Below are 54,742 nucleotides of genomic sequence, written 5' to 3'. Positions count from 1 at the left end.
CCGAAGGCGACCGCCTGCGACTCGGCGACACCAACCTGCTTGCGGAGATCGAAGACGACCACGGCACCTACGGCGACGAGGCCGTTTTCGGCGGCGGGAAGACGATGCGCGACGGCATGGGCATGCAGTCGGGCACGACGCAGGCCGAGGGCGCACTCGACTGGGTGTTCAGCAACGCTGTCGTCATCGACCCCGTGATGGGCGTCCAGAAAGGCGACATCGGCGTCCGCGACGGGAAGATTGCCGGGATCGGGAAAGCCGGCAACCCGGATACGATGGACGGCGTCGACGACGACCTCGTTATCGGGCCGAGTACGGACACCGCACCGGCCGACGGCCTCATCGCCACGCCGGGCGCGTTCGATATTCACGTCCATTTCAACAGCAAGGAACTGTTCGAACACGCCCTCGCCAGCGGCGTGACGACGATGATGGGCGGCGGCTACGGCGGCGGGGCGACCACCTGTACGACCGGCCCCGAAAACATCAAGCGGTTCCTCGAAGCCGCCGAGGAGTACCCGATGAACGTCGGCTTCTACGCGAAGGGCAACTCCAGCGGCCCCGACCCAATCGTCGAACAGATCGAGGCCGGTGCCTGCGGGCTGAAACTCCACGAGGACTGGGGGTCGACACCCGATGTCGTCGACACTGCCCTCACCGTCGCCGACGAGGAGGACGTGCAGGTCTGCATCCACACGGACACGCTGAACGAATCCGGATTCCTCGAAGATACCTACGACGCCATCGACGGCCGGACGATCCACACCTTCCACATCGAGGGTGCCGGCGGCGGCCACGCGCCGGATGTGCTCGAACTCATCGGCCACGACCACATGCTCCCGTCGTCGACGAACCCCTCGATGCCGTACACCACAAACACGTTCGACGAACACCTCGATATGGTGATGGTCTGTCACCATCTGAATCCCGACGTGCCGGAGGACGTTGCCTTCGCCGAGTCCAGAATCCGCTCGGAGACCATCGCCGCCGAGGACGTGCTCCACGACATGGGCGCGATCAGTATGATGACCTCCGATTCACAGGCGATGGGGCGGATGGCCGAGGTGATCTGCCGGACGTGGCAGACGGCCCACAAGATGAAGGCCCAGCGCGGGCCGCTGCCGGCCGACGAGGGAACGGGTGCGGACAACGCCCGGATCGAACGCTACGTCGCCAAATACACGCTCAACCCCGCGAAGGTCGCCGGCATCGACGACTACATCGGCTCGCTGGAGCCAGGCAAGATGGCCGATATCGTCCTCTGGGAGCCGGAGTTCTTCGGCATCAAGCCGAAATACGTCATCAAGGGCGGGTTCCCCGTCCACAGCGAGATGGGCGAGGCCAACGGCTCGCTGATGACCTGCGAGCCCGTCATGCAGCGCTCCCGGATGGGCGCGGTCGGCAAGGCAAAACACTCGCTGAGTACGACGTTCGTCAGCAAGGCCGCCTACGAGAACGACATCGGCGACGAACTCGGCCTCGAATCCCGTGTCCGCCCTGTCGAGGGAACCCGAGAGGTCGGCAAATCGGATATGCTGCACAACGATTACGCCCCCGAGGATATCGACATCGACCCCCAGACGTTCGAGGTCGAGGTCGACGGCGAACACGTCACCTGTGAACCGGCCGAGGAACTCCCACTTGCACAGAGGTACACGCTATGAAACTCTCACCCAAGGACAACGAACGACTCACGATCTTCATGGCTGCTGAGCTCGCCAGACGACGGAAAGAACGCGGCATCAAGCTCAACCACCCGGAGACGGTCGCCTACATCTCCGATTGGGTCTGTGAACGGGCCCGCGAGGGTGAAAACGTCGCCGAGATCCGGGAAGCGGCAACGAGCCTGCTGAGTCGGGAGGACGTGATGGATGGCGTCCCCGAGATGGTCGATATGGTGCAGGTCGAACCCACCTTCCCCGATGGCACCAAGCTCGTGACCGTCCATGAGCCGATCCGGGCCGACACCGAGGAGCAACTCGACTGATGGGATACCGAGACGTGGCGAAGGTCGGCCTCGGCGGCCCCGTCGGCTCGGGGAAGACTGCTCTCGTCCAACAGCTCGTCCCGCGGCTCGACGACGCCGGCTACAACGTCGGCGTCATCGCCAACGACATCATGACACAGGAGGACGCCGAGCGACTCCAGGCATCGTTCGCCGGCCGGATCGACGAGGATCTCGTCGCCGGCGTCGAAACCGGCGCGTGTCCACACACGGGGATCCGCGAAGACCCCTCGATGAACCTCGATAAGATCGACGAGTTCACCGAAGCCCACCCCGAGCTTGACGTGGTGCTCATCGAGTCCGGCGGCGACAACCTCGCGGCAACGTTCAACCCCGAACTCGCCGACTACTTCATGTTCGTCATCTCGGTCGCCGAAGGCGACGACATCCCCCGGAAGCGCGGGCCAGGTGTTACACAGGCCGACCTGCTCGTGATCAACAAGACTGACCTTGCCCCACACGTCGGTGTCGATCTCGACGTGCTTGAGGCGGACGCCGAAACCGTTCGCGGCGAGGAGCCGACGATCTTCACGAACTGCAAAGCCGAGGACGGGATCGACGCGGTCATCGACAACATCGAACGGAGCGTTCTGTTCGCGTGAGCACAGATAGCGACGGTACCGACGGCGAGGTCAACGCCCCCAACGAGACACCCGACAGCGACGCCGATGGTGATGCCAGGAGTGACGACCCTGCCATCCCGCCGGCGTTCCGCGAGTACGGGACGCAGCACCTACCGCAGTCGCCGGCGTTCGGTCATGGGAAGGAGGGCATCGCCGATCTCGTCGTCGCTCGCGAGGGTGACAATCCGACACGGCTGGTGTCGGATCTCGTGAAGGTGCCGTACCACCTGACCGGGACGCTCGATACCGATCCGGTCGATGGGTTGACGACGATCTGTCTGCAGGATCCGACGGGCGCGGTCACCCAAGGCGACCGCCAGACGCTCTCGGTTGAGGCCCGGCCCGGCTCGCGCGCACACGTCACGACACAGAGCGCGACGAAAATCCAGACGATGAAGGCGAGCTACGCCCATCTCGACGCAACACTTATCGCCGAGTCGGGGGCTCATCTCGAATACATTCCCGGGCCGACGATCCTCAACGAGGACGCCCGCTGTCTGCAGACGACGACCGTTGAGGTAGCTCCGGACGCAACCGCCATCGTCGGCGATGTCTTCGTTCCCGATGGGTTGACCGACCACGAGCCGTTCAGCTTCGACCACTTCCATAGTCGGCTGGAGGCCCGTGTCGACGACGCATTGGTCTGTGCCGACGCGGTCGATCTACAACCGGATGAGCGCGATCCACGCGATCCGGCGACCGTCGGCGAGTACGATGTCGTCGGCACGCTGTACGTTTTTACACCGGCTGCCGATGTCGACACACTCGCCGAGGGGCTCTACGACCGGTTGGCCGATCACGACGTTGCGGCCGGCACGTCAGTCCTCAAAGACGACGCCGGCATGACCGTCCGCGTCCTCGGCGACCGGAGCGCGGACGTGACCGCCGCCGTTGAGACTGCGTGGGACGAAGCCCGTAAAACACTGCTCGGAACCGGCGCGCCGCTGGAGGATCGCGGCCGATGAAACGCGTTGATGGCGTCGTCGGCAATGTCGACAGTGACCCCGAGCTTGCCGCCGAAATCGACGCCCACGAGCAGGCGGGCACACTGGAGACGGTCGTGCTCGACGATACCGAGCGCAAGCGATCTCGGCTCCGCGTGACGACGGATGCAGGCACCGACCTCGGCGTGCTCGTCGACCAGCTGGAGCTTGTCGCTGGTGACGTACTCCTGATCGATAACGACCGCGCCGTCGTCGTCGCGTTTGAGGAGCGAACGGCGTTCGTCATCGAGTTTCCGGCCGCCGAGGCGGCAGTCTCGACAGGGGTTGAACTCGGCCACAGAATCGGCAACCAACACTGGGATCTCGCTGTCGACGGCGCGACGATCTACATCCCGGTCGAAGCCGACCGCACGATCATCGAGGACGTGTTGGGCCCGTACATTCCAGCAGAGGCGACGACGCGCTACGAGACCGTTGACGCTGAACGGTTCATCGACGGCGGTGACGACGATGCCGCCGCAGGCGACCACGGCGTCGATCACGACTACCCACACGGTGATGATGCCCACGACCACGGTGAGGAGAGCCATGCTCATGGCGACGACGAGCATGGCCACTCTCATGATGATGCTCACGACCATGATCACGCCGGATCGACGACTGCGACAGGTGAGACGCAATGACCTCGTCTGAGGCGCTGTTGACGGCGTTGCGGCTGTCGGATTCGATGCTGCCGGTCGGCACCTACACCGCTTCCTACGGCGTCGAACAGTATCTCAACGAAGACGATATCGAGACGGCCGACGAGCTCGGCGAGCTCATCGAAGGCTATCTTCGAGGGGTTATCGGCCCCGCCGAGATCGTCGCCCTCGGTCATGCCCACCGGTCGGCAGCAGTCGGCGATCTCGATGGCGTGCTTGCGGCCGATGAACGCCTCGGGGCGGCGACGTTGCCGGCGGAGTTCCGTGATAGCTCGACGAAAGCCGGCGGGAAGCTGCTAGAACTGCTTGATGAAATCGACACCGGCCCCCTTGGGGCGACCGACACGACCGGATTCCTCGGCGAGTACACGGCCGCCTGTGAGGACGGTCGCACCGAGGGTCACTACCCAGTCGTTCTCGGCGTCGTCTGCCAGCAGGCCGGTCTCGGCTGTCGGGAGGCCGCCTTGGTGAGTGCCTACGGCTCGGTCACCGGACTGCTCGGTGCGGCCCAGCGACTCGGCCGGTTCGGCCACACCGCGATCCAAGCACAGCTATCGACGCTGTTCCCGGTGATCGAAGAGGTCTGTGATGGGTATTATGATGCCGACCTCACGGCGATGTGTTCGTTCGCGCCGCTGGCCGACGTGCGAGGGATGGCCCATGAACGCGCTGACCGTCGGCTCTTTATGAGTTAACGAGCAACAGCCACACGGCTGTTTTTTATCTCGTGTCGATCACAGAAGCGTGGGTTCTTACTGCCCCACAGCAAACCCCCGATGGTGGCGATGATGATAGTTACCCCCACCGAGCCCTGTGTGACGAGGGATTCTCCTGAGCCACCGTTACGACCTACTTGACGATCACATCGGCAACAATCACCGGTGTGCTACTATCGCTCTCTGTGGGTAGCCCCCATCTGATTGAGTTTCACATTTTGGGAATCACAGCACCGGTTTTATATGTGACACAGCTACGCGTGGATATGAGCGACCACCAGTCACAAACACCAAACAGTCGCACGGAGCTGCTGTTCAACGCCATCGGGATCGCGCTGGTTGGCCTTTCGGCGGTCGTCCTTGCGGCGATCCTCTACGTTTCCCTTGGCGGCCTGTCAGGGCTCAAAAGCATCAATCCAGCTATCTTCGGGACGATCCTCTTTTCGGGACTCGTCGGTGTCGCCGCGTGGCTCACCAAACTGGTCACCGATCGATCGACGGCGCGAACAGTCTGACCGGCCTACCGCTGGCAGGTGTTGATACCCAACAGCCGGTGTAGCAGGCAGAACTGCGTGACGCCGGTTCCGAAGACAACGAGCCCAACCGCAAGCAGTGCGGCCCCGACGGCGGTACCCACGGAAACGAGCTGTAGTAGCCCCAAGATCCCAACAAGCGCGACAATAGGGCCGCCAACGAGGCGGGCCGTCCGATCGACGCCACCGACATTTTGTTCCATATATGTGCTTCGTTCCCTGCTGGTAAAATGGTTGTGTGTTAGAGAGACAATAATACGGGCTGGCTTCTTCAACAACCGCGTCAACAGCGCAGATACACACCGCACAGTTTGTCACCCCCATTCGATGCTGTCTGCTGTGCCCACTGCTACAGTACCCTGTCTCAGTGGCTCGTCGTTGATGCCGCTGTGTGCCACTCGGCGTTTGAGCGGTGTTGAGCGGCGACAAGTTCGATCCCACGCTGATCCAACAGCCCATCCTCGGTGAGCACCCCCTCGATGAGATCACCGGGTGTGAGATCGAACTGTGGATTCGCCACCCGCAACTCAGCCTCCCCGTCGTAGACTTCGGTGGCTGGCCCCGCCTCTGGATGGAACGTGTCATCCTTCGAAACCTTATCGCGGGCGGTGACCACATACACCGGCACATCGGCCGCCTCGGCCGCAAGTGCCAACCCCCGGGTACCGGTCTTGTTGACGACGTCGCCGGTTGGGAGGATCGTGTCCGCTCCGACGAGAACGGCTCCGAACGCCTCGCGACTGAGCACCGACGCCAGCGCGGCATCGGTCGTGACTGTCACGTCGACACCATTGTCGGCGAGAGCCTCCGCGAGCTTGATCCCCTCGCGGTTCGGTCGCGCCTCGCCGACGGTGACCGGCGCGTCAAGCTCGAGTAATGCGTCTTTGACCGTTCCCGACCACGACAGCGTTGCGATCGGCCCGGAGAGCCGGTCGGCGGCGGTTGCGGCCGCGGCGGCGTCGGCGTCGAGGGCGGCGTTGATCTCCTCGATGGCGCGGTCGTGAACGGCCGCCGACGACTGCTCGGCACCGTTCATGACGCGGTTGACGCGGTTGGCAAGCACCGCCATGCTCGGCTGGGCGGCTTGCAGATCAGCGGCGACCTCGGCTAACGCGTCCCAGTCGTCGACGACAGCGGCGCGATCACGAAGCACCTCTAGGGCGCGGATCGACAGCGCGGCCGAGCCGTGGGCGGTGTCGGCAGCGATCGTTTCCGGTGAGGGGGCAACCTGCTGGTAGGCCTCCCAAAGCCCAGGGACGGTTTCCCGGTCAACGATGCCGGTTGGTGCCACCCACTCGGTGTCGGCAACGCCGGGGAGATCTGTAAGATCGCGTCCCGGGGCTTCGAAACAGAACGGGTGGTGAGTGCGCTCCTCGTCGTCGCGGCCGACGGTCACCGGTTCACCCGCGGACGCCAGCGGTACCTCGGGGTTGCCGGTCGCCTCGCGGACGAGGCTGCGGGCTTCCGTTGCGGCGGCCGCCGAGCCGCCTGCGGAGGGTGCTGATAACCCACCCCACCGGCCGGGATCAGTGTCGGCATCGGCTGCCCGTCGGGTCAACAGCACCGCACCACGATGTTTGAGGAAGGTGGTGACGACGTGTGTCATCAGCTATGCTTCGGGCCCCACCATACTATGCTTTCCATCTCTCGGAGTTTCGATAGGTCGACGCTGAAAACGTGGGTAGCCGCGGCTGTCGGCACCCCCACCCGACGCAACACCGGTTCGTTCGACCCCTATGGCCGGCCTTTTTAGCCCACATCCCCACCTAACTGTATGGAACTGTCTACCGTCGCCGATATCCCCGAGATCGAACCGGGCGACGATCTCGCGGCGATCATCTCAGAGCGAGCGGATCTCCACGCAGACGACGTGGTCTGTGTCGCCAGCACGGTCGTCTCGAAGGCCGAGGGTCGTATCGCCGATCTCGCTGATTTCCCGGCCGGCCCGCGAGCCAGCGAGATCGCCGATCGCCTCGCGGAGATCACCGGCGAGGAGAAGGATCCCCGATTTGCCCAAGCCGTTCTCGAAGAGAGCGTCGACCTCCTGATGGAAGCCCCGTTTCTGCTAACCGAAACCCGCTTCGGCCACATCGGCGTCAACGCCGGCATCGACCGCTCGAACGTCCCCGGCGGCGATCTGCTGTTGCTCCCTAAGCGACCCTCAGACAGCGCGGCTCGTATCGCTGACGGACTCCCGACCGACCGTGTCGTCGTCACCGACACCTGCGGGCGGCCGTTCCGCTACGGCCAACGCGGCGTCGCCATCGGCTGGGCCGGCCTGCCGGCAAGCCGTGACTGGCGCGGGCAACGTGACCGCGACGGCCGCGAGATGGGCGTGACCGTCCAGAACGTGATCGACGAGCTCGCCGCCGCGGCCAACCTCGTCGCCGGCGAGGGTGCGGGCGGCACACCGGTGGTCGTCGCCCGTGACTTTAAGTTCGGCGACCTCCCCGGCAGCGACAACCACTTTCGAGCAATCGAGGGCGACTACGTCCGACAGGCATTGCGCGGTTGGTCATACAAGACAGGAGGTGAGGCCTAATGTTCAGTATCGAGCTCACGCCCGAGCACCCGATCGACCGGATCACCGACCTTGGCGTGCAGGCCGAAGCCGCCGGCTACGATACGGTGTTTGTCTCCTCACACTACAACAACCGCGATCCCTTCGCCGCACTCCACCGCATCGGCGTCGAAACCGACACCGTGCAGCTGGGCCCGGGTGTCGCCAACCCCTTCGAGATCCATCCTGTCAGGCTGGCCTCGAAGGTCGCCACTGTCGATGAGGCCACCGGCGGCCGCGGCGTCTTCGGCCTCGGGCCTGGCGATCCCTCGACGGCCCGGAATCTCGGCTTCGACGACGACCGCGGGCTCCGCCCCGTGCTTGAGGCGTTCAAGACTGCCCAACAGCTGTGGGCCGGCGAGCGCGTCGACAACGACGGCACCTTTCAGGCGGACGACGCTGGGCTCAACTACGAGCCACCAAGCGGGAGCGACATTCCGGTTCATATCGGCGGCGAGGGGCCGCATATGTGTCGAATGGCTGCGAAACACGCCGATGGGCTGCTGTTTAATGGCTCCCATGAGGCTGATCTTGCGTGGGCGCGCGACCAGGTCGATAAAGGTGAAGCCGACCGCCCTGACCATCGTGGCGAGTTCGACCTTGCCGCCTACGCCTCCGTCAGCGTCGCCGCCGCCCGCGAGGCCGCCCGCGAGGCCGCCCGCCCACCGGTCGCCTACATCGCCGCGGGTGCGGCCCCACCCGTTCTCGACCGCCACGACATCGACGGCGAGCGAGCCGAGGAGATCGGCGAAAAGATCAGCGCGGGTGAGTTCTCGGCGGCCTTCGAGTTGGTGACGCCGGCGATGATCGACGCCTTCTGTATGGCCGGCACGGTTGACGACGTGGCCGCACAGATGGCCGCGGTCACCGACCATGCCGACAGTATCGTTGTTGGGTCGCCGCTCGGCCCCGACCTGGAGGACGCTGTCGACCTTGCAGCCGAGGCGTATGAGCAGGCGACGGACTGAGCGCTCGTCGTCGCGAACTTCTAAGTGGCCGCCAAGTAAGACACCGGCATGCACCGGCGACGACTGGGAGCCCTGCTTGCTGGAAGCCTGCCGCTGGCACTTGCTGGCTGTCAGACCGATCGCACCACCGACGAATCCGCCGCAAACGACACCAGCGGCATCCCCGAGTTCACCGCCGAGGAACAAGCCGCTGCTAACGCAGTTGACCCCACATGGCCGACCGGCCCGTATGCGAGCTACGAGACGACGCCGGTCGTCGTCCGCGGCGCGGACGGCGGCGTTCGTGGCGCGGTCGTAGCTGCTGTGGCCGATACGCGTGATAAGCGACGCCTCGGATTAAGCGCGGCTGCATCGCTGCCGACCGACGGCGGAATACTGTTTACCTACGAATCGGTCGGCGATCATACGTACGTTATGCGAGATATGAGCTTTGGCCTCGACATCATCTACGCCGACGGCAACGGCGAGATCACCGAGATCCACACCGCCCCCGAACCGGGGCCGGATGAAAACGGCGCGGCACAGACGTACCCGGGCCGCGGACAGTACGTCTTTGAGGTCAATCGCAACTGGACAGCCGACAACAACGTCACAGTCGGCGACCGACTTGTGTTCGACCGATAACGTTCTAATCAACCGACTCAGACGGCCCACGGCCGAGGTTCGGCAGCGGGATTCCCAGCGCGCCAGCAACGACATAGCCGAAGCCGCCGACCGCGCCAAGCACGAACAGACTGCCGAAGGCGATCAGGATCGCCGTGATCGGGTCGCCGTTGATCACTTCCTCGACAAAGACGACCGGCATCTCGATGAGGTTGCCCAACAGCCGTAGAACGAAACCGCCGAATGCGTTCATGGGTTTTCCTTTGTGATCCCAGTATATGTGTGTTCAGGTGTCGGCTGTGGTGGCAGCGGTTGTCCTCACCGCTAGCTATCATGGTGACCCGAACTGCCTTTCCGTACCGGTCTCCAATATCTGGTAATGAGTACGCTGTCGTGGGTTCTTGCTGGCGTCGTCATCTATACCGCGGTGGTGCTCGCAGCCGACCGGCGGGGACTGCTTCCCAACGCCATCTCGGTCAGCGGCCCACTGACGACGATTCATACCAAACGCGGCCGCCGGTTTCTGACCCGACTGGCGCGGCCGAAACGCATCTGGCGCGCGCTCGGCAATGTCGGTGTTGGTGCTGCCCTCGTTATCATGGTTGGCACGTTCGTGCTGTTGGTCTATCAGAGTGCTCAGATCATCGAGTCCCCGCCAACCCAAAGCACCCTCCAGAGCCCGCAAAATGTCCTTGTGATCCCCGGCGTCAACGATTTTCTGCCGCTGTCTGTCGCCCCGGAGATCGTCTTTGGGCTGTTGGTCGGGATGGTTGTCCACGAGGGCGGCCACGGCCTGCTCTGTCGGGTTGAGGATATCGACATCGACTCGATGGGGGTCGCACTGCTCGCCGTCCTCCCGGTCGGCGCGTTCGTTGAACCCGACGAGGACAGCGTTGACGCTGTCGGTCGTGGCCCTCGAACCCGGATGTACGCGGCGGGCATCCTCAACAACCTCATCATCACGGTTCTCGCCTTCGCGCTGCTGTTCGGCCCGGTTGTCGGCGCGATCGCCGTCGCTGACGGCGCGAGCGTCGGTGGCGTGTACCCGAACAGCGCGGCTGCCGACGCCGATATCGCTGCCGGCGACCAGATCGTGATGATCGATGATCAACCCGTTGACTCCAATGCCGCCCTCGACGACGCGCTGGCAGCTGCCGGGTCGCCCACCGTTTCAGCGACCCTTGCCGACGGCACCGAAACAACCGTCGAGCAACGGCCGCTTGTCACCCGGATGATCGCCGACTCGCCGTTTGCGACCGGTGAGAGCCCACAGCTCACCACCGACGATACGATCACCGCGGTCGCCGGGACAGCCGTCCAGACTAACGCCGAGATCCACGCGGCGGCCGCTGACGCCGACTCCGCAGTTGTCGAGATCGCTGCCGCGGATGGCGACACCGGCGAGACGAAACAGGTTACCGGCCCGATCGGCGTTTTCGGGAGTGTTGCCCCTGATGGGCCGCTGTCGACGACCGCCGCCGAGCCGGGTGATCGGCTCATCCTCACACACGTTGCCGGCGAGCGAACGGTCACCTTCGACGACCTAGAAGCCGCCCTCGATGACACGACGGCCGGCGAGACGATCGAGGTTGTCGCCTACGCCGACGGTGAGGCTACCACCGACACGATCGAGTTAGCCGACCACCCCGAGGAGCCGACAGGCACCTACATCGGTATCACCGATGCGACCGGGCTGAGCGGGATCGGTGCCGACAGCTTTGGCATCCAGCCGTATCCCGCCGGCACGTATCTCTCGATTCTCGGCGGTGAGATCGCTGATGGGATCGCTGTCGTTCTCCTATTCCTGTTGGTTCTGCCGTTTGCGGCGGTTGTCGATCCAACGCTGAACTACAACTTTGCCGGCTTTGTCGACGGCAACATGGCCTTCTACGAGGCTGTCGGCCCGCTGGCCGCCCTCGGTGACGGCGGCGTGTTCCTGCTGGCAAATCTGCTGTTTTGGACCGGCTGGATCAATATCAACCTCGCACTGTTCAACTGCATCCCGGCGTTTCCGCTTGATGGCGGCCACATCCTCCGCACCTCAACGGAGGCGATCGTCTCGCGGTTGCCGACGACGGCAAAGCCAGCGCTCACCCGGGCGGTAACGACCGGGGTCGGGTTGATGATGCTGATCAGCCTGGTGTTGATGGTGTTTGGCCCGCGGCTGTTGAACTGAGTCTGCTCGTATGTTTTCTCTCTTCACACCGTGAAAGCAAGCATCGATTCGGAACACAGTCACAGTGCTTATCATACTGGGTTTAGTCCGATTTGCTTATGCGAATTGACATCCTCCATCCGCCTGAAGGCGGAGGAATCCCACGGTACCGCACCGCTGGATTGGGATATTAGGGTTTGCAGTCTACCACTTGTTCCCTCGGTGAGAATCCGTGAGACAAGTCATGAAGATAGACTGCTGGCTGTGCCAACCAACCGGTACTCCTATCTCCACCCAAATCGGGTGCAGACTCGGAGTTACTTTGGTTCAGGTCGAGACGGATGTTTTCCGCCCCATTCACGTCTGCATTGAATGCGTCGTCACACTTCTCGCAGACGTACAAACCACGTTCAACACGTTGATCCTCGTCTATCCTACCGCAGACACAACACGTTTTGCTCGTGTCGCGCTCATCCACTTCCACGACTTCAATACCCTCGACCTTCGCCTTGTATGTGAGAATCTTGATGAAGCGGTTGAACGCCCACCCGTGCAAATCAAGATTACCGTGTTTCCCCCAGTTCTTCGACTTGCCGTTTTGATCCTCACGGACGCCTTCCAAGTCTCCGACGTTGATTTGGCCAACTCCCTTCTCAACACATCGCTTCACGATGTGTTTCGCAAGACTGTGGAGAAAGTGAGTGCGGCGTTCCGACCACTTGTGGTGAAGTCGCGTGGCTCTTTCGCCACTGCTGTTGTCACACGTAGCAATCTCTTTTGGGAAGTAGTAGCTGTCTTGCTTCAGGCGGTTGCCGGGGTACAGGTCGGCGTCTTCGGTGCTGTAGGCGACAGCGGCGAAGTTGCTAATGCCGAGGTCGATGCCCGCAGTCTCGGTGCCGGGAGCGTCGGGTGTCTCGATCTTGTCCTTGCAGACGAGGTGTACCTCCCATCTCTCCTTCTGCTGGTCGTAGACAGCGCGGACTTGTTGCAGGTTATCAGCCTCGACGCCGGGGCGTGTCTCGTATTCGACAAGGATGTACTCCCATGCTTTCGGGTGTTCCTTGTGATTCGCGCCCTTTGAGAGTCGGACACGGTTGTGCTTCGTGTCGTGTTTGATGCCGTTTTGCTTCCACGTCACCGTACTGCGTGGATGTTCTTCGTGGACGCGGCGGCCTTGGTCGTCGTAGTAGTTTTCTTTGCGGTAGCTGGGCGGATTGTCCCGGTCGTCGTCCGAGGAGTACCACGAGTTGAAGGCTTCAGCGAGTTCCTCCAGAACCCGCTGACTGGACTGTGAGTGCAGTCCCTTGTAGGTTGGATGGCTCTTCAACTCGTCTTTCAGTTCCTCGTGATCAGGAATCTCGCCCGTCTCTTCCCAGACTTCGCGGGAGTAGTAGTTGGCGACGTTCCAGAGTTTGCTGGCACTCCACCCGTGACGGTCAAGCGAGTCCTCAACCTGTGGGTGGTTACGGACGTTCGCTTGATGGGTGCGGTGGATCTCCAGCATTCTGAACGCCTGTATAATCGCTTATAATTACTTTTTTGTAAAAGTTGTGATCAGACCGTGGAATTTCCGGCCATGCTATTTTTGTGTAGATGTGACTCGCTCATGTCGGTTTCATCACCCGCCTGTTCGTCGCTCGGTTCCGACCGTACCGGTCGTAACGCTCGTTCCTCACGGTAAGGCGGGTGTATTCACCTTGCCTTTCTATAAAAAGCAAGAACTCATCAAACAATGGAAACAACAGTATGGAACGGATACAGACGGTACGTTGGATGACTTCATTGAGGAGTATACGACTGAGTAATTGAACTGTATACAACCCGAGGGACACGTCTGCCCAGGGAGGTACCGGGATTGTAAATACCAACACGAACAACAGGCGCACACAGTATGAACGCCGTCGATCTGTTCTGTGGGGCCGGAGGCTTTAGCGCGGGGCTCGAAGCGGCCGGGATCGAGGTTGAGTACGGCGTCGATATCGCCGACCACGCGCTGGCGACCTTCGAGGCCAACCATGCGGCGACAGCGATCACCCACGACCTCAGCGACGGTTTGCCCGCCGAACTCAGCGAGCAGGATGTTGACATCGTCTTCGGGAGTCCGCCGTGTAAGGGCTTTAGCGACGCTCGCGGCGAACGCAGCCTCGACGACGAGCGAAACCAACTCGTGTTTTCGTTTATTCAGGCGGTCGAACAGCTCCAGCCGCGGTATGTGTTGATGGAGAACGTCGCCGGGATGACGACGATCAGCGACGCCTTTCTCGACGCGATCAACTCCGAATATGACGCTACCGGCTACACGGTCGCCTGGGAGACGCTAAATGCCGCCGATTTCGGCGTTCCACAGACGCGCAAGCGAGTGATCTACTGTGGCGTTCGCAACGACCTCCCGGCTGATCCCTCTCTCCCTGAGGGCCCCTACACCGAACACAGCGACGGCCAACAGACGCTCACCGGCGAGCCGGTACAACGCTGGACAACCGTTGCCGACGCGCTTGCGGATCTACCGGAACCAACCGAGACCGGCGAGGTCGACCTACCGCCGCTGTCCGAGTTTCCCGACAACGCCTATCTCCAACAGATCCGCGATGGGGCCGACACGACGCGGAATCACGTTGCCAAAGCGCCCGCCAGCGACGCGGATACCCAACACATCGTCGCCGAACTAAATCCCGGTGAGATGTACCGCTCTAGTCGGTTCGGTGATCGCTACCGACAGGTCTGGGAACTACTCGCCCATCGGTTTAGCGATACCGAGCAGGCTGTCCTCGAATTTATCGCCCGCCATCGCTCCCGCAAGGCGTTTCGCATGAGCGGGAAATCTGTGGGGGCGGTGCCAGACAATCTCATCGCCGACCATCTCGACGCCGACGACGCAGCGGTACAATCGGCACTAACCCGGCTCCACGACGACGGCTGGCTCCGCACCGACGAGGACGGCGACATCCTCGGCTACGACCTCAACACGAAATCTGGGATTCGGCCGCGATACATGCGGCTCGATCCCGACGGGCAGTCGAATACGATCCTGACGACCGATTTTGTGCCACGCGATAAGCTCCACCCAACGAAAAACCGCGGGCTGTCGCTCCGCGAAGGTGCTCGTATCCAAAGCTTTCCGGACTGCTTCGAATTCAGAGGCTCGTTCGATGAGATCGCCACCCAGATCGGCAACGCTGTCCCGCCGCTGTTGGCCAAACACCTCGGTTCACATCTCAAGCAGCTCGCCGCGTCGGACAGTGAAGCGACCGTCGTCGACTGATTTGCACTGGCCATCGGTTGCCACCAACTGAAAAAACACGTAACTTCCATACCCGCGTAGCGCGAATCGGGAGCATGGTCGAAGTCCCGCAAACCGACGAAGGCTGGTATATGCTGCATGACTTCCGGCAGATCGATTGGGACGCCTGGCGCAACGCTCCCGAGCAGCAACGCGAGCGGGCGGCCCGCGCCGGGCGTGAGTATCTGGCGAGCCACGAGTCGGCCGCCGACAGCCCCGACGGCGAGGGCACCTCGGCGGTGTTCTCGATTATCGGCCACAAGGCCGACCTCATGATCGTCCATCTTCGCCCGACACTTGATCTGCTCTCGCAGGCCGAACGCCAGTTCGAACGCACTGCTCTCGCTGAGTTTACGACACAACCAACCTCCTACGTTTCGGTCACGGAGGTCTCGGGCTACGTCTCCGATGATTACTTCGAGGGCGACGAGATCAACGAGGGCCTCCGGCAGTATATCGAAGGGAAGCTCAAACCCGAGATCCCTGACGACGAGTACGCCTGTTTCTACCCGATGAGCAAACGCCGCGGCGAGGAGCACAACTGGTATACCCTTCCCTTCGAGGAGCGCGCCGAGATGATGAGCGGCCACGGCGCGACCGGCAAACAGTACGCCGGTGATATCGACCAGATCATCGCCTCCTCGATCGGCTTCGACGACCACGAGTGGGGCGTCACGTTGTTTGCCGAGGATCCAGTCAAGATCAAGGATATCGTCTACGAGATGCGGTTCGACGAGGCAACCTCGAAGTACGGCGAGTTCCCCGGCTTCTACATCGGCCGGCGGTTCCCCCCCGAGGATCTGTTGGCGTATCTCAACGGTGAGGCGGTGCCGACCGCCGAGCACGACGACCACGGTGGCCATCATCACGGTGACAGCGACGGTGAGCACCATGGGGACGCTGGCGGTCACCACGGCGACGACGGCCACCACGAGGGCGACGATCACCACGATAGCGATGACAGCGACGCCGACAACGAGGAGATCCGCGGTCAACTCGCGGATATGGATCTCTACGCCGGCCAACCCCATGGCGAGGACGTGTACGCGACCGTGCTGTACTCGGAAGCTGATACTGACGAACTCTTCGAGGAGGTCGAGGGGCTTCGCGGCAACTTCGAACACTACGGTACCCACGTCAAAACCGCGGTCTACGAGGCCGCCGACCGCGACCGCAGCGCGGTCGTCTCGATCTGGGACACCGCCAGTGCGGCCGACACCGCTGCCGGCTTTCTCTCGGAGCTGCCGGGGATCGTCGAACGCGCCGACGAGGAGTCCGGATTTGGAACGATGGGCATGTTCTATACGGTCAAACCCGACTCCCGTGAGGACTTTGTCGACAAATTCGACACCGTCGGCGGCGTCCTCGCCGAGATGGATGGCCACCTCGAAACGGATCTCATGATCAACGAGGAGAACGAAAACGACATGTTCATCGCCAGTCAGTGGCAGTCCCAGGAGGACGCGATGGGCTTTTTCCGCTCGGATGACTTCCAGAATACCGTCGAGTGGGGCCGCGACGTGCTGGCAGACCGTCCGCGACACGTCTTCCTCGCCTGACACCCTCTCCGCCCTGACCGGTGGGGGTTTCTCATTGATTGTCGGTAAGCTACGGCACGGTCACTGATCATCTTCGAAGCGTTTTGATACGACGGCTACTCAGCAGTGATATGGCTGATTTGACCGCTCACCACGTTGGTATCACCGTCAGTGATCTCGATGCCGCAACCGAATTTTATCGCTCCGTTTTCGACTGTGACCGCCTCGCCGAATTCAGCGTCGACGGCGACGCCTTCGCCACCGGTGTCGACATCGACGCCGCGAGCGCGGAATTTGTCCACCTTGATCTCGGATCGGTGCGGCTCGAGCTCGTCGCCTACGACCCGGCCGGTGACGACCGCCCCCGGGCGGCTCTCAACGACGCCGGTGCGACACATCTCGGCGTCGAGGTCGATGACGTGGACGATTTTTATGGGTCGCTGCCGGCGACCGTTGAGACGCTGAGCCCGCCGCAGACGACTACGACAGGGACGAAAATCTGCTTCCTGCGTGACCCCGATGGCACGCTGATCGAAGCACTCAATCCGAACGCCGATCCGTCGTGATCGCTAAGCGAGGGCGTACGGCCAGGCGGTCGTGCTGATCGCCAGCAGTGCGAGGGCCGCACCGGTCATCGCGACGTTTTTCAGGAAGTTGATTAGCTCGCCTTGCTGTTGCTCCTCGGGAACCGCCCAGAAATCGTGCATCACGGGGGTTGTGACAAGGAGGAAACCGATGAGCGCGCCGGCCGCCAGCGTCGGGAGAACGCCGGCAGCAACCCCAAGGCCGCCAAACAGGAGCACGCCGCCGCTGATCGGGATCATAAGCCCCGGTGCGGGGACACCTTTTGCGCCAGCGTAGCCGACCATTGACTCCGCATCGAGGAAGTGATTCAACCCATTGTACGCGAACACGCCGCCGAATAACAGTCGACCGAGCAAAAAGAGCTCGCCGGTTAGCGGCCCTTCGCTGCCGAGTTGTAGCGGTGTGAGTCCGATCGCCAGTTCCGCAGCTTCAGTTACTAACATTTTGCAACCAGTCGTACGGCTGCAACCTATATATCGGTTCCCGGACACACCAGCAACCGGGTAACGGCTGTGCCACTGGCACATGGGGTGTCGATCCCACGCGGCCACAGCGGCGCGACCGGCGGAACGATTTTGCTGATCCGGTGCCAGCACATAATTAATGACAACGCATTCGACAGTCGAAGCGACTGATCCGTGTCCGGTCGTTGAATCGATCGAACAGATCGGCTCACCGTGGCGACTTGTGATTCTGCATGATCTCCAAGACGGCGAAAAGCGGTTCAACGAGCTCAAACGCTCGACGGACGCCAACTCCCGGACGCTCTCGCGGGTTCTCGGTGATCTCCAGGAAACCGGCTTCGTCGACCGCCGGCTGGAGGAGGACGCACCCGTAGCAACCTACTACAGCCTGACAGCGAAAGGGCAGTCGCTGTGCCCGGTGTTCGATGAGATTGAGTCGTGGGCCGACGACTGGCTGGCCGAGGACGCAGTTGAGACCGCAACCGGCGACTAGCTGGTCGGACATCCTCAACAAGGCTCTGGTGGTGTCGACGCCGATCTACTCTGATTCGTGTTCGGCTGTCGGAGCCGCGTCCTGATTGTCGTCGGTAGCAACGGTCACCGCCACCTCACTCGGTTTGTGGGTAAGCGACACCGGATGGGTGGTGTGGCGGGCATGGGTTTCGGCCCACCGCCGGGCCGGCTCTTCGTCGAGATACTGTTCGACCGCGGGACAACGATCGCAGTCGGCGACCCAGGGGGTTACGTCGTCAGGGAAATGGCCCGTATGCCGCTTGTGATCGAGGGCAAACTGCTCGAAGGCTTGGTTGCCGGCATACAGTGCGTCGAGTTCGTATTCGAGTTCCCACGTGCGGTCGCACTGACCACACGTGACCGTCGGCGTATTGTCGGCGGATCCGGCGGCCTCGTCGACGGTGGCTTCGGGCCGATCAGGATCGCGTGAGGGGTTCGACACGTCCCTGCTGTTGGTGGCTATCCATTTGTATTTACCGAGCCGCCTCGATTGTGCGAGCCGTCGGCACAGCAAACCACAACGACAAAACACGACGAGGAAAACTGTCGTTCAATGCCGGATCTCCTGACCCACGCGTTGGTTGCCTACACCCTTGCGGTGGGGTTGTCTGTCCGGTACCGGTGGCTGACGCCGCCGTATGTGACTGTTGCGATGATGGGCGCGTTCATCCCTGATCTCACCAAGATCCGACTCCTCGTTCCGTCATGGCGGCTGGAGGCTTGGCTTGGGTTGCCCTTCGATTGGGGCGCGCTCCACACGGTCGGTGGCACGCTGGTGTCGGTGTTGCTCGGTGTCACCGTCGTTCGACGCACCGACCGGTGGCGTGTGTCTGGCCTCCTTGGAGTGGGTGCAGGATCACATCTCGTCCTCGACTCGTTGCTGGCGTTTCCAGCCGGCCGCATGAAATTCGTGCTGTGGCCGCTGACGACCTACCGGCCCGTTTTCGATGGGCTGTTTCTGTCAACGGATCGATGGCCGGTTGTCGTTGCTGCTGGCGTCGCGGCGTCGGCGTGGTATCTCCGATATCACCGTGGTTCCGCGGACACGTAATGTGATCAGTCAACCGGCTCAAAGCGTGTCTCGTCGGCCAACTGCTCGGCAACGATCCGGCGACCCTTCTCAACGTTGAGATCCCGGCCGCGGAGATGCCAGTAGGCGGTCAGTGCCGAGTACGCCGCCCGCTCGTGGTGGGCTGTCACGAGATAATCGTCGCCGTCGGCACACTCAAACACCGTGATGTGGGTCTGCCACGTTCGCAACTGGAGTTCAAGCACGCCGAGCACCCCCGAACAGACCGGCCCGCCGACATCGACCCAGCTGCTGACCTCTCGCCGCCCATCAGGCAGCTGTTTATGCGACGCCAGGAGCCCGAAATGATAGCCGTTCTCCCGGAGCGTCGCCTCAAGCTCGTCCAGCGAGCCCTGCCAGACACCGACGGCTTCTGCCTCGGGACGGATCGTATAGGTGGTGTAGAAGCCCCGATTATTTGCGGCCTGCTCGGCGTGCGGTAGCAGGCTTCGAACCCATCGAAACAGGTCGCTGTCGGCGATGGCCTCGCCGGGTTTGAACACAGCGCCGATCGCGCCGAGCACAGCAACGACTGGCGCGAGGATCGTCACCGGCTTCTCGGCGGTGACGGTGTCGAGTGCGGTCGTCGTCACCACGATATTACGGGCTGAGGCGACCGCTGTGGCGACCGCCCGGAGGCTGACGGTCACCAAGGCACCGAAGATCATCCGGCGATCAGCGGCCGGCGGCGCGATGGGGCCGGGTCGCAGCCGGCGGGCGACGCGGCGTGGGCGAGCGTGTGCATACCCTATGTGGATTCGGGAATCAAATTAAGTGTTGTTCACTGTCCCGCCGGATCGCGCGGTCAGGGCGACGATGGAACCCGCTGGCGGTCGTCGATGGCGACAGGCTCGCCGCGGTAGATTGCTTCCAGATCGTCGATCGTCCGATCGACCGCAAACCGCTCGACGGTGGCCCGCGTCTGGCGGTCGGTGGTGAGACAGTTCTCGATCGCTGCCCCCATCTCCTCGAGGTCGCCGTACTCGAAGCGTGCGCCGTTGTCGGGGCCGATTGTCTCCCGGAACGGCTGGACGTTGGCGGCAGCGACAGGCGTTCCACAGGCGTTGGCCTCCAGCGTCGACAGCCCGAGTGTGTCACAGGTCGAGGCGGTTACGAAGACATCCAGTGAGCTATAGAAGGTCGGCAGCTGCTCTCGGGGGAGGAAATCACGGAATTCGACGTTGGCCGGTGCCTGCTGTTCGAGCTGTGGCCGTGCTGGCCCCTCGCCGACCAACACGTAGCGGTAGTCTGGCGTTTCGGTGGCGACCCGGAGGATCTCGTCGACGTTTTTCTTTTTTGTCATCCGGCCGCTGTAGCCGATGATGGGCCGGGAATCGGTAAACAGCGATTCGGACTGCGGCGTAAACGTGTCCAGCTCGATGCCGACCGGGAGCTTCTCGTGGTCGACATCGCGCCTGATCTTCGAGGTCGAGGCGGTGACACAGTCAAACGAGCGGAGAAACTGGGTTTCGTAGGCGACGTAGCCCTGTCCGACCACCTGTGCGAGCCCGTCGAATTTGAGTGCCCGAATAAGATAGTCCTCGATCGGAGTGTGGTGTGTATAGACGGATCGAAGCTCATGTTTGGCCGCATACCGCCGCCCCAACAGCCCTGTCGTTGCCGGCCCGTGGCAGTGAACCACATCAAGCTCGGGTAATGTTGTGAGCCGCCGGTAGAGGGGCAGCCGATACGGCGCATAAAACGGGTTCGGCAGCGACGGCACCGGAAACTCGTTGGCCCCCGGCTCGTGGTCGCTGTCAGGGTAGATAACGAAGACATCGTGGCCCCGGGATTCCAGCCGTTCGCGCCACGTGTTGATCGTGTAGGTGACGCCATCGATCCCCGGAAAGTAGCTATCGGTGAAGAAGCCGATTCTCATATGCGTCTATGTCGGCGTATGCGTGTCATCCCGTTTCAATCTGCCGGGATCGCCGCTGCCGGCCGACACGCTGCTCAGGGCGGCGTTCCATCGGCGAGTACGGTGTCAACAAACGCCGGCGCGCCGTTTTCGTAGTCGGGTGCGATATCGCTGTTGACGTAGCTCTCAACGCGGTCGATCACGCGGTCGACAGTTGTTGCCATCGAGATCCCGGCTATGTGTTTGGCCTCAACACGCTCTGCGAGGGCCTGTTGGAACGGTAGGAAGGGGTAGATCACACACGGCGTGCCGGCGACGACGGTGTCGGCGATCGAGGAAAAGCCGGTGCAGACGACAACGTCGGCGGCGGCGGTGTACGGCGTCATCGTCGGCTTGGTCTCCCAGTCGTCGTCGCCGACGGTGCGAACATCGTAGCCGTCCGCGTTCAGTCGGTCGCGGATCGTCGCAAAGTTCTCGCCGTGGCTGCCAGGGTTCAACAGCACGTCGTAGGGCTCAACAGCTTCCTCGGGGTCGCCCTCCTGAGCCAGTGGGCCAACGCGGGTCGTCCCCTCAGGGGCGGGATCATCCGGCCACAGCGAGGTGACGATGATCCCCTCGGCGAACTGCAGGGAGACCTGATTGTAAACCGCCAGCGGGGTGCCCCACACCGGCCCAAAGAGGTCGGTCGTCAGATGATCGATCCGATAGAAGTCGAGATCGAGATGGGCTGCCGCCAGCCCGGCAAAGATGTCGTCGGTGATCACCACGTCGGGATCGGCCTCGCGAAGCCACCCGGTGACCTCCCGGAGGCGACGCACCGAGGATGGGGCGAGATCGAACAGCGTGTGTTCGAGGAACGCTTTCGGGGTGTTTCCTTCGACAGTGACGCTCGTGAACGCCGGCTGGTCGAAACCGTTGAGCTCAACGAACCGCTCGCCGGGGCCGCCGCCGCCGATCGCCACCTCGATGCCCCGCGACCGAAACTCCTTGGCGACCGGGATGCTCCGGGCCGCGTGGCCCGCGCCGTCACACCAGTAGACGATTGCGACCTTCTCGATCATTCGCTGGCTGTGTCAATCCACTCCGCCCATATAAGCCGCCCGTGAGAGTGATCGCCAGGCGTCATCGACAGTCGACCGTGGTGCCGTCAAAACAGCAATCCGAGTTACTAATTACCCGCTGGCCATAGCCGGGGGTATGACCGAGATCACGGGGCCGAACAACGTCGTCTTCCTCGTGTTGGATTCCCTGCGAAAGGATCGGCTCTCCGTCTACAACGACGATATCGGGTTCACCGACAGTCTCGGGGCCCTCGCCGACGACGCCGTCGTCTTCGATGACGCCGTCACCCAGGCCCCGTGGACGCTGCCCTCCCACGCCTCGATGTTCACCGGCCGATACCCGTGGGAACACGGCACAACCCACGCCCGGAGCTACTTCGACGGGAGCCACGAAACGTTCATCTCGGCGTTTGCCGACGCCGGCTACGACACCGCCGCGGTCACCTCGAACATCTGGATCACCCCACATAAGGGGATGACCGAGGGCTTCGATTACGTCGAGAACTTCCTCGGAACCGCCGACAACACCATCAGCCAGCGGCTTTCAAAGCTCTCAACAAAACTGTACGACTCGCTTGGGACGCTCCCGAAACGTGTGATCGGCCGCCAGCTCGACCGGGCCTTCCGGCTGTTCGGTGTCGACGACTCCTGTAAATCCGAGGAGACGGTCGCCGCGGTCGAATCCTATCTTGACGCCCACCCCGCCGATGACCCGTTTTTTTGCTATGTCAATCTGATGGAGCCCCACGAACCCTACCACCCGCCGGGCGAGTATCTCGACACACACGGCGTGGGCGACACCGCTGACATCCCCCAGCGACAGAAGGATCTGTTTACGATGGACGACCCCGACTTCGAGGCGCTCCGGCGGATCTACGACGCCTCTGTCGACTACACCGACGACCTGGTTGGCCGGATTACCGACAGCCTTGCTGCCAACGGCGTTGCCGACGACACCGTCGTTGTCGTGCTGTCTGATCACGGCCAGGCCCTCGGTGAGGACGACGGCTTGTTCGGCCACCAGTTCACGACGATCGATCCCGTTATCGAGACGGTGTTGTTTGTCGATCATCCCAACCTCGCGGGCACCCGCCACGACCGGTTGTTTGAACTCCGGCAGCTCAACGAGCTTGTACCGTACTACGCCGGCCTTGCGCCGGAACCCGACGAGATATTTGCCGAGACGGTTCGCGGCGGCTGTCAGTTCCCGGAGAATTTCACGGGGTTCATTCCGAGCAACGCGTGGGACGACTACTACCGAAAACACCGGTATCTCATCCGCGATGGCATCACCGTCCGCAAATCGGTCAGCGAGGACGGCGACGCGCGGTATCAGGCCGTCGACCGCGAGACAGGTGCGGCCGTGGCGGTTCCCGATACACTGCGGGCAGCCATCGACGAGATCGACACCGGAGCCGAACCCGGAGCTGACAGCACAGTTGAGGGGAGCTCGCCTGATGAGACAGCCTCCGAAGCCGACGAGGAAGTCCAACAGCGACTCGAGGCCTTGGGCTATCGGTGATGTCCGTCTAATCTAAGTGGCTCCCCTGTGTTTGCCAAACCACCGAATGCTTGCCATCGTCCGCCATTCTGTGGTCGCCACATCAACCCCAGTCGGGGAGGTCGCCTGATCGATGTCGCTTCCCGGTCGTCAAGACTGGACGTGGCAGGAACTCGGTTGGTATGCTGTCACGCTGCTGTTGTTTGCTGGGCTGTTGTATTTCGCTGACACCCGCGAGTTTCTGCGCGCCCTCGGCCGTGTCGACCGCTCACTCTTTACGATCGCAATCGCCGTTGGCCTCTCGTCGCTGTTCGTCTGGGCGTGGGTCTGGCACCGATTTTTCGGGCAACTGGGGATCACTGCCACCGCCTCGCAGACGGTTCGGCTGTTTTTTAGCGGCCACTTCCTCAACTCGATTACGCCGCTCGGACAGTTCGGCGGCGAGCCGGTGATGGCATACATCATCGCCGATACAACCGATACGGAGTATGAGGGCGCGCTGGCGGCGGTCGTCTCCTCGGATATGGTGAACGCGGTGCCGTTTTTCACCTTCACGATCGGTGGGGTCGGCTACCTCTATCTGTTTGGTTCCCTGCATGGCTTTCTGTTCGATGTTGGTTGGATCGCTCTCCTGATTCTGCTGGTTGGCGGCGGTCTGGCCTATCTCCTGTGGTCGCCCGACGGAACCCTTGGTCGGGCGGCGTTGGGTCTCCTCTCGGCGATTGAACGCCGGGTGAGTTGGGGCGAAGGCGTTTTGGGGTCACTGCAGGATCGGGTGCGCCGAACGGAGGCCCTCTTTGAGCGGGCTGGCCGGGATTCCTCGTTTCTGTTAACGACGATCCTTGGCTCACACCTTGCGATCGTCGCCCAGATCGTCTCGTTGTATGTGGTCTTTCTTGCGATGGATCTTGCGCCAACGTTCGTCCCGCTGTACTTTATCGTCAACCTCTCGACGATCGCCACGCTGTCGCCGACACCCGGCGGGAGCGGCACCTACGAGGCCGCCTTCTCGTGGCTCATGACCCTGTTTTACTCGGTTGACTTGGCGACGGCGTTGACGGCGGCGGTGTTGTTCCGGCTGACGACATACTGGCCAGGACTACTGTTCGGCTTTCTGACACTGATAACCCTTGACCGCGAGGGTGATGTTGAGCCACCACAGGACGCTGAGTTGTAGCCGAGACACTCCTTCTCTGCGCAACATACCACTCAGTGCAGCGGTAGGATCGGCTAGCACACTCTCAGAAATATTCAGCTCACTGAAACGTATGTGGGCTCATAAACGTGCCAGCTACCATTCTTGACGAGGCCAACGGGTTGGCTATGGGTGCTCTCTGAACACGGTGGTACCGAACTCCGCCTCGGTGAGGTGGCCACTGCGTTCGAAATTGGCGTTTACAGACACCGAACGATACTTTCGACATGGCTCTTGGCTCATCTGGTGAAACAACTCTCCGAAAGACGATCCGGGCCAATACTGACTGCTGCACATAGAGAGTGTATCCAGCACACCACTGTGACTCTGGTCACGCCGTCGGTTGCAAAGCCGCTCGCTGATGGGTGTACACCTATCGGCGAAGGAGTGGCGGCACAAATGCGTACGCACAGATCAAGAGGCCGATGGCAAAGAGGGGGAATGCCAGTGGCTCTTCGTTGATGATTAATCCAGTCGCAAGAACTGATACCGCCACAGCGACTACTGCTGTGCGGATTGCACGGAGGTGTGCAAGGAGCACTGCCTGTTCATCACTCATGTGCGGAACAAAGCTACAGTCTGTATTACTCTTATGGAGCTATGCTACTGTACTGAGAGAATTATACCAGTAGTGTGGGTACTATCCCCATGGGCGATTCGCACTGTCCACTTTGCACCGCACATCGTGAACAAATCTGATACCACACACAACGAGTGGTTAAAGTATTCTTGGGTGAAATCACCGAGATATGAATCGACGAACGTTTCTCAGACACGGTGTCGGGAGTGTAGCAGGGCTCGCTGCACTATCGGGTTGTATCGGTACGCCCAGCGATTCGGGCCAGACACTGACTGTCGCCGCCTACTCCTCGTTTACCGGCGACGGGACGGCAGGCAACTGGCTCAAATCGGCGTTTGAATCCGAAACCCCCGAGGCGACCGTCACGTTCCAGACGACTGAAAACGGTGTCAACGAGTTCATCCAACGACGATCCCAGGGTGCACCGATCGACGCCGACCTATTTGTTGGCCTCAACACAGGCGAGCTTGTTCGGGCGGATCAACAGCTCGACGACTCGTTGTTTGCGGCCAGCGGCGATCGGATCGACGGCAGCGAGACGGTCAAATCAGCTCTCGATTTCGACCCCGCTGGACGGGTTGTCCCCTACGACACGGGCTACATCAGTCTCGTCTACGACGCCGAGGAGGTCGATGAACCGGCCACGTTTGATACGCTTCTAAAACCCCAATACGAAAACGAGCTGCTCACCCAGAATGCAGAGGGATCCGATCCCGGCCGGGCGTTCCTCCTGTGGACAATCAATCAAAAAGGCCCCGACGGCTATCTCGACTACTGGAACCAACTGGCTGACAATGGGATCCAGATCCTCTCCGATTGGGGGACAGCATACGAAGCCTATCAGGACGAGGAGGCCTCAATGGTCGTCTCGTACTCCACTGATCAGGTCTACTACCACGGCGATGACGTCGACATCTCCCGCCACCAAGTCGGTTTCCTCAACGATCAGGGGTATGCCAATCCCGAAGGAATGGCCCAGTTTGTTAATGCCGACAACCCTGAACTAGCCCGCGAGTTCATGTCGTTCATGCTGAGCGAGAGAGCCCAAGCCGAGATCGCCACCCGAAACGTCCAGTTTCCCGCTGTCGAGGGGGTCGATCCCGGCGGCGACTTCGGAGAGTTCGCGCTTGAACCGCCCGAAGCCGTCACCTACAGCTACGACGAGCTGGTCGGCAACGTCGGCGGCTGGATAGACGACTGGGCCCGCCAGATCGTGAGCAACTGATCATGCGAGCCAAGGCATCCCGACTGCTGCCGGTCGGGATCGCTGCTATGCTGACAACGCTTGTTGTGGTGTTCTACTACCCCGTCGGTAGCGTGCTCGGCAGTGCGATCTCCGTCGGTGGGCGACTCACCCTTGACCCGCTCGTCGCCGTCCTCGGTGATCCCTTCTATACAGGTTCGGCACACTCGCTTGTGACTGCTCCCGCGAGCCTGCCAGAACGATTTGTTGCATGGGTAAACGCTGGGATGCCCGCCGTGGATTTCGGCCTGTTTGGGTTTACCGCCTATCAGGCGCTGTTGTCGACGGTCGTGAGCGTCGCCGTCGGGCTCCCGGGGGCCTACCTGCTGGCACGGTTTGAGTTTCCGGGACGGGAGTTTCTCCGATCGGTGACAATTCTGCCCTTCGTGATGCCCTCGATACTGGTTGCGGTCGGCTTTCTGGCGATGTTTGGCCGGACTGGCGTCGTCAACGACCTGTTAGCAACTGTCGGGCTTGGCCCTGTCAACGTGGTATTTACACTGGAGATCGTCATCCTTGCCCACGCATTTTACAACGCGCCACTGGTGACGCGGCTCGTTACCGCCGCCTGGGAATCAGTCGACACCCGAAGCGTCGAGACTGCCCGCACCCTCGGCGCGCCGCCGCTGCGAGCGTTTCGCGATGTAACGCTCCCACAGCTCGTCCCCGCCATCCTGACCGCGTCGGTACTCACGTTCATCTTCACCTTCCTGTCGTTTCCCATCGTCCTCGCGCTTGGCGGACTCCAACTGGCGACCGTGGAAGTGTGGCTGTTTGCCCGCGTTCAAAACCTCGAACTGGTCGAGGCGGCGACGCTGGGGGCCATCGAGACGGCTCTTTCGCTGGGGTTGATCTACATCTACTTGCGGTTTGAGGCCACCCAGATCAGTACTCACGGGCAGGGACAGTTGCGGTCACGGCTCCCGCTATTTGATGGGTGGCAATCAGTGTCAGACCCCCGGCGGCTCGGAGTATTCCTGTACTGTCTTGTGGCGGCAGTCCTCTTTGTCGGCCCGCTTGTGAGCCTCGTGGTAGAAAGCCTCACCACGCCGAACGGCGCGTTCACCCTCGACTACTACGCCTTTTTGCTTGCCCAGCAGGCGTCGGCGGCTGTCGGAACGATCAACCCGCTGGCAGCGATCATCAACTCCCTCCTGTTTGGGCTTGGAGCGTTGGTGCTGGCACTCCCGATGGGGGTGCTCGTCTCGGTAGTGGCTACCCACGAGGGGTCTGGCTCGCGGTTCGCCGAGGCGCTGTTGACCGCGCCGCTTGCGGTCAGCGGGATCGTTCTCGGGTTGGGCATGCTCCGAACACTTGTCTTCGGGACGACGGTGTTCGGCCACCGGCTCACAGTCACTGGGCCGATCGCCATCGTCGCCGCCCACGCGATCGCGGCCTACCCGTTCGTGACACGGAACGTCACACCCGCGCTAAGTGGCATCGATGACCGGCTCGTCGATGCCGCCCGCGCGCTGGGAGCCGACCGGCCGACCGTGCTGGTCGACATCGAGCTCCCATTGATCGCGCCAGCGTTGATCGCCGGGGCAGCGTTCGCTTTTGCGATCAGTATCGGCGAGTTCGACTCGACGGTGTTGTTGGCTGAGGGCGTCGACAGTGCAACGATGCCGGTTGCCCTCGAACGGTATACAGCCAACCGATCGCTGGGGCCAAACCTCGGGCCGGCGACCGCGATGGGGACGGTGCTGTTGGCCGTGACGACAGGGAGCTTCATCTTGATCGACCGCACAGGGAGGCGGTGGGAGCGATGACGACCACCGACCCCCACAGTGAGAGCACCAACAGCACGGCGGTCGAGATCACAGATATCGGCGTTGACTTCGGGCATGTGACCGCCCTCGAATCGATCTCACTGTCGATCGCCGACGGAGCGTTTTTCACACTCGTCGGCCCCTCAGGCTGCGGCAAGACGACCCTGCTGCGGTCGATCGCCGGACTAGAGACTCCCTCACATGGCAAGGTGTCCATCGGCGGACGAGATGTGACGACGGAGCCGCCCGAAGCACGAAACGTCGGGATTGTCTTCCAAAACTACTCGCTGTTTCCACACCTGAGCGTCGCCGACAACGTCGGCTACGGGCTGCAGTTTCACGACCTCTCCGGGCAGCGAGATCCCGAGGCCCGCGTCGCTGAGCTCTTAGAACTGGTTGACCTCCCAGGCTTCGGCGATCGGACGCCAACAGAGTTATCGGGTGGTCAGAAGCAACGGGTCGCGCTGGCGCGGGCATTGGCTCCCGAACCCGATGTACTGCTGTTGGACGAACCCCTCTCGGCACTCGACGCTCGGCTTCGGGCGAAGCTTCGCGTCCAGATCAAAACCATCCAGCGTGATCTCGGGATTACGACGGTGTACGTCACCCACGACCAAGCCGAGGCATTGGCGATCAGCGACCGGATCGCCGTCATACAGCAGGGACAGATCCAGCAAGTCGACACCCCCGAGACGGTGTACCGACAGCCCGCCTCCCGTGCTGTCGCTGAGTTCATGGGTAATAACAACGTCTTCGAGGGAAGCGTTGCTGACGACGGCCAACACCTCGAGACAGAGGGGAAGCTGTTGCCGTTACCCGAAACCCACGATCGAGCCCCCGGCACGTCGCTAACCGTTTCGATCCGCCCAGAATCGCTTGTGGTGGCCGACAGCCAGCAGGGAGACCCCGCAGTGCTTTCGGCGACGGTCGAAACGGTCGAATTCCTTGGCGATGCCTATCGGGTTCACTGCCGGTGGAGAGACAAATCTGTTCTCGTGACGACGGCTGCAACGACACCACCGGAGGGGACGGTCAAGCTACATTTCGACCCTGAAGACGTACATTTGCTGTAGCCCAAGCGATCGCGATTACGAACTGAGTGTACGCTTCGAGAAGCGATTTTGGTATTCATTGGCCCGTGGCTCGCTGTTAGACAACTGACCTCCACGAAAAACAGCTAGTAACCGCAAAGCCTCTGTGCGAGATACACGCTGTCCATCTTGCACGCCGCCACCGGACAACGTTCAAAGAAGCCCTGTTCACCGGCTTCGATAAGTGCCTCGGATATTACGACATGACCTGCGGCCACCAGTGTGAGCCACCACTGTCGGCCAGTATTATGATATCAGATGCTACGAGGAGTCATATCGGGCGTGAGGGTTCGCGGCGGTGAACCGTTATCGCCACTCTCAGTGCGGCGGTTCCGGCTAGTGACAATTTCCTCTGAACTCTTTCCACTGAACGACGACTTCTGGGTAAAACCCCACACTCAGATGAGATTGTCTTGGTCGTCCATCCCGATCTCAAACCGTGCGCCGCCGTCGATCCCACCGGTTATCGACAGCTCCCAGCCGTGGGCCTCCACGATTCGCCTAACGATTGTCAGCCCAAACCCGGTGCCACCACGTGCTGACGAATGCCCTGGCTCCAGTACGTGCTCACGTTTTCCGACCGGGATCCCTGCTCCATCGTCCTCGAGGTAGAGTCCGTTCTTTTCGTGGCTGCCGACACGAACCGTCACACCAGCACCACCGTGCTCAACAGCGTTCCGAAATAGGTTTTCGAAGACATGTCGTACCCGGCCGGGATCACCTTCGAAGGTCATCTCATCGACGATCTCGATAGCCGCGTCATCCGTCTCAACGGCCGACCAGCACTGTCCAACGAGAGCTGCCAAACTGATCGGTTCAGTATCGCTTATCCTGTCGCCTTGCCGAGCAAGCGTTAACGTATCTTGGTGGCGACAGCCTCTCATACAAGTTGCTCTTTGCACTCTGAGACAGATGCCACCCTTTCGCTGCCGCTCTGGGGAGCTGTAGTCGACACTCGCTGCGGTCGATTACAGCCATTCCGCAAACGAGTCGCTTTCACGGCTCCGTCGGATGTACTCCTGTTGCATGCCTTCGATTGCGTTCTGGAAGTCATCACCGTCTGCGAGTCGCTCTCGAACCTGCTGTTTCTTCCACGCACTTGGCGTCAGCCCAGCCGCCACCCGCGCTTCGATCGGTGCGAGGTAGTCGTCGATGGCGTCGCTGGATAACCCGCTGAGCTCCAGCCCATGACGGGCGTACTCGAACAGTTCCGCGAAGACCGCATCGCTGTCGGCGGTCTGCTCGCCGTTGGCGGTCACCCATGCTAACTCGGCGTCGATGCCGTCAGCCACCGCCGCATAGAAGCTCTCCTCGGCGGCCGCCCAAGGTAGTGTCGTCAGCGGGTGATCGGCGGCGACGAGGCCACGAACCCCACCGACGACAAGCGCCTGTAGGCCGATGATGTCGGTGACCGTCGGCTGTGTTGGGATCGGGCGGTACTCGATGCGCAGCGAGTGGGTGTCGTTGGCGTCGTCGATGTGGTCGCCGCCGACCACACAGCGCAGCCACCGCCAGTAGGTACCGCGTTTGTGGGTGAACTCCCAGAGTCGATCCGCGAGCGTCTCGCGGTCGCCGTCGGCCAACCACTCCCGAAGGAATGGTGCGTAAGGGTCGTCGTTGACAACGCGGTCGACGATCTCGCTCGTGGCGTCGATATCTCGTGGCACCCTGACCTTCAGGTGGGCGGTCTGATTGACCGACTGCTCGAAGACCGCGATCCGGAGTTCGTGTGGTGTCTCGTCGACGACAGCAGCCGGATCGGCCGTCTCGTAGCACTCGGCCGGCAGGAACGGTGAGTTTGCTGACAGCGCGAGCACGGGGCCGAGCGTTCGGATCGCGGTGTTGTAGTAAGCCGGAACCTCCTCGGCTGTGGGGATCTGTAGGTGTGGCTGGATCGAGGTTGCCAGCGACTCAAAGAGAATCGAGGGGAAGGCGGTCTCGACGCCGGGGGCCGAAAACGGGATCTTGTCGCCATCAGCGTGGGCGAGGGCGTCGTTGTCGATGGCGACATAGCGAGGGTACTGCCGCATGTTGTCGGCAAACACGACCCCACCGCGCTTCTCGGTCGCCGACAGGTAGGCGACAGCCCCCTCTGCTGGCGGGATCGTCCACATCGCATCGAGGACGATCTCTCTGTCGTGGTCGTCTGCGGCCGCCCGCGCCGCTGCGGTTCGCTCGCGGATCTCGTCGGCTTGGGCAGCAAGGCCGGCCTCGCTGAGTAGCGCTGGCTCGGTGTTGATCTCGATGTTGTGCAGGCCGAGCTCTTTGTTGGCCGCCGGCTCCTCGAAGACGGCTGCCGGAAGGGAAGCGAGTTGTGGGTGAGTGGTATCGCCCGCCCCAACCTCATCGACAGCCGCGGGCTGTCTATCGTCACTGACAGCGTCGTCGCCGACGGCTACCGCATACGCTTCCAGTTCAAGCCCAACCGCAAAGTCGGCGTTATCAAACTGCCCGTCGCTGATGGCTGTGCGAAGCCACTCGGCCTGTTCCGCCAGCCGCTCGCGGAATGTTGCCGCCGTCTCCGGGCTGAGCGACCGCCTGACCAGTTCGGCGGTGTGTGCCTGTTTGTCAGTCATCGCGTGCTGCTCCTCTCGGGGCCACCACGATGCGGGTGACAGCTGGTCGCTGTGGGATGTCCGTCATTGGGCACTACCACAAGCGAACGGGAGGTCGGCGGATAATTCTTGCTGCATCGACGGCCGGTACTGTTCGGTTTCCTATCCGATGAGGTTGTCTACGGTGGTTGCGAACACTGGGTTTCGAGCCGTTTCACGCCGACCGTGACCGGTTGTACGCCACCACGGCACTGGTATCGACGCGATGACACGCCGTTTATGTAGGATCACCGATAGCACTCAGATATGAACGAGAAACGCATCGTTGTCGCCGCCTTCGGGATCGGGGTGGCCGCGACCGTCGGCTATCTCATCTCCCGGTTCATTGCTGCCTTCACGATCGCCGTGTTTCTGTACTACTCCTCGCGGGGGTTCTACACCAAGCTCAGCGGGGTACAGCTGCTAAATCGGTTCGGGATGCCGCGACAGCTTCGGGCGCTCACGACGATCTCACTGCTCGTGGTGCCGTTCGTGCTGTTGATCAGCTATACGATCGTCCTGCTCGTCTTGGAGGTACGGAATTTCGTCCAAACCTACCCGGTTGTCGAATCGGTGCCCGACAGCGTGGCGTGGTTTGAGGGCGTTACTGAACTCCCCTCCCTGACGTTCAACGGGATCATCAGTGCGTATCAGGCCGGCAAACTAGAACCGTTCATCCAGTTTGGCGTCGACCATGCGGCGTTTGCGACGAGCCTTGTCAGCGGCCTGCTGTTGAACCTCTTTATTATCGCTGTCGTTACCTACTATCTGCTTATCGAGGGGTCGACCTTTCGGGCGTGGCTGCTCCGGTTTGATGATGACGATCTCGCCCGCGAGTTTTTCGAGGCCGCCGACGCGGAGTTAGAGGCGGTGCTGTTTGGCAACCTGCTGAACGTGATCGTGATCTCGCTGATCGGGGCTATCGTCTTCATGGGATACAACGCCGTGGCACCCGGTGCGGTCGAGGTGCCCTATCCCGTCCTATCCGGCGCGTTGACGGGGATTGCGAGCCTGATTCCGGTAATCGGGATGAAGATCGTTTACGTCCCGCTGGCGATCTTCGCGGCTGTCCCGGTTGTTCTCAACGGCCAACTTCCGCTGTTGGTGTATCTTGTCGGCTTTCTTGTACTCGCGATCGTCGTCGTGGATACGATCCCGGATATCGTCCTCCGGCCGTATCTGAGCGGCGACCGAACGCACGTCGGACTGCTCATGCTGGCGTACATCTTCGGCCCGGTCGTGTTGGGATTTTATGGCCTGTTTTTCGCCCCGATGGTGTTGGTGATCGCGCTCACGTTTGCTGATACGGCACTGCCGCGACTGCTCGGTGCTGAGCCACGCTAACACGTGACAACTCCGGTCGTTGTCGACGGCTCCGCCACAGACCATGTCCCGACGCGAGGTTTTTGTCCCGCTCGCGCCACGGTTATCTGTGGCACCCTTTGACGCGGTTTGCTTCGATCTCGACGGCACGCTGTGTCAGCACACACAGGACACCCATGCGATGTACGAGCAGGCCTTCGAGCAGGCTGGCGAACCGCTCGTCGGCGAGCCGGCGGCCCTCTGGAACGCGCTGTCTGACCCGCCGGATCACGACGACCCGGTCGGCTACTTCGCGGCAGGAGTTGCTCGTGTGGCCGCTCAGAATGGCCGTCCTGATATCGACACGCTTGCGGTCGCCCGCGCGTTGCGGTCGGTGATCGACGACCGAGCTGTCAGCCTCCTGCCGGGCGCAACCGACGCACTCAGCGCAGCATCGGCCACCGGACCGATCGGGGTTGTCACCAACGGGCCGAAAGCCCGCCAGCGGACAAAGCTTGAGGCGTTGGGGATCATCGATCGCTTCGAGACAGCCGTCTACGCGGCGGAGCTTACCCGCTCGAAACCCCACACCGAGCCCTTCGAGCAGGCTGTTGCCGATCTCGACGTCGCTGTGGAGCGAACGCTGTACGTCGGTAACTCACTGGGTTATGATGTCGCCGGTGCTCAGAACGCCGGCCTCCCGGTCGCGTGGCTGTGCGGCGACGACGAGCGCGGCGACTACGATCCGGAGTACGTGATCGATTCGCTTGGGGAGTTGCCGGCGATCCTGCGAGGTGAGTCGTGAGCGACCCGCTGTTGGCACAGGCGTTTGACGATGGCTCCGTTCGGGCCGCGGCCGCAGCTGCGCTTGGAACACTGACGGCCCCGCCGGCAGATATCACACTGATCACCCGCGGCAACCGCAAGAAGACGGCGGTCGCGCGATTTTCGACACGCGGGCCGGTTGTCGTTCAGCTGTCGACCGAGCCGATGTGGATCCGCACTGAGGCGGCACTGCTCGAAGCGATCCGACAGCGCACGTTCGTGCCGGTGCCACCCGTGTTGACAACAGGGATCCAGGATGGCGTCGGCTACATGCTCACCGCCTACGTCGCCGGCACCGACCTCCACACGTCGTTTTCGACGGTCAGTGACGCGACACGGCGAACCCTTGCCCGCTGGTTTGGGCGCGCACTCGCTCGCTTACATGAGGCCTTTCGATTCGACGCATACGGTCGACTCGAACGCAGTGGGTCGGGGTTTGCGGCCACACGAGATGACCGGGAAGCGTGGTTCGAAGCCTACAGTACGCGTGCTGTCAATCGGCTGCCGTCGGCGTTCGACGATCTCACCGCCGATCTTCGAGGGCTGCTCTCGTCGCCGCCGGCGACCGGCCACACGCCGCGGCTCTTCCCATGGGATTTCCGCCCCGGTAACGCGTTGGTCGCCGACGACGCGGTGACGGCTGTCCTCGACTGGGAGGCCCCGTTGGCGGCTCCGCCCGCATTGTCGGCTGCCAAAGCCGAATACCTTGTTGCGGACTGGTATGTTGACGATCCCGAACCGCTCCGAACGGTGTTCAGAGAGGGGTATGGGTCGGTCAGATCACTGTCGGCGGTCGCCCCTGCCTATCGTGCCGCCGCAATCGCCGCCAGTGCGGTTGACTCCGATGGCCGGGTGACGAACCCACGGTATCCACCTGTCGACCGTGAGGCGGCGATCGCGTTCCACCGAGACGCGCTGCAATCGGTGTTAGCGACGGTGTGAGCGAAACCGTTTAGCCTACCGGTAGGTATGATAACTCGTGAGCAACGTCCCGCAGGACGCGCCACCGCGGTGTCCGGCCTGTGGTCGGGCCTACGCCTCGGTGAGTGCCCACCGTGACAGCCTGATGGTGAACCTTTTCGACAACGAGCGGTACCAGCGCGTGTGTTTTGAGCCGACATCACAGGACGGCGACCCATGTGTGTACTTTTATCATCACACCCACGAGCAGGCGGAACCGTCGGAGGGCACCGAAACAGCGACGACCGGCTGAGCTGTTCACACCCGCATTCCGGACGGCAGCACGGCGGACACGGCGAGCGGTGATTCTCTGTCGCTGTGGTATCGAGCGACCGTATCAGCCTTCTGTTGATCGATGGCGAGAGGTTTCACGCTGCCACGAACAGAGAAGGGATTGATGGCCCTCCAAGACCGCTACGACATCAGTGGGATCGAACTGGCTGACGACACCTACACCGTTATTCAGGGTGTGTTCCGGAACAAGTACAAAGCCGTCGACGCCGCCGGACAGACGGTTCTGCGCGGGAAACAGGAACTGTTCAAGCTCAAAGAGACGTTTCCGTTTGTCGACGACGACGGCACGACGGTGTTCACCGTCACCGCCAGCAGCGTCATCGACATCGCCGGCGACTACGTCCTGTCGGGCGCTGCGACCGACGAGCCGGTCGTGATCCTCGACAACGATTTCTCGCTGCTACAGGATACATGGACGATCCGCGATCCGGAGACACGGGAGGCGTTGGCGATGATCGACTCCCGTGGTGCGGCGGTGACGCTGGCGCGGAATCTGCTCCCGTTCGGCGAGCTGATCCCTCACAAATACGAGATCACCGACCCGCAGGGTGGCCACGTCGGCTCGATCGACGGCCACTTCACGCTCCTCAAAGACACCTACGAGGTGACCATCGACGACACCAGCCGCGTGCCGAAGGAGCCGATCATCGCCGCAGCGATGGTGATCGATGCGATCCAGGGGAACTGAAGCGACTGTTCGCGTCGATTCAAAACGGTTCAGAGGACGACTGTCTCAATAGCGTCGATACCGGCGAAATCCGGATCGCCGGAGTAGAGCACGTCACAGTCGTCGTGGACGACAGCAGTGGCGAGGTGGATTGCATCCGCGTACGACAGTTCTCGCTCGTCGGGATTGTAACACTTGGCCCGGAGTTCGGCTGCGTATTCGGCGATCTCGTCGACCAGCGGTAGACTCTCGATGTGCTCGAAATCGTGGATCGCATGGATAGTCTCTTCGGCGGTCGTATCGTTCTCGACACGCCGAACGCGGTAGGAGACCTCTACGATGACCGTTGGGGCGATAAGCCCTCCAGTATCGTCGGTGTTCGCCCGCCGGATTACTTTCTCCGCCGCCTCGGCTTTCTCGCCGTCGAAGACGTATTCGAGCCAGACCCACGAATCCAGAAAAATCACGACTTCTCCTCAGTGAGATGGGAACTCCATGCCGCCTTCGATTCACGGCGCATCCGGTCGATATCGATCTCGTGGGCCGACAGCTGGTCTTGAATCGCCCGCAGTCGCTCCATCGGCGGTTCCTTCGGGCGGACGCGGAGCGACCCGTCGTCATCGAGGATGAACTCGATTTCCGTCCCCGCTTCGAGTCCGAGCTGCTCCCGAATCCGCTTTGGAATCGTCACCTGTCCCTTGCTCGTGAGCGTTGCGTTGTCTGAAACAGCCATTCTTACGCTAAATACGTTCCTTACGCATATAAATATACATTACTGACAGAATGGTCGCAGCAGCCCTCGTCGGCTCTCGGCTACAACGAATCACCGACTTCGGCAGCCTGCGTCCGGGACGTACCTGAATTCATCCACTCAAAGAAGACTAGAGTCGTGTGGAACAGCCGATATCGGTGGTCTTAGAGCCTCAAACAAGACCTCCTAATCGGCTAAGAATCAAGTGGAAAACGAATGGGCCGACACGGATTTGAACCGTGGGCCTCCCGGTTATCAGCCGAGCGCTCAACCTGACTGAGCTATCGGCCCCAACGCAACTGCTCGTAACGGGGGACTCTGTTTAACAGTTTCCTTTCGCCACCGCGACTCCGTCAGTCGGTTTCGGTGAACAAGCCGCCGGCATTGACACGGCGGTTAGGACTCTCGGCTGTTGTCGTCGTTGACCTCAAAGTCGACATCGACGTACTCCTCGTCGTCCGCTGTCGACCCCTCAGCCCCAAGCGGATCATCGCCTCCGATGTCGCCCGCCCCGGGGCCGGAACCGCCAGGGCCGCCGTCGACCCCACCGGAGCCAAATGGGCTGTTGTCGCCGTTGCCATCAGGAAAGCCGAACGTCCAGACGTTGCCGGTAGCGAAGCCGTCGGTCTTGTTGTCGATGTAGGGGACGACCACCCAGCGCTTGAGCGCGATCCGGATCGGGTACCGCGTCGGTGGCAACACGAGCAGAAACCCGATGAGGTCGGTGACAAGCCCCGGCGTGAGCAAAAATGCCCCCGCCGCGATCAACAGCCCGCCGTCAAGCAGTTCGTCGGTCGGTGCCGACCCGGCGGCGGCCTTCTGTTGGAACCGCACCAGCGTGTTGCGGCCCTCCGCGCGAACGAGGATCATGCCGATCAACCCTGTCAGGACGACTAACGCGACCGTTTGGAGGGGTGTGAGCCACCCTGAGCCGACGATGGCGACGAGCACGAAGGCGTCGACCAGCGGGATCAACAGCAACAGCGCGAGCAGGGAGCGCGTGCGCATACCCGCAGTTGCGGGCCATCGCTGATAACGTCTTTCGTCGCGGACGAAGGGCTTAGGCAGCGGCCCACCCGAACACCGGTATGAATGATTCGACGGCGGCCGCGGCGGCTTCGGAGTCCACACGGGTTGAGTGGCGAGCGTGGGGTGCCGACGCGTTTGCCGAGGCGGACGCAACTGAGACCCCAATCTTGCTGTCGTTGTCGGCGACGTGGTGTGGGGCCTGCCACGAGATGGACGCCCGTACCTACAGCGAGCCACGGATCGCCGCCAACATCAACGATAGCTTTGTGCCGATCCGGGTTGATGTCGACCGCAATCCGCGTGTCCGGGAACGCTACAACATGGGCGGGTTTCCGACGACGGCGTTCCTCACCCCCACCGGTGAGCTTCTGACGGGGGCGACCTACCTCGGGCCCGATGGGATGCGGAGCATCGTCGACCGGATCCGGCAAGTGTGGGATGAGAAAGGCTCGGCCGCGGGCCGAGTGCCGCGCGCCGTCGCCGATGAGCCGACGCCAGCCGACGACCTCGACAGCCGGATCGAGGAACACATCGCCGGCCAACTCACCGAACAGTTCGATCCACACCACGGCGGCTGGGGCACCGACGCCAAGTTTCCGCTCCCCCGAACCATCGAGTTCGCACTCAAACGCGAACCCCAGCAAGCCCGCCAGACGCTTGATGCCATCGCCCAACACCTCTATGACACCGTCGATGGCGGCTTCTTTCGGTTTGCCACCGAGCGCGACTGGTCGGACGTTCGCCACGAGAAAGTCCTTGAGACGAACGCCGCACTCGTCCGCGCCTTCGCCAACGGCTATCTGTACACCGGCGAGGACGCCTACCGCGAGCCCGCCGGGGCCACTATCGATTATCTCACCGGCACACTGTGGACGGGTGCCGCAATCGGCGGCAGCCAAGGCCCCGGACAGGGCGCGAGCTACTACAGCGGCGACGCCGACGACCGGGCCGACCAGCCGGGCCCTCGAACCGATCTCACGGTCTTCGCCGGCGGCAACGCACTCGCCGCCGACGCCCTGTTGACCTACTACGCCTACACTGACGACGACCACGCCCGCGAGTACGCTGAGCGCATTCTTGCCGCCGTTGAATCTGACCTCATCGATACCGACAGCGGCGTCGTCACCCATTACCGCACCGATGATGCGGTCGGCGAGGCCGACCTGCTTGCGGATGCTGCTCGCGTTGTCACGGCATGGAGCACCGCCCAACAGGTGCTTGGTGACGATGACTACACCGCGGTCGCAACGGCTGTCGCCGACAACGCGCTCGAAACATTGGGCGACGGCGCGGCGTTCCGCGATGGCCCCGCCAGTGGCGACGGGCTCTGTGACCGCCCGCTGCGACCCATCGACACAGGCACGGAGTTTGCCGAGGGGCTGTTGGATCTCGCGGCGATTACCGGTGAAGACCGGTACCGCGAGGCCGCCATCGACGCCGTCGAGGCCTTCGCCGGCGCGTGGGATCGCATCGGCGTGCAGGTCGCGGGCTACGGCAGCGTTGCCGCCCGACTCACCGGCGGCGACCTCGTTGTCGACGTTGGCGATCCGGCCGGCTCGGATCTCCACCGTGCGGCGCTTCGGATCGCTGACCACGAAGCGGTGGTTGTCCCTAATGCCGCGGACGTAGAGCCCGGAACCGCACGTGTCCGCGGTAGTGATGAGGTAGCAACAACACCTGAAGCGCTTATGCCGCAGGTCGCGGCGTCCGTTGATACCGATATATAATAAACCGCCGGTGCGTTTTTGTTACCACGCCCTGACACCGAACTATGGCAAGTCTCCGTGACCTCGGGCTGTCGGAGTATGAAGCCCGAGCGTATCGTGCACTGCTCCGGAGTGGGCCGACAACCGCCAAGGAGCTGTCACGAACAAGCGAGGTACCGATGGGTCGCATCTACGATGTGCTCAACGGGCTTGAACAACACCGACTTGTTCGGAGTCAAGCCGCCAGCCGGCCAAAAAAGTATGTTGCTGTCGAGCCCGATGTCGGCTTAGATCGCTTACTGGAGGCCAAACAACAGGAACTTGACGAGCAGGCCGAGCAGTATGCCGAAACCGTCGCCACGTTGATGAACGATCTGGAGGCGACGGCCCCGGTCAACGGCCAGTTTTGGACGGCGGCGGTCGGGCCCGAAGAAACACTGGAACTGCTGGTCGAGCGGATTGACGCAGCTGACGACTCCCTGCAGGTCGCTGGCGGCACACCGGCGGCCGGTCTCGACCTCCAAAACGCAAGTAGCCGTGTCGTCGATAGGCTAGAAGCCGCCTTAGAGCGCGGTGTCGACGTCCAGTTGCTGGTCACACCGACGGTCATTGCTACCCTCCCCGATGAGACGATCGAAACGTACGACGCACGGCTGAATGACCACGACAACTACGCTGTTCGCACACACGATACAATCGAGGGGACGTTTACGCTGATCGACGGTATTGAGGTCTGTTTGGAGGTGCCGAACCCGCTGGATCCACAGCAGGCGTTTGCGATGATCGACCTCAAGGATCGGAGCTTTGCGGCCGACATCGGAGAGGTCTTTCAACCACGGTGGGAGCGTGCTGATCCGCTCCAGTTACCAAAACAGCACTGACCGCTCTCAGGCGGCTCCGCTCAGCTCGGCGCGAAGTTGCCCGATCGTGACCTCGCGTTCGGCGTGGGCATTGTGTTGGTGGATCGATTCATCGTTCGACTGGCGGATGTAGACAACGGCGTCGTCAGACAGCTGGTCGAACTGCTCGACGGCGCCCTCCGCCAAGGAGCGGACACAGTCCTCGACGAACTTGGCATCGGAGTGGGCGGCGAAGGTCATATGATCCTCGTCGGGGCGTTTCGCCATGTTGTAGATCCGCGCGCTCATCGCATCGCGGGCGATGTCGATGATATCGCCGAGATCCACGTCGGGGCTGCCCTCGCTGGTGATCGTCAGCGTCGCGTGGCCGCGCTGAGAGTGACCGGGCTGGGGGACGGTATCGAGAAACTTGTCGATGATCTCGCGTTCGACATCGAGCTCTTGGAGTCTCTCGCGGGCGCGTGATTCGGACATCCCCTGTGAGCAGGGACAGACCGTCATCCCTGTGACCTCCGCGCCGATCTCCTCGTGGGTGCCGTCATCGGTGGCGGTCGCACTGGCGATGATCGTCGCGGTGTTTTGAGTCGGCTTCCCGCTGGCCGGCGTCTCCTCTTTTGTCACGAGGTCAGCGGTCATCTCAACGGTCGCCGTTGAGGTGTAGTCGTGTTTTGACAGCAGGCGTTCGGCGGCCTCCCCACAGACATCCTCGACACGGTAGGCCTCTGCTTCGGTTGTCTCCTCTAAGATCTCATCGATGACCTCCATGTTGCGGCTCATATCGATCCCCTTGCGACCCCCCGGGAGATCGACAAAAACCTCAAACTCGGCCATCAGGACGATCGGCCGCTTGTTCTCGCGTGCAAGCTTAACCAGTTTTTCGACACCCGTTACGCCAACCTGACTGAGCCCGACGGCCACATCCGGCTGGGTGGCCTGCACATCGGGCAGCTGGTGACTCATCAACCCGCTTAGGTCTGTCGTGTGATTAGTACTTTCGGTGCCCTGAGCAGGTCGGACATAACCGTCAGCGTGACCACCGTGCAGCCATCTACGTCGCCGCAACGAGATTGATGACGCCGATGGTCTCCGCCAGCACCCACACGACAAAGAGCCCATAGGCGGCAAGCAGCGCGTACGCCTCCGGCGTTGTCAACGAGAGATCGGTTCGAAGAAACCCAAACAACAGCACGGTCGCCAGCGTGAGTACGCCAAACATCGGGACAGCGACGGCGAAGTTGATCGAAACGGTGCCGATGAGCAACACCCCGATCGGGATCGCTACGAGAAGATCAAACGTATTTGAGCCCAACACGTTGCCGAGACTAGTGAGCCCTCTCCCTTCGCGGGCGGCCCGCACGCTGACCAGCGTATCCGGCAGGCTCGTCACCGCAGCGATGACCGTCACCCCGGCCAGAAACTCCGGGATCCCGAAGGCGTGAGTGAGAAACTCAACAGCAGCCACAAGCTGCTCGACGCCGACAAGGATCAACAGCAGCCCACCGGCCAGCGTCGCCCACTGCCGGCCGATCGCGTCGCTGAGCTCGACCGCACCGGTGTACTCGCTGACATCCTGCCACTGAATGAAGAGATACAACCCATAGAGCAACAGCGGGATTATCGCCAGCGGGCGGGTGACCTGTCCTGAGAGGGGTGGTGTGTCGGGGGCTGGAATATAGATCACGCCGAGGGCGAAGGTGATCAACAGCGCGGCGACGGCGATCATGTAGAATTGGGCTTCCTTGTAAACGAGCTCCCGGTTCGTTTCGAGGTTCCCGGTCGCCGCCAGCCCGGCCACAGCGGGGATAACGAGGATGTTGAAGATGGCCGATCCGACGATTCCGCCGACGCCCATATCGAAGACGCCGGCGCGAGCGGTGACAACGACGCTGGCAAGCTCCGGAAAGCTTGAGCCGACGGCGACGACGATCGATCCCTGGATGACCGGCGGCAGCCCGTAGTGTGCCGACAGCTGTTCGGCGGATGACTCCAGCCAGCCGCTGCCGACCCAGATGACCGCGGTTGTGACGACGATCATCCCGACGGCGACGGCCGGCGACGCGGACAGCAGGCCACCGAGCATTACCCTCGGCTTCCGCGTCGGGGGGGTTAACACTGTTTACTCGGTGACTGCGCTGTGGTTGTGGTAGCTTCCCACAACCCTGTGTGGCGGTTGGCTCCCTACAGCCCAGTCGGGCGTGTTCCAAGCTCGACTTGCACCGTTTGTTCGCGCCCATCCCGCAGCACCGTCACCTCAACTGTCTCACCGGGGCTGGTTTCTAAGGCAAGATAGCTCCCTAACGCCTCGCTTGTTTCGATTGTGGTGTCGTCGACCGCGCGGATCACGTCGCCGCCGATGGGAACGCGTTCGCCGTCACCGATCGTGATCTCGCTACTTGGTTGCAGTCGACCGTCGCTTGGGCCACCGGGTGCAACGCCAACGACGAGTAGCCCACGAGAGGCTGGCAGGTCGTTGACCCGGGCGACCGTCGGCGTTACGTCCTCGAAGGAGACGCCCATGTAGGCGTGGTCGTAGTCGCCGGTGGCGAGCAACTCGGGGACGACCCGCTGGGTGAGCGCGGCCGAGATACCGACCCCGATGTTGTCGCCGCCACCGGCGTTGATAACGGCGACGACATCGCCGTTGAGATCGACCAGCGGCCCACCGCTGTTGCCGGGGTTGACCGGGGCGTCGGTCTGGATCGCATCCGGGATCTCAAAGCCGGCCGGCGAGGGGATCGAGCGGTCGATGCCGCTGATAATCCCGCTTGTCATCGTCCCGTCGAGGTTGTATGGGTTGCCGATCGCCAACACCTGCTGGCCCACCGCTGGGTCATCGTCGGCAAACAACAGCGGGCTTGCTGTCTCGGGTACATCATCGACAGCGAGAACCGCAAGATCACTGTGAGGGTCGCTGCCGACGACCGTGGCGGTGCTCCACCGTCCCTCGGTGAATCTGACTCTCGCCGACTGTGCAGTGCCGACGACATGAGCGTTGGTGACGACATGCTGGTCGTCGTACATGAACCCGGTTCCTTGGCCGTCGGTCTCAACGAGAACAACCGAATCGATCGTCGCCTCATAGATCTCGGTGTCGTCCTCAGGCTGTGCGTCCGGTTGTGTCTCGTCGTTGTCGTCCGTTTCTGTCTCCGGTGATGATGTCGACAGCGATGAGCTACAACCAGCGAGCCCGGCGAGTACTGTGGCTCCGCCCGTGCGAATGATCTCTCTCCGCGTTGGCTGAGCACGCATATCACGCTGCCATCGGCCGTTACTATGTGGATATTTTCTGGTCGTGCCGATGGGCCGATCGTTGCTGTCGCCGATTACGGCCAGTCGTCTCGCGTTTCGCTGTCGAAGTGATCCTTGTCAGCTGACCCCGCGGCGAGTTCCCACTCGGCGGCTTCGGCGGCCTCTTCTAGGGGTAGGTACTCCCAGCCAGCGTCGTCGGCGATGGCCGCGTCGTCTTCGCCTGTCCCAACGAAGACGTGCCGAGGGGTATCGAACTGCTCGGCGACGTTTTCAAGACTTTCACCGACACCGCGGGGCCCCGAAAAGAAATCCTGTCGCACCCGGTGTTTCCGGGTAAAATTCGTCACGACGTAGGTCGGCTTCTCGCTGACAACGCCGACATACTCCGTCCACTGCCGGGCATCAGTCACCACAACCCCTGGATCCGCCAGCGATTGCAGGGCCGCAAGCTCGAATGCGAGGGTCATCTCGCCGCTGCCTCCGTCCATACCTGCGGTAACCTACGGGTGCCGAAAACCGCTTCGCTTCACCGACTGTCGCTGCTGGCCGGCGCGGTCGCTACTGCTTTTGTTCCTGTACCGGTGCGATGTCGTCGGCCTCGAACTCCTCGTTGAGCAGCGCCTCGGTCTGGTCGCCGACCGGGATCTCCTCACGCATGAGCTCCTTGTAGCCGCTCTGGGGGGCGAGATCGCCGATCAGCACGCCGCCGACGATCTTGTCGTCCTTGATAGCGACGCGTCGCCACTCGTTGTCGCCGTAGGCCTGTGAGACGTACTCGTCGCCGATCGTTGGATGGCCAAACGAGAGGAAGGGGAAATCGAAGTGGGTGATCGAGTACGACGACACCCACCGGAAGGCGTCGCTTTCGGGGGTTATCATGTTTTTCGCGGCGATGGTGCCCTGCTCTTTGGCTGACCCCCACGAGCCGTTTTGGGCGTGCTCACCGAGAATCGTGTCGTAGTACCGCGTCAGGTCGCCGGCGGCGAACACATCATCCAGGCTGGTGCGCATATACTCGTCGACGACGACGCCGTCGTCCTGTTCAACGTCGAGATCCTGTAGTAGCTCGATATTGAAATTAAGGCCGATGGCGATGCCGACGAAATCCGACTCGAACCGTTCGCCGTTGGGATCGATCGTCGCCTCGACGCGGCCTTCGTCGTCGGTCTCGAAGTGATCGACGCCGCTCTGAAAGACGGGTGTGACGCCGCGTTCCCGCATGGCGTCGTGCATGATCTCCGCGCCCGCCTCGGTGAGGGCGTACCGCCACCAACAGTCCCCGCGCATGAGGTAGTCCGCTTCGACCTCTTGGGCCCCACAGATCGCGGCGATGTCGATGCCGAGTAAACCCGCCCCGACGATGGTTGCCGAGTCGGCCGCTTCGATATGCTCGCGGATGTTCCGGGCGTCCTGGAACGTCCAGAAGTGGTGAATCCCGTCGGCGTCGCTGTTGTCGACCGGCAGCTGGGTCGGGGTGCCGCCCGTGGCGACCAGCAGCTTGTCATAGTCGATCGCCTCGCCCTCGTGGGTTGAGACGGTGTGACCGTCGGGGTTGATGTTGGTGACGACGGTGTTGAGCCGGAGGTCGATATCGCGGTCGGCATACCAGCTCTCGTCGTGGATCGAAATGGGGGCCTCGGGGAGTTTGCCCTTGGCGTACTCCTTGATGAGGATCCGGTTGTAGAGGGCCTCGCCCTCCTCGGTGATGACGGTGATCTCGGCGTCCGGGGCCTCCTCCCGGAGTGTCTCCGCGGCGGAGCTGCCCGCGATCCCGTCACCGATAACGACGTACGATGCTGTCATATCCCTGCGTTCGTGATCCGGGGTAAAGGAGGTTGCTATCGACACGGAACCGTTGACAACCGTCCATGCCGGGTGGCTGCGACCGGACAAACCCACGCTTTTTGTGGCTCCTGTCGGCGGGTTTCCGCTCGATTTCATCCCGTCGTCATCGCCGCTCGACTTCCAGCGCTGACACTGGTGAGTGTCTCACTGTGCCGTGGCCTTCAAGCCTATCCATCCCCAACAGCCGGTGCGATGAAGATACGCCAAAATCTCCGCCACTGGGCCGCAAAAAACGCCCTGACCGCGCCCGTGATCGGCGATATCGCCAACGACAAGCTGGTTGATATGCACACCGATATCTTCCTCGGAAAAGCCGACGAGGACGCCCGTGAGGCCCGCCGCGATCACCTCGATGGCTTCTTTGATGCGACGATGGACACCTACGTCGCCGCGCTTGAAGCCGGTCTCTCGGAGGCCAAAGCTCGTGAGATCACCCACATTCAGGCCAACTTCGATTTCTTCAACCACGGTTGGACGGAGATGATGGAGATCCCCGCCGAGGAGTTCGAACAGCACTTTCGGCGATACGAGGACTTTTTCAAACGCTACGGGATCAGCGTCGACGACCCACTCGGTGCGTTCCGCCCGGTCGACGGGATCCCGGATGCCCCTGAAACGCCGGAGCAGCGCGATCAGCCGGCCTACGAGAACGCCATCGCCGGCTTTGCCGACGACGTGTACGTCGAGGACGGCGACGGTGAACTTCACGTCGGCTCCGGAACCGCAGAACCCGCCGAGGCCGATCCAGCCAACGCTCCGGGGATGAGCGACGCCGTTGACGACGCCGAGCGCGCCGACAGCTAACCTCAATCGATTCATAACACGGGATTTAATCACTCCTCACCCGAATACCATCCATGGCTACCCCACGTGTCCCGGGCGACCGCGGCGAGCAGATCGACCTCCCCTGCGGCGAGTCGGTCGTCGTCACCGATCTCGACCTCGGGATGCGCGAGTACGACTGTGACTGCGGCACACCCCACGCTGTGGTGATGGATGTCCACCCGCCGGATCGGTTCCTCCCGGAGTTTCTGGTCGCGGTACTGCAGGAGGCGATCGAAACCACCAGCGAGGAGATGCCCGAGTTCGGAACTCCACACCTGCTTGGGATTGTGCTTGAGGAGTTCCCCGAACAGGTCGTCTCCTATGACGCCACCGAGGAGCCGGATGTTGGCTTTGCGCTTCTGTGGGTTGCGGATTTCGACTCCCGAGCACTACATGAGCGGATTGTCGAACTTGTCATCGAACTGATGGAGCATGCGGTCAGCCACGCCGATGACACCAGCGCGCTCACCGAGTTTGAGGCAAAGATGCACGAGTTTGACGTGGCCGAGTTTGTCGAGCAGTACCGCGAGGAGCGAAATCTCGAAGCGGAGTCGTTCACCACATAGCTGCTCCGTCGACTGTCACACGCCGCATAGTGAGCTGTTTCTTGTCAAAAATATGTCTATCTATCCTGTCGAATTGGCGGCTGTATCGACCATACAGCCGGCTGTCTGACAGTTGTCACACACAGATTGAAACCGATCGCGCGGTAACTGTGTGTATGCAGACCACACCGAGCGATTTCGACCGTGTTGAAGGTGTGCTTGCGGCCGCCGATGAGCCACTGACGGCGCGTGAGATTCTTGCGGCCCTCGAAGCTGATGATGACGAGACCAGCTTTGAGAGTCCACACCAGCTGGCGACGGTGCTCGGCCGCCGGGCGAAAACCGGTGGGGTCACGGTGATCGCCCAGCAGCCATACCGGTATACGATCGACGACGACTAACCGCTGGGTGTCGCCACAAGCGGGTCAGTTCCGCGGGACAGCGATATTTCTGATGGCGGCCCCACAGGCCGGGCACTGCCGGCTCCCGTTCGTTTCTTCGAGCCGCGCGCCACAGTCTGTGCATTCAAATCGGCTCCCGGCATCTGCCGCCGAGTGAAGCGTGGGAAAGTGAAGTGCCATATGATAATGATACGGGGTATGTATATAACAGTCACGGCGGTTTTATTGGAATGACTACGCACACCTTAGGGTATATTAATCCATTATTGTCTGATCGTAACCCAGATTGGTTGACTCTCTGGGTTTGAGCCCGGATGGATCGATACCCGGTCTACAGCTCGATCGACGCGATTGTCGCCAACTAAGAAAGCCTTAATCCGGTGGGCGACTCCCACATTGATATGTCAATTCGTCTCCGCCACCCCACGGAGCGCGTCTGTGAGCGGTGTGGGCGGACAGAACACTGGGATGCCGACGCGGAATCCTGGCAGGTCGCCACCGACAGCGTCGGAAGCATCTACTGCATCCACGAGTGGGATATCAACGGCTCGTTTGTCCCGTTTAAGACGTCAGCGTAACCACAGCGAAGCCTACTGTCGGCCCGCGGCCTACTCTGCTGGCTGAAGCGACTCAAGGACGCCAAGCGTTCCCTCGAAGTATTCGCCGTCGATCACCGTCTCGGCGGCCCCTTTTGCGTGCTCGTCGGCGTTGCCAACCGCATAGGAGTCGCCGGCAGCCCCAAACAGCGAGACATCGTTCTCGCTGTCGCCGATCGCCACGAACGACCCGGCGTCCAGCCCGAGTATATCCGCGACAGCGGCCAAGCCATCGCCTTTCTCAACACCCGGCGTCTTCAGATGATAGGCGTAGCCGGTGTCGACAACCTCCAGCCCAAACTCCTCGGCGACCGTCCGGAGCAACTCCTCGTCGGCGTCGACGTTGGCGGCAAGTTCGCTCTCCCGCCAGCGGTTTGTTGTATCGGCGGCATCCCAGCCGAGATCGCCGCCACGGTCTCGAAACGCGTCGATCGCCTGTTCGGCGCGGTCGCGGTCACCCTGAAATGAGACCTGCCCGTCGGCACACACAACGCCGCCGTTTTCGGCGACAACCTGTTCGGGAATCCCCAAAAAGTGACAGAGCGCAACCGGGTAGGGAAACGATTTGCCGGTTGCCACCACGATCGGTGCCTCCCACGCCGGCAACACCTCAAAGACCCGTGGATCGATCTGGTCGCTGCGAGTCGTCAATGTGCCGTCGATATCAAGTGCCAGCGGCGGTACCATACCCCTACTCGGCGACCCGGATAAAAAACCGCTCCGCCGCCCCCGTTTCACCCACGTGATCTCACATTTACTCACGCGGTGGCATCGCCGGCAAGATCGGATTCGCCAGCCGGTGTCGTGATGACGTTTTCCAGCGCGTCGAGTGCGGGTTCGGCCTCCCGCCCCTCAGCGTGCAGCGTTACCTTGTCGCCGCGGCGGACACCAAGCCCGGTGACACCGAGAATGCTGTCGGCGGCGACGGGTGGTCTGGTGTCGGCGGCTGCCTCGACCGTGATCTCGGCGTCGAAGTTACTCGCGGCTTCGACGAACGTGGTTGCCGGTCGCGCGTGCAGTCCATCCTCTGGGACAACCGTTACTGTTCGTTCCATGGGTTTTCTGTGACTGTCTGTGGCTTAGTAGTGGGTGGTTGCCGCCGTTATCGGCCTTGTTCGGCGGCGTAGTTTGCAAGCTGTTGTTCGACCGTTTCGCTGAGGGCGAGGAGTTCTTCTTCGGTGTCGCCAGTTTTGATATCCTCGTAGGCCTCGGCGACGAGCGTCCGCACCGTATCGAACGGCCCGATCCGCGCGCCGTTGGTTGCTGGCGTGTCTGGGCTGCCGAGCAACTCCTGGATCCCAACCTCGTGGCCCGGGTTTTCGCGGAACCAGCCGTCGTTGCGAAGCTTTTCGACGCCCTGCTCGTGTACCGGAAGGTAGCCGGTCTCTTGATGCCAGCGCGCCTGCTGTTCCGGCGCGGTCATCCACGCAAGGAACTCGCCGGCGGCTTCCTGTTGGTCGCGGGTTGCATCCTCAGAGACCCACAGCGACGCGCCGCCGACGATGAGCCCGACGCGCTCGCCCGCGGCGGGCATCCCGCTGACATTCGTCTCGAACTCCGCGCCCTCGATGATCGAGCCACACGACGAGGAGGAGCCAACCAACATCGCCGCGGTGCCATCGTGGAAGGCGTCCTTGGCCTTTCCGCGGGCCTCGATCCCGGGATTGTGGTACAGCCCGCGGTTGTCAAGGTCGGTCCACCAGTCGTAGAGCTCGACGCCGGCTTCGCTGTCGTAGAAGGCCTCGTCGGCCGTCCCCGCGCGACCGTTCTGTTTGTTGACGATCTCTTGGCCCGCGCTGGCAAACCACTGCTCGACGAACCAGCCGTAGTTGGCGAAGGTGATCCCGGTGTCGGTGACGCCGGCGTTGACCAGCTCCTCGGCGGCGGCGGTGACCTCCGCGAAGGTTTCAGGCGGATTATTCGGGTCGAGCCCAGCTGCCCTGAAGGCGTCCGCATTGATCGCCAAGATCGGCACCGAGGAGTTGAACGGCATCGAGTACAGTGTGCCGTTGGTGCGGTAGTAGCTCAAGACTGGATCGAGGTAGTTACGCAGCTGCGTTCGGCTCGGCAACACGTTTTCGACCGGCTCGAAAGCCCCGCTGTCGATGGCTTTGGCGGTGCCGATCTCGTAGATCTGCGACAGCGTCGGTGTGTCGCCACGCTCGGCGGCACTTAGCGTCGACTCCAGATTGCCACGGTAGCTGCCCTTGTTGGTCGCCTCGATCCGGATCCCGTCGGCCTGTTCCTCGAACTCCCGGATCAGATTCTCCAACAGCAGCCCCTTGTCGCCGCCCATCGCGTGCCAGAACTCGAAGACGGTCACGTCGCTGTCGGCGGCCAGCTGTGAGCTCACGCCGCCGAACTCGTAGTTGGTTGTGAGCTGGTTGAGCGAACTACTCCGTTCATCCAGCGTCGTCGCACCGGTCGACACCTCAGCCAAGGCAGTTGTCTGCTGTTGGGCGGCTGCCGCGGCGTTTTCGGTGCGGTTAGCCGTATCGTCGGCGATCGCACTCACGTCGTCGACCATCGCCGCCGCTTCCTGCAGTGAGTTGGCCTGCTGGTCGGTCGCCTTACTGATCTCTTGGACGCCGACGTTTGTTTCCTCGATGTCGTCGGCGATCTGCTGGAAGTTTTCGACCGCGCTTTCGATCGTATCGACGCCCGAATCGATCCGGTCGCGGGTTTCGTGCATCTCCTCGACGGTGGTATCGGCCTGCTCGCGGATCGTACTCACCGAGCTCTCGATGTCGCCGGCGGCCTCCTCGGCGTCCTCGGCGAGGCTTTTGACCTCGTCGGCAACAACGGCGAACCCTTCGCCGGCCTCGCCCGCGCGGGCGGCCTCGATCGAAGCGTTGAGCGCGAGGATGTTCGTCTGGCTGGCGACATCGCCGATGAACTCCGCGATCTCTTCGATCTCGTCGATCCGGTTGTCGAGTTCTTGGGTGGCCTCAAGCATCCGGGTCGTCCGGGTGTCAATATCGTCAAGTTCGGCAAGGGCGTCCGTTCCCAACTCTCGGCCTTTCTCACCACGTTCGGCGGCCTGTTCGGACGCCTTGGCGACCTCGCTGGCCGAGGACGCGACCTCCTGGGTGGCTGCTGACAACGATCGGATCTCATCGGAGAGCTCCTCCAGTTGGGTGTTCTGTTTGCTGGCATCGTCAGCGATCGCGTTGATCTCGCCGCTCATATCCTTGCTGGCGGATTTGACCTCTTCGACCCGCCCGGTGACACGATTTGTTGCGCCGGTTACCTGATCGCTGAAGTCATCAACCGTCTGTACCGTCTCGCTGAACTCACCGACCAACTCGTTGAACATCTTGGCGGTTTCGGCCGCCTCTGCCGGTGCGTCGTCCGGATCGACTCGAACGGTTAGATCCCCATCAGCACCCTCGGCCATCGCGTCGGTCAGCTGTTCACAAAACGCCTTCCACTCGTCGACTGACTCGCTGTCGTTGTCCGGATTCGGCACAACCTCGCCGCCGTCGGGGGTCGCGCCCGCTGGTTGTTCCTCGATTGTAAGGGTGGTATCAGCGATCGGCTCCGCCGTTGGGTCTGTCTCAGTCTCAGTAGCTGTTGGCTCTGTCTCAGCGACTGCGTCTGTTGACTCAGCGTTGGTTGTCGCATTCTCGGCTGTCTCATCGCGTCCAGACCGCCAAAACGCCGGAATAAAGCTAAACAGGCCAGCTGTGGTAAGGCTGGCTGTCGGGTCGCGCGTAAGCCACGCGACCCCGAGTGCGGCCACACAGAGACCGATTCGCCATCCATTACCGGCTAATATGCCGCTGTCGGCCCGCTGCTCCCGACGAGACGTGATCCACCGTAGACTCATAGTTACAACAATTACGGTATAGCGCATATAAATGTGTGTATCGGATTATCATGTTCAACCGCCTGACTCACGTTGTTCTACCTCGGGTCGGTTGACCGCAGCAGAGGCGACCAGCAGGCCCTACGAGCTACCCTCAGGTCTCGGCCAACTGCTCGAAAACGAGGGTCGGGAACCGTGGCTCTACGCGTGACGGTGGGCGGCCGGTCTCGGATGGCTGTTCGGCTTTCACCCGGCGGACGATCCCGGCCTCCGCAAGCTCATACAGCACGCGCTCGATTGTCGCCCGCGAGAGATCAAGTTCGTCGCTGCTGATCGCTTCGGCGGCTGCCCGCACCGAGCTGCGGGCGGCCTCCGGCAACTCGATCAACCGCCGGACGATGCGTTGCCGACTCGTCGGCAGCGACATGACCCGGCCGAGTGCGACACACGGCCGGGGCACTGCCGCCATCCCAGCTGCCAACGCCTCGTCGTCGATTGGGGTATCAGTATCCGCGCCGGCGGTCACCGCCGCGCCGAACAGCGCCGCCAGCGCGTCGTGGGCGTCGCCGTTGGCCCACGTTGCCACCTCGGCGAGCATATCGGTCGTCGTCGCCGATCGTAGCTGGGCGTCGGTGATCCGGCTGGTCAACACCTCGACAAGGGTGTGTTGGGTGTATGGCTCAAGATGTACCCGCGTGATCGCCGACCGGTCGCTGATCGCGGTGTCGGCGGGCTCTTTGCGGCCGATCGCCAGACAGCTAACCGACGACCGAAACGGCGCGAGCTGCTCGAACACCGTCCCACAGTCGAGTGTCTCGTGGTCGCCGACGTGATCGACGGCAACGACGACCTGTCGATCCCGCTGTGTCAGTTGTGTCGTAAGCCGGTCGCGCATCGTCGCGCTGCCGATCCCCTGTTTTGGCACCGTCTCCGCCGAAAGGGACGCAACGACGGTATGTAACAGCGCGAACGTTGATTGGGCCTGCCGGCTGTCAACGTACAGAAATCGGAGCTCGGTTGTTGGAGCCGCACGTGTTGAGGTGTACATCCGCGTCGACCGTTTGCCGTGCTGGCGGCTACACTCGGCAAACAACGCGCGGACGATCGCGGATTTGCCCGCGCCTTTCGGCCCCCAGAGATAGCCGTCGGCCGGACGGTCAGCCGTGAAGATGGGGCTGAGGATGTCCAGTAGCTGCTCGATGACGGCCCCCCGGCTAACTGGCTCACTGGGATGGCCCAGCGGGCTGATCGCGTCGTACTCCGGGTCGGCGTCGTCTGCACGCTGCCGACGGGCGATTCGGTCGTGTAGTTCCATAGTGTGCTCCCGGCGTGGTCAGTGCTCGATGTGGTTCGTGATCAGTACCGCGGTGTCGACGATCCGTGCGTTGGAATGAGTGAAAATCGAAGATCGATCAGCAGCCGACCGTCGCCGAGCGACGGTGTCAGCGACTCCGGCCCACCAACGGGGTGAGCAAGGAGTGGTTAACCGGCTATTTGAGCCGGTTTAGAGGCCGAGCGCGGTGACTGGTGCCCAGAAAGTTGTTCCGAGCACACCCGCAGCTGTCAGGATAGCTGACAGGAAACCTGACAGGAAGATACCGAACGCCGGCGGGTCAACGTGGGTCTTTCCGTGCATGTAGAAGACACGGTTACAGATCTCACCCATCAGTGCACCGAAGGCACCGAAGAGCCCGCCGAAGATCAACACGACCGCCGGACTGTAGCCGGCTGCCTGAGCACCCAGCGCACCGACAGCACCGGGCAGGGTGATGTGGTGGGTGACCGGGATGTTGTCGATACCGGCCTGCAGGAACACGAGGCTGGCCGCACTGATACCGAAACCGATCAGTGCACTACCAGTCGCCTGGAACGCGGCCGCGCCAAGGATGCCGCCGATGATCCCGATAAACACGACACCGCTCCACTGGTACTGCCACGGCAGCCAGATACCGGGTGCTTCGTCTTCGTCTCGCTCCCACGGGCCAACGTCAAAGAGGCCGTCACCGGTAACCTCACCGATGATGCTGTAACCGAAGGCAACGCGGTGAATCAGCGCGGAGACGAAGACCATCAGCGCGATGTTGTCAGTCGGGATGCCGACCGTTCGACCAAGGCCGGTGCCGACCAACCCGAGGATGCCGAAGATCCCACCGACGAGCAGTACGTCGGTCTTCTGGGTTCCGGCAGCCCACAGGATGTTCTTCCCGTCGTCGATGTAACCTTGTTTGGCTGCGTATGCGGCTGCGGCCGCACCAGCAGCGAAGCTGATGTGTGGGCCGAAAACCGGCCCGAAGCCGAGGTAGCCGGTGAACCCGCTGGCCGTTAGCGAGGCTCCCTCACCAGCACCATCGAGTCCGAGGGATGCTGTTGCCTGTCCAGCGATCACCATGAAGCCGGTGAAGATGAACGCCGGGAGTGCACCGATCGCGGCACCGAAGGCCCCACCAGCAAAGGCGGCGATGTAGAACGTCGGATCAACGAGCTGCGGATTGAGTACCATCGTTAGTCACCACCCGCGTCCTGTGCCCAGTCTTCGGATCGCTCGACGGCGTCTTTCCAGCGGTCGTAGTTGACCTCGATGTCGGCGTCCTCGTCGACAGGGAAGCGTCGGTCGACCTGCCAGTTGTCCCGTAGTTCGTCAACCGTATCCCAGTAGCCGACGGCGAGGCCGGCCGCGTAGGCCGCACCAAGCGCGGTCGTCTCATCCACCACAGGCCGGACGATCTCCGTGCCGATGATGTTCGACTGGAGCTGACAGAGGAAGTTGTTTTTGACAGCACCACCGTCGACACGCAGCGTTGAGAGGTCGATGTCGGCGTCCGAGACCATCGCCTCGGCGACATCTTTGGTCTGGTAGGCGATCGATTCGAGCGTGGCGCGAACGATGTGTTCGCGGCGCGTTCCTCGGGTCATACCGACGATCGTCCCGC

59 protein-coding genes and 1 tRNA gene (1 of these 60 cut by a window edge) are annotated in these 54,742 nt (G+C 62.1%); 32 read left to right on the top strand and 28 right to left on the bottom strand.

Going from position 1 to position 54,742, the window contains the following annotated elements; translation table 11 throughout:
* From ureC to DP106_RS07170, 7 genes are all read left to right on the top strand, one after another.
* Positions 1-1,664, top strand: the 3' portion of a protein-coding gene (gene ureC / locus DP106_RS07200) for an urease subunit alpha (RefSeq protein ID WP_120084364.1). It extends 49 nt beyond the left edge of the window; the window shows 1,664 of its 1,713 coding nt (coding positions 50-1,713); the start codon falls outside the window, past its left edge; the stop codon is at positions 1,662-1,664.
* Positions 1,661-1,987: an urease subunit gamma gene (locus tag DP106_RS07195; RefSeq protein WP_120084363.1), complete on the top strand. Its 327-nt coding sequence runs from the start codon at positions 1,661-1,663 to the stop codon at positions 1,985-1,987. The genes ureC and DP106_RS07195 overlap by 4 nt, the downstream gene beginning before the upstream one ends.
* Positions 1,987-2,607: an urease accessory protein UreG gene (gene ureG, locus DP106_RS07190; protein WP_120084361.1), complete on the top strand. Its 621-nt coding sequence runs from the start codon at positions 1,987-1,989 to the stop codon at positions 2,605-2,607. The genes DP106_RS07195 and ureG overlap by 1 nt, the downstream gene beginning before the upstream one ends.
* A 95-nt stretch (positions 2,608-2,702) precedes the next feature.
* A complete protein-coding gene (locus DP106_RS07185) occupies positions 2,703-3,593 on the top strand; it encodes an urease accessory protein UreD (RefSeq protein WP_120084483.1) in 891 nt (296 codons plus the stop codon).
* Complete coding sequence (gene ureE, locus DP106_RS07180; RefSeq protein WP_120084360.1) at positions 3,590-4,255, top strand: urease accessory protein UreE; 666 nt, start codon at positions 3,590-3,592, stop codon at positions 4,253-4,255. The genes DP106_RS07185 and ureE overlap by 4 nt, the downstream gene beginning before the upstream one ends.
* The gene (locus DP106_RS07175) at positions 4,252-4,968 is read left to right on the top strand and encodes an urease accessory protein UreF (RefSeq protein ID WP_120084359.1); all 717 of its coding nucleotides are present in this window, start codon (positions 4,252-4,254) and stop codon (positions 4,966-4,968) included. Before ureE ends, DP106_RS07175 begins: the two co-directional genes overlap by 4 nt.
* 287 nt (positions 4,969-5,255) lie before the next feature.
* A complete protein-coding gene (locus DP106_RS07170; RefSeq protein ID WP_120084358.1) occupies positions 5,256-5,504 on the top strand; it encodes a hypothetical protein in 249 nt (82 codons plus the stop codon).
* Between the two features lie 5 nt (positions 5,505-5,509).
* Here the strand turns inward: DP106_RS07170 and DP106_RS07165 are convergent, their stop codons facing one another.
* Complete coding sequence (locus DP106_RS07165; RefSeq protein WP_120084356.1) at positions 5,510-5,725, bottom strand: YgaP family membrane protein; 216 nt, start codon at positions 5,723-5,725, stop codon at positions 5,510-5,512.
* A 161-nt stretch (positions 5,726-5,886) separates the two neighbouring features.
* Complete coding sequence (locus DP106_RS07160; protein WP_120084355.1) at positions 5,887-7,128, bottom strand: translation initiation factor 2; 1,242 nt, start codon at positions 7,126-7,128, stop codon at positions 5,887-5,889.
* Positions 7,129-7,296: 168 nt separating this feature from the next.
* Here DP106_RS07160 and DP106_RS07155 point away from each other — a divergent pair, with 168 nt between their 5' ends.
* Genes DP106_RS07155 through DP106_RS07145 form a run of 3 tightly spaced genes read left to right on the top strand, consistent with a single transcriptional unit; the run spans position 7,297 to position 9,674 of the window.
* Positions 7,297-8,064, top strand: coding sequence for a coenzyme F420-0:L-glutamate ligase (locus DP106_RS07155; protein ID WP_120084354.1), 768 nt, complete (start codon positions 7,297-7,299; stop codon positions 8,062-8,064).
* Positions 8,064-9,050 (top strand): 5,10-methylenetetrahydromethanopterin reductase, encoded by a 987-nt coding sequence (locus tag DP106_RS07150; RefSeq protein WP_120084353.1) that lies wholly within the window; start codon positions 8,064-8,066, stop codon positions 9,048-9,050. Before DP106_RS07155 ends, DP106_RS07150 begins: the two co-directional genes overlap by 1 nt.
* A 48-nt stretch (positions 9,051-9,098) precedes the next feature.
* The gene (locus tag DP106_RS07145) at positions 9,099-9,674 is read left to right on the top strand and encodes a DUF192 domain-containing protein (protein WP_120084351.1); all 576 of its coding nucleotides are present in this window, start codon (positions 9,099-9,101) and stop codon (positions 9,672-9,674) included.
* A gap of 4 nt (positions 9,675-9,678) precedes the next feature.
* On the opposite strand, the gene DP106_RS07140 is transcribed toward DP106_RS07145, so the two are convergent.
* Positions 9,679-9,906: a hypothetical protein gene (locus DP106_RS07140; RefSeq protein ID WP_120084350.1), complete on the bottom strand. Its 228-nt coding sequence runs from the start codon at positions 9,904-9,906 to the stop codon at positions 9,679-9,681.
* Between the two features lie 126 nt (positions 9,907-10,032).
* On the opposite strand from DP106_RS07140, the gene DP106_RS07135 reads away from it, so the two are divergent.
* On the top strand, positions 10,033-11,829 hold the full coding sequence (locus tag DP106_RS07135) for a site-2 protease family protein (protein ID WP_120084349.1): 1,797 nt from the start codon (positions 10,033-10,035) through the stop codon (positions 11,827-11,829).
* 169 nt (positions 11,830-11,998) lie between these two features.
* Here DP106_RS07135 and DP106_RS07130 read toward each other — a convergent pair whose 3' ends face one another.
* The gene (locus DP106_RS07130) at positions 11,999-13,312 is read right to left on the bottom strand and encodes an RNA-guided endonuclease InsQ/TnpB family protein (protein WP_120084347.1); all 1,314 of its coding nucleotides are present in this window, start codon (positions 13,310-13,312) and stop codon (positions 11,999-12,001) included.
* Between the two features lie 387 nt (positions 13,313-13,699).
* On the opposite strand from DP106_RS07130, the gene DP106_RS07125 reads away from it, so the two are divergent.
* The 3 genes from DP106_RS07125 to DP106_RS07115 all read left to right on the top strand — a co-directional run bounded on the left by DP106_RS07125 (position 13,700) and on the right by DP106_RS07115 (position 17,192).
* Positions 13,700-15,070, top strand: coding sequence for a DNA cytosine methyltransferase (locus tag DP106_RS07125; protein ID WP_120084346.1), 1,371 nt, complete (start codon positions 13,700-13,702; stop codon positions 15,068-15,070).
* Positions 15,071-15,144: 74 nt separating this feature from the next.
* Positions 15,145-16,647: a heme-binding protein gene (locus DP106_RS07120; protein ID WP_120084345.1), complete on the top strand. Its 1,503-nt coding sequence runs from the start codon at positions 15,145-15,147 to the stop codon at positions 16,645-16,647.
* Positions 16,648-16,757: 110 nt separating this feature from the next.
* Positions 16,758-17,192, top strand: coding sequence for a VOC family protein (locus DP106_RS07115; protein WP_120084343.1), 435 nt, complete (start codon positions 16,758-16,760; stop codon positions 17,190-17,192).
* 3 nt (positions 17,193-17,195) lie between these two features.
* Here DP106_RS07115 and DP106_RS07110 read toward each other — a convergent pair whose 3' ends face one another.
* Positions 17,196-17,654 (bottom strand): DoxX family protein, encoded by a 459-nt coding sequence (locus tag DP106_RS07110; protein WP_120084342.1) that lies wholly within the window; start codon positions 17,652-17,654, stop codon positions 17,196-17,198.
* A 160-nt stretch (positions 17,655-17,814) separates the two neighbouring features.
* Between DP106_RS07110 and DP106_RS07105 the strand changes: the two genes are divergently transcribed.
* Positions 17,815-18,168 (top strand): winged helix-turn-helix transcriptional regulator, encoded by a 354-nt coding sequence (locus DP106_RS07105; RefSeq protein ID WP_120084340.1) that lies wholly within the window; start codon positions 17,815-17,817, stop codon positions 18,166-18,168.
* 45 nt (positions 18,169-18,213) lie between these two features.
* Here DP106_RS07105 and DP106_RS07100 read toward each other — a convergent pair whose 3' ends face one another.
* On the bottom strand, positions 18,214-18,630 hold the full coding sequence (locus tag DP106_RS07100) for a hypothetical protein (RefSeq protein WP_240625344.1): 417 nt from the start codon (positions 18,628-18,630) through the stop codon (positions 18,214-18,216).
* A gap of 111 nt (positions 18,631-18,741) precedes the next feature.
* Between DP106_RS07100 and DP106_RS07095 the strand changes: the two genes are divergently transcribed.
* The gene (locus tag DP106_RS07095) at positions 18,742-19,239 is read left to right on the top strand and encodes a metal-dependent hydrolase (RefSeq protein WP_120084339.1); all 498 of its coding nucleotides are present in this window, start codon (positions 18,742-18,744) and stop codon (positions 19,237-19,239) included.
* A gap of 5 nt (positions 19,240-19,244) precedes the next feature.
* Here DP106_RS07095 and DP106_RS07090 read toward each other — a convergent pair whose 3' ends face one another.
* The 3 genes from DP106_RS07090 to DP106_RS07080 form a co-directional block, all read right to left on the bottom strand.
* Positions 19,245-19,925, bottom strand: coding sequence for a hypothetical protein (locus DP106_RS07090; protein WP_120084338.1), 681 nt, complete (start codon positions 19,923-19,925; stop codon positions 19,245-19,247).
* 137 nt (positions 19,926-20,062) lie between these two features.
* Positions 20,063-21,136 (bottom strand): glycosyltransferase, encoded by a 1,074-nt coding sequence (locus DP106_RS07085; protein WP_120084336.1) that lies wholly within the window; start codon positions 21,134-21,136, stop codon positions 20,063-20,065.
* Between the two features lie 74 nt (positions 21,137-21,210).
* Complete coding sequence (locus tag DP106_RS07080) at positions 21,211-22,176, bottom strand: glycosyltransferase (RefSeq protein ID WP_120084335.1); 966 nt, start codon at positions 22,174-22,176, stop codon at positions 21,211-21,213.
* Between the two features lie 136 nt (positions 22,177-22,312).
* Between DP106_RS07080 and DP106_RS07075 the strand changes: the two genes are divergently transcribed.
* Together DP106_RS07075 and DP106_RS07070 are read left to right on the top strand one after the other, a co-directional pair.
* A complete protein-coding gene (locus DP106_RS07075; RefSeq protein WP_120084333.1) occupies positions 22,313-23,698 on the top strand; it encodes a sulfatase in 1,386 nt (461 codons plus the stop codon).
* Positions 23,699-23,810: 112 nt separating this feature from the next.
* A complete protein-coding gene (locus DP106_RS07070; RefSeq protein WP_120084332.1) occupies positions 23,811-24,854 on the top strand; it encodes a lysylphosphatidylglycerol synthase transmembrane domain-containing protein in 1,044 nt (347 codons plus the stop codon).
* A 391-nt stretch (positions 24,855-25,245) separates the two neighbouring features.
* Here DP106_RS07070 and DP106_RS07065 read toward each other — a convergent pair whose 3' ends face one another.
* Positions 25,246-25,431, bottom strand: a complete 186-nt coding sequence (locus DP106_RS07065) for a hypothetical protein (protein ID WP_120084330.1) — start codon at positions 25,429-25,431, stop codon at positions 25,246-25,248.
* Positions 25,432-25,621: 190 nt separating this feature from the next.
* On the opposite strand from DP106_RS07065, the gene DP106_RS07060 reads away from it, so the two are divergent.
* The 3 genes from DP106_RS07060 to DP106_RS07050 are packed head-to-tail and all read left to right on the top strand — an operon-like array spanning position 25,622 to position 29,537.
* Positions 25,622-26,677, top strand: coding sequence for a thiamine ABC transporter substrate-binding protein (locus DP106_RS07060; protein ID WP_120084329.1), 1,056 nt, complete (start codon positions 25,622-25,624; stop codon positions 26,675-26,677).
* A 2-nt stretch (positions 26,678-26,679) separates the two neighbouring features.
* Complete coding sequence (locus DP106_RS07055) at positions 26,680-28,464, top strand: ABC transporter permease (protein ID WP_120084328.1); 1,785 nt, start codon at positions 26,680-26,682, stop codon at positions 28,462-28,464.
* Entirely contained in the window at positions 28,452-29,537 is a 1,086-nt protein-coding gene (locus DP106_RS07050) for an ABC transporter ATP-binding protein (RefSeq protein ID WP_394343452.1), read from the top strand. The genes DP106_RS07055 and DP106_RS07050 overlap by 13 nt, the downstream gene beginning before the upstream one ends.
* 416 nt (positions 29,538-29,953) lie before the next feature.
* On the opposite strand, the gene DP106_RS07045 is transcribed toward DP106_RS07050, so the two are convergent.
* Both DP106_RS07045 and DP106_RS07040 read right to left on the bottom strand, forming a co-directional pair.
* Positions 29,954-30,361 carry a sensor histidine kinase gene (locus tag DP106_RS07045; RefSeq protein WP_240625342.1) on the bottom strand — a complete coding sequence of 136 codons (408 nt, stop codon included), beginning with the start codon at positions 30,359-30,361 and terminating at the stop codon, positions 29,954-29,956.
* A 162-nt stretch (positions 30,362-30,523) separates the two neighbouring features.
* Positions 30,524-32,131, bottom strand: coding sequence for a hypothetical protein (locus tag DP106_RS07040; RefSeq protein ID WP_120084323.1), 1,608 nt, complete (start codon positions 32,129-32,131; stop codon positions 30,524-30,526).
* 285 nt (positions 32,132-32,416) lie between these two features.
* Between DP106_RS07040 and DP106_RS07035 the strand changes: the two genes are divergently transcribed.
* The 5 genes from DP106_RS07035 to DP106_RS07015 all read left to right on the top strand — a co-directional run bounded on the left by DP106_RS07035 (position 32,417) and on the right by DP106_RS07015 (position 36,218).
* A complete protein-coding gene (locus DP106_RS07035) occupies positions 32,417-33,493 on the top strand; it encodes an AI-2E family transporter (RefSeq protein ID WP_120084321.1) in 1,077 nt (358 codons plus the stop codon).
* An 88-nt stretch (positions 33,494-33,581) separates the two neighbouring features.
* Positions 33,582-34,256: an HAD family hydrolase gene (locus DP106_RS07030; protein ID WP_120084482.1), complete on the top strand. Its 675-nt coding sequence runs from the start codon at positions 33,582-33,584 to the stop codon at positions 34,254-34,256.
* Positions 34,253-35,218 carry a phosphotransferase family protein gene (locus DP106_RS07025; RefSeq protein WP_205738897.1) on the top strand — a complete coding sequence of 322 codons (966 nt, stop codon included), beginning with the start codon at positions 34,253-34,255 and terminating at the stop codon, positions 35,216-35,218. The genes DP106_RS07030 and DP106_RS07025 overlap by 4 nt, the downstream gene beginning before the upstream one ends.
* A 37-nt stretch (positions 35,219-35,255) precedes the next feature.
* Positions 35,256-35,489 (top strand): hypothetical protein, encoded by a 234-nt coding sequence (locus DP106_RS07020; RefSeq protein WP_120084319.1) that lies wholly within the window; start codon positions 35,256-35,258, stop codon positions 35,487-35,489.
* A gap of 144 nt (positions 35,490-35,633) precedes the next feature.
* Complete coding sequence (locus DP106_RS07015; RefSeq protein ID WP_120084318.1) at positions 35,634-36,218, top strand: LURP-one-related/scramblase family protein; 585 nt, start codon at positions 35,634-35,636, stop codon at positions 36,216-36,218.
* A gap of 29 nt (positions 36,219-36,247) precedes the next feature.
* Here DP106_RS07015 and DP106_RS07010 read toward each other — a convergent pair whose 3' ends face one another.
* The 4 genes from DP106_RS07010 to DP106_RS06995 form a co-directional block, all read right to left on the bottom strand.
* Positions 36,248-36,664, bottom strand: coding sequence for a type II toxin-antitoxin system VapC family toxin (locus DP106_RS07010; protein WP_120084317.1), 417 nt, complete (start codon positions 36,662-36,664; stop codon positions 36,248-36,250).
* Positions 36,661-36,930: an AbrB/MazE/SpoVT family DNA-binding domain-containing protein gene (locus tag DP106_RS07005; RefSeq protein ID WP_120084316.1), complete on the bottom strand. Its 270-nt coding sequence runs from the start codon at positions 36,928-36,930 to the stop codon at positions 36,661-36,663. Before DP106_RS07005 ends, DP106_RS07010 begins: the two co-directional genes overlap by 4 nt.
* Before the next feature lie 235 nt (positions 36,931-37,165).
* Positions 37,166-37,239 (bottom strand) — tRNA-Ile (locus DP106_RS07000).
* Positions 37,240-37,344: 105 nt separating this feature from the next.
* Positions 37,345-37,956, bottom strand: a complete 612-nt coding sequence (locus DP106_RS06995; protein WP_120084315.1) for an FxsA family protein — start codon at positions 37,954-37,956, stop codon at positions 37,345-37,347.
* 80 nt (positions 37,957-38,036) lie between these two features.
* Here DP106_RS06995 and DP106_RS06990 point away from each other — a divergent pair, with 80 nt between their 5' ends.
* Positions 38,037-39,704, top strand: a complete 1,668-nt coding sequence (locus DP106_RS06990) for a DUF255 domain-containing protein (protein ID WP_120084313.1) — start codon at positions 38,037-38,039, stop codon at positions 39,702-39,704.
* Positions 39,705-39,748: 44 nt separating this feature from the next.
* Positions 39,749-40,564 carry a TrmB family transcriptional regulator gene (locus DP106_RS06985; protein WP_120084312.1) on the top strand — a complete coding sequence of 272 codons (816 nt, stop codon included), beginning with the start codon at positions 39,749-39,751 and terminating at the stop codon, positions 40,562-40,564.
* Between the two features lie 6 nt (positions 40,565-40,570).
* On the opposite strand, the gene mptA is transcribed toward DP106_RS06985, so the two are convergent.
* From mptA to DP106_RS06960, 5 genes are all read right to left on the bottom strand, one after another.
* Entirely contained in the window at positions 40,571-41,503 is a 933-nt protein-coding gene (gene mptA / locus DP106_RS06980; RefSeq protein ID WP_120084311.1) for a GTP cyclohydrolase MptA, read from the bottom strand.
* Positions 41,504-41,591: 88 nt separating this feature from the next.
* Entirely contained in the window at positions 41,592-42,623 is a 1,032-nt protein-coding gene (locus DP106_RS06975; RefSeq protein ID WP_120084310.1) for a sodium:calcium antiporter, read from the bottom strand.
* 98 nt (positions 42,624-42,721) lie between these two features.
* Positions 42,722-43,792, bottom strand: a complete 1,071-nt coding sequence (locus DP106_RS06970) for a S1C family serine protease (RefSeq protein ID WP_120084309.1) — start codon at positions 43,790-43,792, stop codon at positions 42,722-42,724.
* Between the two features lie 74 nt (positions 43,793-43,866).
* Complete coding sequence (locus DP106_RS06965) at positions 43,867-44,280, bottom strand: DUF7124 domain-containing protein (RefSeq protein WP_120084307.1); 414 nt, start codon at positions 44,278-44,280, stop codon at positions 43,867-43,869.
* Positions 44,281-44,350: 70 nt separating this feature from the next.
* Positions 44,351-45,595: an NAD(P)/FAD-dependent oxidoreductase gene (locus tag DP106_RS06960; RefSeq protein WP_120084306.1), complete on the bottom strand. Its 1,245-nt coding sequence runs from the start codon at positions 45,593-45,595 to the stop codon at positions 44,351-44,353.
* A 234-nt stretch (positions 45,596-45,829) separates the two neighbouring features.
* Here DP106_RS06960 and DP106_RS06955 point away from each other — a divergent pair, with 234 nt between their 5' ends.
* From DP106_RS06955 to DP106_RS06945, 3 genes are all read left to right on the top strand, one after another.
* Positions 45,830-46,441 (top strand): DUF6149 family protein, encoded by a 612-nt coding sequence (locus DP106_RS06955; protein WP_120084305.1) that lies wholly within the window; start codon positions 45,830-45,832, stop codon positions 46,439-46,441.
* A 53-nt stretch (positions 46,442-46,494) separates the two neighbouring features.
* Positions 46,495-47,028, top strand: a complete 534-nt coding sequence (locus DP106_RS06950) for a DUF5815 family protein (RefSeq protein WP_120084304.1) — start codon at positions 46,495-46,497, stop codon at positions 47,026-47,028.
* A 155-nt stretch (positions 47,029-47,183) separates the two neighbouring features.
* Complete coding sequence (locus DP106_RS06945) at positions 47,184-47,408, top strand: hypothetical protein (protein ID WP_120084302.1); 225 nt, start codon at positions 47,184-47,186, stop codon at positions 47,406-47,408.
* A 24-nt stretch (positions 47,409-47,432) separates the two neighbouring features.
* Here DP106_RS06945 and DP106_RS06940 read toward each other — a convergent pair whose 3' ends face one another.
* Positions 47,433-47,588 carry a rubrerythrin-like domain-containing protein gene (locus DP106_RS06940; RefSeq protein WP_120084301.1) on the bottom strand — a complete coding sequence of 52 codons (156 nt, stop codon included), beginning with the start codon at positions 47,586-47,588 and terminating at the stop codon, positions 47,433-47,435.
* Positions 47,589-47,809: 221 nt separating this feature from the next.
* Between DP106_RS06940 and DP106_RS15805 the strand changes: the two genes are divergently transcribed.
* Positions 47,810-47,986 (top strand): HEWD family protein, encoded by a 177-nt coding sequence (locus DP106_RS15805; protein ID WP_165857843.1) that lies wholly within the window; start codon positions 47,810-47,812, stop codon positions 47,984-47,986.
* Between the two features lie 30 nt (positions 47,987-48,016).
* Here the strand turns inward: DP106_RS15805 and DP106_RS06930 are convergent, their stop codons facing one another.
* The 6 genes from DP106_RS06930 to DP106_RS06905 all read right to left on the bottom strand — a co-directional run.
* The gene (locus tag DP106_RS06930) at positions 48,017-48,691 is read right to left on the bottom strand and encodes a phosphoglycolate phosphatase (RefSeq protein WP_120084299.1); all 675 of its coding nucleotides are present in this window, start codon (positions 48,689-48,691) and stop codon (positions 48,017-48,019) included.
* A 71-nt stretch (positions 48,692-48,762) separates the two neighbouring features.
* Entirely contained in the window at positions 48,763-49,059 is a 297-nt protein-coding gene (locus DP106_RS06925) for an HPr family phosphocarrier protein (protein ID WP_120084298.1), read from the bottom strand.
* 47 nt (positions 49,060-49,106) lie between these two features.
* Positions 49,107-51,833, bottom strand: coding sequence for an extracellular solute-binding protein (locus tag DP106_RS06920; protein WP_165857842.1), 2,727 nt, complete (start codon positions 51,831-51,833; stop codon positions 49,107-49,109).
* Positions 51,834-51,966: 133 nt separating this feature from the next.
* Positions 51,967-53,127, bottom strand: a complete 1,161-nt coding sequence (locus DP106_RS06915) for a Cdc6/Cdc18 family protein (RefSeq protein ID WP_120084295.1) — start codon at positions 53,125-53,127, stop codon at positions 51,967-51,969.
* Between the two features lie 189 nt (positions 53,128-53,316).
* A complete protein-coding gene (locus DP106_RS06910) occupies positions 53,317-54,312 on the bottom strand; it encodes a hypothetical protein (protein WP_120084293.1) in 996 nt (331 codons plus the stop codon).
* Positions 54,313-54,314: 2 nt separating this feature from the next.
* Positions 54,315-54,742: FGGY-family carbohydrate kinase (locus tag DP106_RS06905; RefSeq protein WP_240625339.1), on the bottom strand; the 428-nt coding region annotated here is incomplete at its 5' end.

It is taken from the genome of Halonotius pteroides, assembly GCF_003605635.1.
GTDB classification, from domain to species: Archaea; Halobacteriota; Halobacteria; order Halobacteriales; family Haloferacaceae; genus Halonotius; species Halonotius pteroides.
Note: the sequence above shows the minus strand (reverse complement) of the source record. Positions and strands in the feature narration are given on the sequence as shown.

What these genes read in the sequence shown, in the direction of transcription:
- DP106_RS07195 (WP_120084363.1), top strand. Translation starts at nt 1,661, where the DNA reads ATGAAACTCTCACCCAAGGACAACGAACGACTCACGATCTTCATGGCT.
- ureG (WP_120084361.1), top strand. Translation starts at nt 1,987, where the DNA reads ATGGGATACCGAGACGTGGCGAAGGTCGGCCTCGGCGGCCCCGTCGGC.
- ureE (WP_120084360.1), top strand. Translation starts at nt 3,590, where the DNA reads ATGAAACGCGTTGATGGCGTCGTCGGCAATGTCGACAGTGACCCCGAG.
- DP106_RS07175 (WP_120084359.1), top strand. Translation starts at nt 4,252, where the DNA reads ATGACCTCGTCTGAGGCGCTGTTGACGGCGTTGCGGCTGTCGGATTCG.
- DP106_RS07170 (WP_120084358.1), top strand. Translation starts at nt 5,256, where the DNA reads ATGAGCGACCACCAGTCACAAACACCAAACAGTCGCACGGAGCTGCTG.
- DP106_RS07165 (WP_120084356.1), bottom strand. Translation starts at nt 5,725, where the DNA reads ATGGAACAAAATGTCGGTGGCGTCGATCGGACGGCCCGCCTCGTTGGC.
- DP106_RS07160 (WP_120084355.1), bottom strand. Translation starts at nt 7,128, where the DNA reads ATGACACACGTCGTCACCACCTTCCTCAAACATCGTGGTGCGGTGCTG.
- DP106_RS07155 (WP_120084354.1), top strand. Translation starts at nt 7,297, where the DNA reads ATGGAACTGTCTACCGTCGCCGATATCCCCGAGATCGAACCGGGCGAC.
- DP106_RS07150 (WP_120084353.1), top strand. Translation starts at nt 8,064, where the DNA reads ATGTTCAGTATCGAGCTCACGCCCGAGCACCCGATCGACCGGATCACC.
- DP106_RS07145 (WP_120084351.1), top strand. Translation starts at nt 9,099, where the DNA reads ATGCACCGGCGACGACTGGGAGCCCTGCTTGCTGGAAGCCTGCCGCTG.
- DP106_RS07140 (WP_120084350.1), bottom strand. Translation starts at nt 9,906, where the DNA reads ATGAACGCATTCGGCGGTTTCGTTCTACGGCTGTTGGGCAACCTCATC.
- DP106_RS07135 (WP_120084349.1), top strand. Translation starts at nt 10,033, where the DNA reads ATGAGTACGCTGTCGTGGGTTCTTGCTGGCGTCGTCATCTATACCGCG.
- DP106_RS07130 (WP_120084347.1), bottom strand. Translation starts at nt 13,312, where the DNA reads ATGCTGGAGATCCACCGCACCCATCAAGCGAACGTCCGTAACCACCCA.
- DP106_RS07125 (WP_120084346.1), top strand. Translation starts at nt 13,700, where the DNA reads ATGAACGCCGTCGATCTGTTCTGTGGGGCCGGAGGCTTTAGCGCGGGG.
- DP106_RS07120 (WP_120084345.1), top strand. Translation starts at nt 15,145, where the DNA reads ATGGTCGAAGTCCCGCAAACCGACGAAGGCTGGTATATGCTGCATGAC.
- DP106_RS07115 (WP_120084343.1), top strand. Translation starts at nt 16,758, where the DNA reads ATGGCTGATTTGACCGCTCACCACGTTGGTATCACCGTCAGTGATCTC.
- DP106_RS07110 (WP_120084342.1), bottom strand. Translation starts at nt 17,654, where the DNA reads ATGTTAGTAACTGAAGCTGCGGAACTGGCGATCGGACTCACACCGCTA.
- DP106_RS07105 (WP_120084340.1), top strand. Translation starts at nt 17,815, where the DNA reads ATGACAACGCATTCGACAGTCGAAGCGACTGATCCGTGTCCGGTCGTT.
- DP106_RS07095 (WP_120084339.1), top strand. Translation starts at nt 18,742, where the DNA reads ATGCCGGATCTCCTGACCCACGCGTTGGTTGCCTACACCCTTGCGGTG.
- DP106_RS07090 (WP_120084338.1), bottom strand. Translation starts at nt 19,925, where the DNA reads ATGATCTTCGGTGCCTTGGTGACCGTCAGCCTCCGGGCGGTCGCCACA.
- DP106_RS07085 (WP_120084336.1), bottom strand. Translation starts at nt 21,136, where the DNA reads ATGAGAATCGGCTTCTTCACCGATAGCTACTTTCCGGGGATCGATGGC.
- DP106_RS07080 (WP_120084335.1), bottom strand. Translation starts at nt 22,176, where the DNA reads ATGATCGAGAAGGTCGCAATCGTCTACTGGTGTGACGGCGCGGGCCAC.
- DP106_RS07075 (WP_120084333.1), top strand. Translation starts at nt 22,313, where the DNA reads ATGACCGAGATCACGGGGCCGAACAACGTCGTCTTCCTCGTGTTGGAT.
- DP106_RS07070 (WP_120084332.1), top strand. Translation starts at nt 23,811, where the DNA reads ATGTCGCTTCCCGGTCGTCAAGACTGGACGTGGCAGGAACTCGGTTGG.
- DP106_RS07065 (WP_120084330.1), bottom strand. Translation starts at nt 25,431, where the DNA reads ATGAGTGATGAACAGGCAGTGCTCCTTGCACACCTCCGTGCAATCCGC.
- DP106_RS07060 (WP_120084329.1), top strand. Translation starts at nt 25,622, where the DNA reads ATGAATCGACGAACGTTTCTCAGACACGGTGTCGGGAGTGTAGCAGGG.
- DP106_RS07055 (WP_120084328.1), top strand. Translation starts at nt 26,680, where the DNA reads ATGCGAGCCAAGGCATCCCGACTGCTGCCGGTCGGGATCGCTGCTATG.
- DP106_RS07040 (WP_120084323.1), bottom strand. Translation starts at nt 32,131, where the DNA reads ATGACTGACAAACAGGCACACACCGCCGAACTGGTCAGGCGGTCGCTC.
- DP106_RS07035 (WP_120084321.1), top strand. Translation starts at nt 32,417, where the DNA reads ATGAACGAGAAACGCATCGTTGTCGCCGCCTTCGGGATCGGGGTGGCC.
- DP106_RS07015 (WP_120084318.1), top strand. Translation starts at nt 35,634, where the DNA reads ATGGCCCTCCAAGACCGCTACGACATCAGTGGGATCGAACTGGCTGAC.
- DP106_RS07005 (WP_120084316.1), bottom strand. Translation starts at nt 36,930, where the DNA reads ATGGCTGTTTCAGACAACGCAACGCTCACGAGCAAGGGACAGGTGACG.
- DP106_RS06995 (WP_120084315.1), bottom strand. Translation starts at nt 37,956, where the DNA reads ATGCGCACGCGCTCCCTGCTCGCGCTGTTGCTGTTGATCCCGCTGGTC.
- DP106_RS06990 (WP_120084313.1), top strand. Translation starts at nt 38,037, where the DNA reads ATGAATGATTCGACGGCGGCCGCGGCGGCTTCGGAGTCCACACGGGTT.
- DP106_RS06985 (WP_120084312.1), top strand. Translation starts at nt 39,749, where the DNA reads ATGGCAAGTCTCCGTGACCTCGGGCTGTCGGAGTATGAAGCCCGAGCG.
- mptA (WP_120084311.1), bottom strand. Translation starts at nt 41,503, where the DNA reads ATGAGTCACCAGCTGCCCGATGTGCAGGCCACCCAGCCGGATGTGGCC.
- DP106_RS06975 (WP_120084310.1), bottom strand. Translation starts at nt 42,623, where the DNA reads ATGCTCGGTGGCCTGCTGTCCGCGTCGCCGGCCGTCGCCGTCGGGATG.
- DP106_RS06970 (WP_120084309.1), bottom strand. Translation starts at nt 43,792, where the DNA reads ATGCGTGCTCAGCCAACGCGGAGAGAGATCATTCGCACGGGCGGAGCC.
- DP106_RS06965 (WP_120084307.1), bottom strand. Translation starts at nt 44,280, where the DNA reads ATGGACGGAGGCAGCGGCGAGATGACCCTCGCATTCGAGCTTGCGGCC.
- DP106_RS06960 (WP_120084306.1), bottom strand. Translation starts at nt 45,595, where the DNA reads ATGACAGCATCGTACGTCGTTATCGGTGACGGGATCGCGGGCAGCTCC.
- DP106_RS06955 (WP_120084305.1), top strand. Translation starts at nt 45,830, where the DNA reads ATGAAGATACGCCAAAATCTCCGCCACTGGGCCGCAAAAAACGCCCTG.
- DP106_RS06950 (WP_120084304.1), top strand. Translation starts at nt 46,495, where the DNA reads ATGGCTACCCCACGTGTCCCGGGCGACCGCGGCGAGCAGATCGACCTC.
- DP106_RS06945 (WP_120084302.1), top strand. Translation starts at nt 47,184, where the DNA reads ATGCAGACCACACCGAGCGATTTCGACCGTGTTGAAGGTGTGCTTGCG.
- DP106_RS06940 (WP_120084301.1), bottom strand. Translation starts at nt 47,588, where the DNA reads ATGGCACTTCACTTTCCCACGCTTCACTCGGCGGCAGATGCCGGGAGC.
- DP106_RS15805 (WP_165857843.1), top strand. Translation starts at nt 47,810, where the DNA reads ATGTCAATTCGTCTCCGCCACCCCACGGAGCGCGTCTGTGAGCGGTGT.
- DP106_RS06930 (WP_120084299.1), bottom strand. Translation starts at nt 48,691, where the DNA reads ATGGTACCGCCGCTGGCACTTGATATCGACGGCACATTGACGACTCGC.
- DP106_RS06925 (WP_120084298.1), bottom strand. Translation starts at nt 49,059, where the DNA reads ATGGAACGAACAGTAACGGTTGTCCCAGAGGATGGACTGCACGCGCGA.
- DP106_RS06920 (WP_165857842.1), bottom strand. Translation starts at nt 51,833, where the DNA reads ATGAGTCTACGGTGGATCACGTCTCGTCGGGAGCAGCGGGCCGACAGC.
- DP106_RS06915 (WP_120084295.1), bottom strand. Translation starts at nt 53,127, where the DNA reads ATGGAACTACACGACCGAATCGCCCGTCGGCAGCGTGCAGACGACGCC.
- DP106_RS06910 (WP_120084293.1), bottom strand. Translation starts at nt 54,312, where the DNA reads ATGGTACTCAATCCGCAGCTCGTTGATCCGACGTTCTACATCGCCGCC.